Below are 55,875 nucleotides of genomic sequence, written 5' to 3' on the forward strand. Positions count from 1 at the left end.
GTCGATGCAGCCGAATTGATCGCCACGTCCAGTAATGGACGGATCGAGATGAACAAAATCACCAGCACGTCGGTTATGGCAACCTCTGACAATGGCCGGATCGGATTGGCAAATATCAGCGGAACAGTCACCGCAAAAACCGGAAATGGCCGGATCCACTTGACGACCGATCATTTGGAACGCAATATCCGGTTGAAGACCGATAATGGCAGCATTACTGTCCAGACTGCAAGAGAGCCAGAAAATACCGCTATTCAGACAAAATCCGATTGGGGGAGTATCTCTGTATTCGGGGAAAAAACCAGAAACAGGTTATTCGGAAGTGGAGACCACACACTACAGTTGACGACCGATAACGGCAGCATCACTGTCGAAAAGCTTTAATGATTACTGACTCATTCATTTCTAAAAACGGCCTGCACCGGTGTTTGCCGGTGCAGGCCGTTTTTAGGCTTGAAACGAGTACATCAGCTGGCCTTAAAATGCATTCGGCTGTTCTTAATGTACATTCGGCAAATTTTAAAGTGTGTTCGCCCAATCTTAATGTGCATTCAGAGAATCTTAAAGGTCATTCAACTGGCTTTAACATGTACTCATCCAATTCCGCTCACAGCTCAGCTGTATTTTCACCAAAAATCACAAAAAGCTGACGCCGTTTTTTCCGGTATCAGCTTTTTTACTCAACTCACCTGTTCAATGAGTTCAGGTCCTTTGTTTTTCGGGGAATTGACTTCCGGCGATACCGGGTATGCTTCCATTTGATCGGCATCATATGGCTTCAGCATGTCCTGCAGCGCTTCTGTGTCCTGAACATCAGGGTCGATCCAGCGCTGTTCATCTTCTTTGGACAAGACAACCGGCATGCGGTCATGGATCGATTCCATCAATTCATTCGGCTCCGTTGTCAGAATGGAACAGGAATAGACCGTTTCTCCTTCCGGCGACTTCCAGGCCTCCCACAGACCGGCAAACGCGAATGGCTCTCCAGTTTTCATACGGATCAGCATAGGCTGTTTTCCATCATCAGTCCGCCGCCATTCATAAAAGGAGTCAGCTACAACAAGACAGCGCTTTTTTTTGAAGGCGCTCCGGTAACTTGGCTTATCAGCTGCGGTTTCTGAACGCGCATTAATCATTTTATAACCGATTTTCGCGTCCTTCGCCCAAGGCGGGATAAGCCCCCAGCGCAGGAAACCGAGCCGATTTTCCTTACCGTCACTGATGACAGCGACGACTTGCTGGGAAGGCGCTACATTATAACGCGCCTCGTACTCCCCTTCATCAAACGATACATTATCCACATTGAACCGGTCCACAATCGTCCGAAAATCCGAGTACAGCGAAAATCTGCCGCACATTGTGATCACCTCATTTCCGAATAATGGTTTAAAAGGATGTTCACTTCTCTCTCCTGTATTCCCTTTCCATCTGTCTGTTAACCGCTGTGGCCTTGGCTAAGACGTTCGACAACAGCCGCCCATTCCGGCATGCCGGTCTGGGCACCGATCTTTTCGACTGACAGTGAAGCGGCCGCGTTCGCAAACCGGATGGCCTCCCGGAGCTCCATCCCTTCGGACAGTGCAACACCAAGTGCTCCGTTGAATGCATCACCGGCTCCAGTCGTGTCCGCCACTTCAGCTGCAAATCCTTTTACAGAAACATGCCGCTCCCCATTAAAAAAGCGGGCCCCTGCTTTGCCAAGTGTCACAATGAGCCGGTTCGGATATTCTTCCAGCGCCCGTTCCCATGCCGGGCCGAATAATTCCTCTGCCTCGGTTTCATTCGGCGTGATGTAGGTTGCCAGCGCCAACAGATTCCGGGCAGCTTCAGCAGCAGGAGCGGGATTCAGTATAACCGGCACCTGATGGCTGCGGCACAGCTCCAGAGTCCTTGTTACAAGGTCCAGCGGCACTTCCAGCTGTACAATTACGATGCTGCTTGCTGCCAGCTGCTGTTCAAATGCCTCTGCCTGTTCAGGTCCAATAGTGTGATTGGCTCCCGGCACTACGATAATCCGATTGTCGCCTTCTGTCAGCAGAATATTCGCAATACCGCTCATTCCTTTTGTCCGGCTGACTCCCGCTGTATTGATCCCTTCGCCGCGGAGTGTTGTGAGCAATTCCACTCCGAATGCATCGTTCCCCACCGCTCCGATCATGTGGACATTTCCACCAAGCCGTGCTGCTGCGACCGCCTGGTTGGCGCCTTTGCCACCAGGTGCTGTCGCAAACAGATCGCCAAGTATTGTCTCCCCCTGCTTTGGAAAACGCGGCGCACCCACAACAAGATCCATATTCATACTGCCAACAACTGTGATCATTCCGATACACTCCCGACCGTCTCTCACTCTGTTTTCCATAAACTGAAAAAAGATATTTTGCACTGGGCGGATGCAAATTTTGCCCCTTATTGATCAGGAGGAATGCCGCACACGGAATTTTTCTGCTACGTCTCTGATCAACTGCTGATCCAGGTACTGCTTCATATGCTGTTCTGCCCGCTCCATGACTTCATCGATCAGGCAGTCCTCATCTTCTTCCAGCTCCGCATGATCCGCCGTACAGCTGAATAAAGCCATCTCTCCTTCAATCGCATTTATAACATCCAGAAAAGAAATTTCCTTGGAACGCTTCATGAGCCGATAGCCGCCGTTCACACCAGTGGCTGATTCAATTAAATTCGCTTTTACAAGTTTCGTTAAAATTTTGGACAGATAGGTCGCTGATACATCCTGCTTATCAGCCAGCGGGACGACACCGAGTGTCTGCCCGGCCGGCTGATTCGATAAATGCATCATTGTATGCAAAGCGTAATTCGTCGCCTTAGAGTACTTCATCCATTTCTCCTTCCGCTGCTTTCTCACACGTAAATCCGGTATCGCATATCCATTTTTTTGCCGCGGCTGCGCAAGATACCGGGCATTTCACCACGCAGACCGGATAGCAGCTGGAATCAGTATAACATTTGAAGTTACGGCTAAGCAGCAGCAGTTCCAGCCGGTTGATGCACGCATGATCAGCTGAAGCAAAAACCGCGATGTCAGGCGTGAATAAGTTCTTCAGAAAAAGCATGTCGCCGACCTCCGTTCTTTTATTCACTAAAGCAGCTATTAAAGACACTTTATATCTATAATTGAAATATAGCATGTTCTGTCCGGATTGCAAAGTGTCCGCTAAAACATAATTATTCTTTGAATCAGGCGGTTTCTGCGACTTTCCAATTTCTGCTACAATAAAATTCAAGTTGATTTTTGCACAAGAAAGGACGTGACAGCATGCCGCAGCGCTATTCAGTGAAGGATCGGATGTTTTGGCGAATCGCGGTAAGCCTGTTATTCGCTTCGCTTTTTGTCTTCGCCAATATGTATGCAGTGCAGCCGCTGCTTCCGGTATTCACGGAAGCATTCGGCGTTTCAGTATCCGTCTCAAGCTTCGCGATGTCCCTGACAATTGTTGGAGTCATTGTCGGACTGATCCTGCTCGGATTTCTGTCCGACCGCAACGGGCGGCGGGGATTCATCACCTTCTCCCTTATCGGGGCAGCACTTCCGTTTTTCCTGCTGCCATTGACAGATTCCTTCGCTGTCTTCCTTACGCTTCGTTTTCTGCAGGGAATAGCACTGGCTGGAGTGCCGGCGGCTGCACTTGCATATATCAGTGAAGAGATCGAAGCAAAAAGCGTTGGCTTTGCGACTGCTCTCTATATTTCAAGCAATGCGCTCGGCGGCATGCTCGGCCGGGTGCTGACCGGGTATTTAACGGATCGCTACTCGTGGGAGCTATCGTTTGTTGCTTTCGGTTCTGTCGGCCTCCTGCTGTTTATGGCTGTGCTTATTCTGCTGCCGAAATCCCGCAATTTCGAACCAAGCAACGCGGGATTCCGTCAGGATCTCGAAGGATTCATGTTCCACCTGAAGAATCCATCTCTGCTACTTGTTTTTGGCCTGGGCGCGGTCCTCCAAATTTCGTTTACTGGTGTCTGGACATATTTACCGTTTTATTTGCAGGGACCGCCGTTCGTTATGTCCCTCGAAGCAATTTCCTACTTGTTTTTTGCATACGGACTCGGCGTGGTGGGATCACCGGTTGCCGGCCGGCTTGCAGGAAAATGGGGTATCGGACCCGTCCGGCTCGCCGGTGTCTTTACGCTGTCAGCGGGTATTTTACTGACACTTAGCGGTTCGATCACCTTAATTACAATCGGCCTTTGCCTCACTTGCCTTGGCTTCTTTACAGCGCACTCACTGACTGCCGCTTCTGTAAGCCAGCAGGCTACACACCATAAAGGCAGTGCATCAAGTCTTTACCTTGTCTCCTACTATATCGGCGTCACGCTCGGCAGCTCAGTGCTTAGCCCTGTCTGGACCGCTGGCGGCTGGACTGCACTTATCCTGCTGATTGCAGCACTGCCTACCGCCTATGTACTGATCATTACATTGACCGCAAAAAGAACCGGCACAGTATGATTGCACTGTGCCGGTTCTTTACTTATTGCAGCGTCTCTGGAAGTACGGTCAGATCAATACCGAAAACAACCGGAAGATAGAAGTAGACGAGCAGACTGCTGATTACGATTCCAATAACATTCAGCAGGAATCCGGATTTCGCCATATCAGGAATCCGCAAATAACCGGAACCGAAGACGACAGCATTCGGCGGTGTTGCAACGGGCAGCATGAATGCACAGGATGCAGCGACTGCCGCTGTGACCATAAGGGCAAACGGATGAACAACCAGCGCGCTCGCAAGTGCCGCCATGATCGGAAACATCATGGAAGCTGTTGCTGTATTCGATGTGATCTCAGTCAGGAAGATTACAAGCGTTGCCACAACAAAAATCACAAGCAGGATATGGACGCCTTCAAGTGCCGACAGCTGGCTTCCGATCCATTCCGAAAGACCTGAGCTGACAAATCCGGCAGCAATGGCAAGGCCGCCGCCGAATAGGAGCAAAATACCCCACGGCAATTTGACGGCAGTCGCCCAGTCAAGCAGGTTATCGCCTCTGCGGTTTTTTGAAGGAATTGCAAACAGGATAATAACCGCAATCAGCCCGATGATGGCATCTCCGATTTCCGGGAGGAACAGCGAAAGTAAAAATGAGCGGCTGATCCAAGCAAAAGCGGTTAGCACGAAAATAGTGAAAACCACTTTTTCTTCAAAAGAAGCGGCTCCTAACCGCCGCTTCTCTTCCCGAATCACCGCGTTGCCGCCAGGAAGTTGCTTCAGCTTAAGCGGATGCGCCAATTTGACAAGATAGAACCAGGCAAGAAAGATGAAGCCCCAGGCAAACGGGACACCAAACAGCATCCATTGGCCGAATCCGAGTTCTATGCCATAAATTGTATCAAGTGCGCCAGCCAGGAGCGCATTCGGCGGTGTTCCGATCAACGTTGCAATTCCGCCAAGTGAGGCGGAATAAGCGATTCCGAGCATAAGCGCTTTCCCGAATGCAAAATTCTCTTTCGAGGTGTCGATCGACGGGTCATCCTTGAGTGCATCCGATACTTGATAAATGATCGCTAAACCGATTGGCACCATCATCATGGCCGTAGCGGTGTTCGAAATCCACATGGAGAGAAAACCGGTGGCAATCATGAAACCCAGAATGATCCGGTCCGTATTCGTGCCGATCAGGCCGATAATGGTCAGCGCAATCCGCCGGTGCAAATTCCACTTTTCCATAGCCAGAGCAATCATGAAGCCGGCCATGAAAAGGAAGATCGTATCATCCCCGTAGGCGGCAGTCGTACTTTCAATATCGAGCCCCCCTGTGAGCGGGAACAGGATAATCGGCAACAGGGAAGTTGCGGGAATCGGAATCGCTTCCGTGATCCACCAAATCGCAATCCAGAGAGTGCCAGCTAAAATGGCCTGGGCTTCAGGAGTAAGGCCTGGCGGTTCAAAGAACAGTAAAGTCAGGATAAAAAGCAGCGGTCCGGCAAACAATCCGATCAATTGCCCGGTATTGTAACTCCGGTTATCCCCGTCTCCCGGCCCGTGGGTTCCGCCGCTGACTGACACGCTATTCTCGGGAACTCCTTCGTCCGGCCTGACAAAAAAGCGCAAGGTCTTTTTTGCTTCATCGTGCTTTTCCCACATCCAGTCCCAAGCAGCTGTAATCATTGGGCTACCTCCTAATAACAAGAATTTTTGAAAAAAGTAAACTATTTTATTATAAGAGGAAAGCGTTCCCAACAACAACAGGTTTCTGTAAATAATCGCAAAAAAGCGGCTGCACCTTGGAGGTACAGCCGCTGCAGCCCGACTTAAATCGGTCCACCCTTCATTTTTTCACCATGATTGCTCAGCTGAGTGATGCGAAATCAAATGCTATATAGCCAAAGTAAACGGTCAGCAGCGACAGAATGGCGAATACTGCATTTTCACCGGTCCCGCCTGTCTTAACAGTAAGCGGCAGGCGAACGGTCACACTGACCGGAAAAAACAGCTTAATTCCATTCTTTGTCGCCATATCGAGCAGCAGATGGCTCGCCATTCCGACGATAATGCCGGCTGTTACAGCAGCATTATCCGGCCAACGGTCCAGCAAAGTTCCGATGATCGCCAGAAACAGAAGGCTGTGGGTGAACGTCCGGTGGCCGAATATCGCATTAATGATTTTCGACAGCGGTTTAAGTTTTCTGCCGATCATGCTGCCGCTATGGCAAATGTCCGGCAGCATCGATCCAATAATTCCTGTGCCAAGCATCAGCAGCGGCTGCGCGCCTGTTACTGATGCAAAGGCCAGCCCGGCAGCCATGCCGCCGAGCATATGTGTTTTTCCTGTCATGTTGTTCTCCCTCTAAGATGCGATTACGTGATGGTTTCAAGCAGGCTTAAACTGCTGATCATGATGAAGGCCAATACGCCGATCAGGCCGATATACAGCAGGGCCCACTTCACTTTTGTTTTCGTGCTTGTTACGTAATACGTGCTGATCCGGTGAATCTCTTCTTTCCGTTCAGCCCGCATCCGTTCAAGCTTGTGGCGCCTGGCGAGCAGACTGGCCGCATCCTTCACTTCCTCTTCCGTTTCCGGCACCGGCGATATATCCAGCTGCCAGGCCAGCTGGCGGATTTTCCGGTCAATCTCTCCGATTTCATTTTCAAACTGCTTTTTCTTCCTTCCGCGCAGCAAGTGGGTAATCCAGGAAATCCCCCCGATCACCGTAATCAGCAACAACATCGGTCCCGGCATTACAAAGTTCAGAACGATCAGCAGCACGATTCCGAAGCCCCACAATGCGGTGGACAGAGAAGCCACGATCCGTCCCCCGTCAAGCGGACTGACCGGCAGCAAATTGAACAGGTTCAGGAAAGCCCCCAAATAGATAATTAACGCAAAAAGCGGTTCATCTGTATAGAGATAAAGCGGAATGGCTGGTATGATGGACAGCAGACCTGCCAGCGGTCCGCCGTACGCGATAAAACTTTCCGTCTCCGCGTCTTTAATCGCTTTCGGGTCAATGCCGATGACGGCACCCATGAACGGTACAAAAATTGCCGGAGATGTCCGGATCCCTTTCACCCGGGCAGCCACGAGATGACCCATCTCATGGATAAACAGCACATAAATTAATGCGACACCGAATTTCCAGCCGAATACAGCTGCATAAAAGCCGAGTGACAGAAACATCGAAATCAATGTCTGCAATTTCGCGAACTTCACAATTGCAAGGACAAATTTCAGTTTAGTTGCCAGAAAAATACCGATAACGCCGAGAGTTCCCAGCACCCGGTTTTGTTTTTTGGTCGCTTCCAAACGGATCACGCTCACTCTCCACTCCATAATTGGGGATTGGCCCTTATGAATAATTATACCTGAAAATTGGGTATAGAGCAGGATACAGACCTTAACAGAAAGGGGAAATGACTATGGGTATCCATAAATTTTTCACATCTTTAAATGATTTAGAGCGGATTATCCGCGCGCCGGGCCGTTTTAAATTCGAAGACCATAATGTAGCGGCGCATTCCTGGAAAGTCAGCCAGTATGCGATGTTTTTCGCCACAATCGAGGAACAGGCTGGAAAAGAAATCGACTGGAAATCGCTTTATGAAAAAACCATCAACCATGACTTTGCGGAAGTGTTCATCGGCGACATCAAAACACCCGTCAAGCACTCCTCGCCGGAATTGAAAGAAATGCTGGCCCGGGTGGAAGAAGGAATGATGGAGAAGTTCATCCTGAGCGAAATCCCGGAGGAGTTCCAGCAGATTTTCTTTGACCGGATGAAAGAAGGAAAAGATGAAACCACAGAAGGCCGGCTGCTGGAGTTTGCCGATAAACTGGACCAGTTCTATGAATCCTTCGCCGAACTGAAACGGGGCAATAAAGATCCCGAATTCGTGATCATGTACCGGACTGCGCTCCGGAAACTGCTGGATCTGCCGCTTAATGCCAGCGTCTCCTATTTTAAAGATACCATTCTTGATGACGTGATCAGTGAAGACACAGTCATCGATGTACGGGAAATTACAAAAGAAGTGCTCGAAAGCTGAATGGCTTAAGCTTGCCGGCCGCCTTCCGGTTCTGTCACCGGATATGTGATGATTCCACCTTTTCCCACTAAAGGTGGCGCTCCCCATATACCGAGCTCGTGATCAACGAGTTCGATTGTTTCTTTCTTCCCATCGATGATATGTTTCACTTCATGTCCGCCTGTAGTGAGCCAATTGCTGATCAGCAGCCGGTGACAGCGCGCCGGATGACGCTCTGAACAGCAATATGCCACCTGTTTATCAGCGGCAAGCGTCAGCAATTCATCGATGCCTTCCTGAAACTCTTCTGTCAGGCAATAATCAGCGTAATTATGGAATGAGCGGTTGCGCCATGCGGCATTCACCTCGGCTCCGATCACTTTTGACTTTCGCCGCCGGCCGCCCAGTTTCGGAAAATGCCGGTATGTGAAACCGTCCGCTTCCAGCCACTCCGGGAACTGGTCTCTTGAAAATTGCGGCCATTTCCGGCTGCCTGGATAAGCGCGGACATCTGCAAGCACTTCAATCCCATGTTCCTTCAGCATCCGCCGGAACAGTTCCCGCGAATGGCCCGAATGGCCGATTGTGTAAAGAATCACCGTTACCACACTCCTTTCTCCTTTCTTTCCTGAAGTCGGAAAGGTGTAAACAGACAAAATGCGCGGAAGAGTCTATCCTCTTCTGCGCATTTTTGTGTTTATTCGTAAATTCCTACGCCGTCAAAACCATTTTCAACAGCGGTTACTTCAGCGCTTTCCGTTCCATATAAGTCAATCGCCGATTGGACGATTGCCTTTCGTGCATCACTGAAGTTCGATGTCGCCGTTAGGTATACCGTCAATGCCCGGTAATAAATCTGGCCCAATTTTTCTTTTCCGATTTCTTCTCCGATCAGGTAAGCCGCATGGTTCGTGATGGATGAATTGATATGCACCCCACCGTTATCCAGCTCTTCCGGCAACTCGTAGTACTCGTCCATATGTGATGGGTAGTTCCCTTCACCGTCTCCATACGGCGCATATGTCGCCCCCACGGGATATTTAGCCGGATCACTCAGACTTCTGAGTGAAGTTCTGCCGTCAGCAACAGCGCCAGGGCCCATGATATCTTCGCCCAGTTCCCAGTCTCCTTCGTCGATCAGGACGCCAAAGATATCTGCAAACGATTCATTAAGCGCACCGGACTGGAACTTATACTTAAGATTCGCCGAATGTGTGATAACACCGTGGGTCATTTCATGCGCCGCCACGTCCAGGCCGGCTGAGAGCGGAATGAAGAACGAACCGTCGCCATTCCCGTAAACCATTTCATGTCCTGTCCAAAACGCATTATTATAATCATTTCCGAAATTGACATACGAGTTAATGGCCATACCCTTACCATCCAATGAGTTACGTCCATGCTCATCCAAATAGTATTCATAAACCTGTTCAGAGTTGTAATGGGCATCCACAGCCGGTTTCAATTCATCGGCTTTCCAGGAAGCACTGTCATTCGTATAAATTTCCCAGGCTTTCGCATCAATCGTGTTGATTCCGTCCAATCCCTCATGGGAAGTATCCGTCAGCGAGAAGATGGCTCCCTCTTTCGGATTTTTCACTTTCGTAGTGTGAATCTTATAACTCTCCCCCAACACGCCCGTGCCGACCGCCTGCTGGTGATCATCACCTGTATGCATGATGGCATTATACTGATCGATCACTTTTCCTGTGTTGGCATCCACAAAAACAAACCAGTTTCCCGGCTCTTCTGTAAGGAAATTGACATTCACTTTATAAGCCAGGTAATTGCCATTGCGAGTCGGATAAACAACCAGCTCGGAAGTAGGAGCTGCACTCAATTCCGCCGGTGCATTTACGGCTTCTTTTGCACGCTGCAATGCAGCAACGCTGCTTACTTCCGGTGTTGTATCTATCACTTCGGCCTCCGGAACATGATGGCCATTCACCGCCACCACTTCATTGTCTTCACTGTAATGGACAATTACTTCTGCCCCTTCAACCGGCACACCGTTCGCTGTCTGGTTGAATCGGATGTGTGTCATGCCAAGTTCATCTTTTTGAACTTGCTTTACATGCATTTTGCCTTTCGGATTCTTAATGCCTGTTTCTTCCGTATTTTCTTCCAGATAATTAAATGCATCTTCAGCGTTGTTCGCTGTTCGCTTTTTTGCAATTTTTTCTTTTACGAACACAGGCACATTGGCATTGTCATTCCAGTTCTTAGCCGCCTTTGATGAGTCTGCCAGAACATTAGTCGCTGAAAAGGAGCTTGCTATAAGGGCTGATGATAATACAGTCGAAACGAGCATTTTTTTGTTCAAATATGATTCCTCCTAAAAGGTGATAATATCACTATAGGTTATATTTCCTTTTTTAGCAAATAAATGAACTTAATATTCTATATAGTATTTATTTTCCATTTTTTATTCAAATCCGACAAGACCGCTGCCCGTTATCCTGCCTTCAATATATTAAAGGATTGAACCCCCGCTGTTTTGGGAATAACTATAGCAATTGGACTAATAAGGAGGAGAAGAAATGGACTACTTAAAGAAGCTGGGCAAGGAGCTCGGAGACGATAAAGCCACGACGCTCGCAGCAGCACAGGCATATTACTACATGCTTGCCATATTCCCGCTGCTGATTTTGCTTCTTACGATTTTGCCATACTTAAACATCAATCCGGACCAGGTCACGATGTTTATCGAAGACACACTGCCGCCGGAACTCGCTTCAACTTTCACTGATAATATTGTCAATCTGGTCACCACTCCGCGCGGCGGATTATTGACACTCGGGCTACTCGGGACATTGTGGTCGGCGTCAAACGCAGTCAACGCTTTCATACTGGCGGTCAACCAGGCGTATGACGTGGAAGAGAACCGGTCATTCATCAAAAAAACCATACTGCGGCTTGTACTGACACTCGGCGCCATCATCGCCATTGCAGTGGCACTCGCTTTGCCGATCTTTGGCGGTGTCATCATTAACGCACTTGTGGACGCAACCGGATTAAGTGCCGGATCGACGACATTATTGCATGTGCTGCGCTGGGTCATTTCGATTGTAGTGATCAGCCTTGTCCTTGCTGCAATGTATCATTTTGGACCGGATGAACAGTTCCCGTTCAAGGAAGTACTGGTAGGAGCCATAGTCGCGACAGTGCTCTGGCAAGTCGTTTCTTTGCTGTTCTCTTTTTATGTATCGAATTTCGGAAATTACACAGCCACGTACGGAAGCCTCGGCGGGGTCATTATCCTGCTGCTTTGGTTCTTCCTGACTGGCCTGATTCTCGTGATAGGCGCTGAAATCAACGCAATGAATCATAAGCGAAAAAAGATCGAGAGACAGAATGTAAAAAATCAGCCGGCTCAAGTTACTGAACCCAAAACCGAATAAGAAATGATAAAAACGTGCAAGCCGGCTCCGGCTTGCTCGTTTTTTATGCCCCCTCATTTCCTGTCATTTCGGTTTCGGTCGGTAAAACTTCATCAGCAAAAACAATTTTTCCCGGCACAATTTCCTGGAATGCAGACGACCCCGATTCTTTCTGTCATGCTCCCCCCCTTTTTACTTGCATCGTTTTCATACCGGACCCATAGTACAACGACCTAAAAAAAAGCGGATGGCCCAGATTCTTCTCAAAAGCCGAGTTTGTTTTCTAACAATTCAAAACAAAAACAGGGCTTTTGTTTTAGCAAAAATAAGAACGTATGTTCTAATTAAATGTTATAATCATTACAAGAACGGCACTTCAGCGGAATGGAGGCGAAAGCAATGACCAATTATGAGGTATTCAGCCTGCTCATGCAATTAAGCGGAATTTTCATCGCCGCTTTTTCTGTCATCGTATCCATCCTCTTTTTCACAATGAAAAAGAAATGAAACCGGCTTCCGGACTCTCCTTCTTTCTCGCGCTTTGCCTGAAACTGGTTTGACCGGCAGTGTTTTAGTGAATTAATAAGTAAACGGTACTTTCGAAAGGAGAGAAAGCAGATGAAAAAACAATGGCTGCTGGTTATACTCGGCCTTGTTTTACTCGTGCTGCTCGCAGCTTGTGGCGGAGAAGACGGCGGAGAAGGCACAGTGGACGAAGAAGAAGTCGCTGTGGATAATGAAGAAGGAACAGATACTGAAATAGTGGACAACTCAGAAGAAGGCGACGAGCCTGAAGCACCGGTGCTCGGTGAAAATGAAGAAGATGCGGATACACCGGTAGAACAAGGCGACGGCGGAAACGACGCAGACGCAGAAGGGCCGACCGATGAAGGCGCTGACCCGCTGAATGAAATTGAGGTTGACAGTGAAACAGGCGAAGTTGAATCGCTTCGGGTTGATCTTTTAAACACAGAAGCCGACCTTGTCGGTTATGCGGATATTATTCAGGAGGAACGCGGAATTGTTGTCCAGCTGGATATCGCCGATCTTGAACCCGGCGTGCATGCGATTCATTTCCATATCGGAAGCACTTGTACACCGCCGGATCAGGAAGGTGAAGGAGAGCCTATGCTGACACCAGGCACGCTGCCTGATATAACGGTTGAAGAAAACCGGACAGCTATGGCAGAATTCGCTGTGGAAGATGCGACACTTCAGCCTGATGATGCAAACTCATTAATGGCAGAAGAAGGAACTTCTTTTGTTATCCACGAATCACCGGCTGAAGCCATTACCCTCCCGGAAGCAGAAGCTGGAGAAGCTGACATTCTTGCTTGCGGTACGATCACACCATAATGAGCAATTAAGAGCGGAAGTTTCCGCTCTTTTTTCTGTGCCTGTTCTTAAGCTGTTCAGCAGATTTCTGAATCCTGCTACACTGGAATCATTACGAGTTAGGGGGATACATATTTTATGATTCAAAAACCGATCAATACATTTTCTATTGCAGGCTTTGATCCGGCAACCGGTGAACTCGGCATTGCAGTTGCGTCCAAATTCCTTGGTGTCGGCGCAGTGGTTCCGTTTGCAAAAGCAGGCATCGGGGCAATCGCAACCCAATCCTGGGCGAATCTGAGTTACGGAACAGACGGATTGGCATTACTGGAACAGGGAGCTAGGCCTGAGGAGGTTATTCAGCAATTGACAGAGAAAGACGAGCAGGCTGCTTTGCGTCAAGCCGGCATTGTCGATGCACAAGGCCGCAGCGCCACATTTACCGGGGAAGATTGCTACGATTGGGCCGGTGGTATTGCCCGGAGGAATTTCGCTGCCCAAGGAAACATCCTTGTGAGTGAAGAAACCGTCCAAGCGATGGCAGCTACATTCGAGAACACGGCGGGCTCACTGGCTGAGCGTCTTCTTGCCGCTCTCGCAGCAGGCGAAGAAGCCGGCGGCGACAGCCGCGGCAAACAATCAGCCGCCCTCCTTGTAGTGAAAGAAAACGGAAGTTACGGCGGATACAATGACCGCTATATCGACCTTCGGGTGGATGATCACCAATTGCCCGTCCAGGAACTGAACCGGATCTTCCGTCTCCATCAATTATACTTTGAACCTTCCAGAAAAGAAGATATCATAAAAATCGAAGGGGCAACGGAAGAAGAACTTGTTGCTGCCCTGAAACGGGCCGATTTCTTGAAAAAGGATGAGCCAACCCGCGAACAGCTGCTGGAAGCTGTTAAATCTTATCACCTCATTGAAAACTTTGATGAACGTCTGCAGGAAGAAGGCTTTATCGACAGAAAAGTACTGGATTATATGAACGTTCAATTCTAATGTAAAAAAAGGATGCCGGATGGCATCCTTTTTTCACATTATCCTCTCAATAACCGGCGGGTAAAACCACACTTTTTCAAACTTCGAGTAATGAGCAAGCGGTTCACCCCCACGCCAGTCAGTCCGAATGAATGCAGCCAGTGAATTGCAGCGGATATTGTAAGTCACCGGCTGTAATTTCCATGATTCGTGCCGGATATCGACCCGGATAAGCTGCCTGGCTGGTTTTGTCCAAAGCGAGTAGCGCTCAGTCAGCCAAATATCAAGCGAAGAGCGATTTATGAATTTGGGCATTGCGGTATAGTCAACGCCAAACCTTTCAGGGAAACATCCTTTATGCACCCGCTCGCTGCTGAATCGCTGATTACAGCCGGCTCTTTTGAAATCCATTGCCGCACGCCTGTACGGCAACAGCATGCCGGCAGTCCATACAATCGGCCTGCTGTCGGCATCAAGCGAAAAAAAATAGACACCGGATCTTCCGCCGTACCGGACGTATGTCCGCACATTCAATTCCAGGTACCGGCACCCGCCAGGCACCGGCGGCATATATCGGGGACACGTCTCTCGTGCTTCAAAAGGAACCACACTAAGCCAAGCCTGCCCGTTGAATAAATCCAGCTCCAATTCTCCAGGAATATGGGGACGCAAGTATTCAGGATCGATTGGCCAATGAAAAAACGTCAGATCGTGCCATTCCTGTGTCATTATCCAAGCCGTTTCCATGCTTTTTCTCTCCTCAAAAAAGGACCTCTTAACTAAAAGAGGCCCTCGCTCGATTAAGCGTTATTGTCGCCTTGAATATCTTCCATTGGAAGTGTATCGTGTGCTTTTGGAGACGCAGGCTCAAGTTTCGGAATACCACCGAATGGGCGGCCTTGTTCATACTTGAATTGCGAGCCGTCCGGGGCCGGCATCTTAAGCCAGTCCAGTTTTGAACTTTCTTCCCCTTCCGAGCAGTTATACAGCGTATGAGAGTGCTCGGATGGTTCGATATTGGCCGGGAATGTCGATGGTGTCACGACACCTTCTTTCGATTCCAGGTCTCTGATAGACGCGATCCATTGGTTCTGGTGCATGGTATCCCGTGCAACAAGGAATGCCAGTGCATCTTTGACTCCTTGGTCATCCGTCATGCCATAAAGACGAGCCACTTGCAGCCGACCTTGGGATTCCGCATTCAGGTTTGCACGGAAATCAGCCAGCAAATTGCCGCTTGCAATGATGTAACCGGCATTCCATGGCACACCGACACTGTCCTTAGGTGAAGCACCAAGTCCGTGTACAATCGCATGTTGCGGATTGCTGCCGCTCAGAATCGCATTGATCGTCGGGTCACTGGAAGCTTTCTCCTGTTCGTAGACGGATCCGTCCAGCAGACGGGCGATCAGCGTTGCCAGCAGCTCCACGTGCGCAATTTCTTCGGTACCTATGTCCATTAATAGATCTTTATATTTTTCATTTCCACGGAGTGACCACCCCTGGAATAAGTATTGCATGAAAATTGTCATTTCACCGTACTGTCCGCCAAGCACTTCCTGCAGTTTTCTGGCAAACACCGGATCCGGCCGTTCAGGCTTCGCTTCATATTGCAGTTCTTTTCTGTGGAAGAACATACTGTATTGCCTCCTTATTATGGGTTTATTTTCCGTGACTTTCAGGTTCAATGACCGTTTCAAATGCTTCAGGACTTGCAGTACCGGAACTTTCTTCCGACTGTACCAACTCCTGTATCAGTGACTGTCAGCCGCTGATTCAGCTATTCGCGCATTCATCTTTACCGTCTTTTGTTCAGCGGAATTCCCTTCCTCCTTCCATTTTCAGCCATGCTATACTTTTACCCAGCTCCTTACTATTGAAACGCTTCCCTTTGTAAATAATGAAAGAGAGCGCCCCAGCGCTCTCTTCACTTTTCCTCATTAAAATTAATCAACTATTGTCGTTGTCGCCGCGGCGTTCTCCGCCTTTTTGACCGATCTCTTCATAGAACTCACGGTCATGATTCTCAGAAGTGGCTTCGCCGCCTTTTTTTCCGATTTCCTGATAGAATTCTTCATCGTGATTTTCGGAAGTGGCTTCGCCGCCTTTTTTCCCGATTTCCTGATAGAATTCTTCTCCATGGCTCTCAGAGGTAGCTTCGCCGCCTTTTTCACCAATTTCTTTGTAGAAGTCCTCTCCATGGCTTTCAGAGGTAGCTTCGCCGCCTTTTTGGCCGATTTCCTGATAGAACTCTTTGTCATGATTTTCAGAAGTCGCCTGGCCGCCTAAGCGTCCTGCTTCCTCCGTGCTCATTTTGCCGTCATCATTGCGGTTGTTGTTTCCTTTGTTTTGTGCCATTTTCAATTCCTCCTTCAAAAAATTTGTTAGTGAATCACTCACACTATTACTTTAGCCATAAGTGCTTCTTTTCAAACGAGTTAATGGAAGATGTAATATATCTGTAATATTATACCATCTTCTATAAGTGTTTCAGTCTTTACAGGTCTTAAGGTATAAGTGAAAGAAGCGGAAAAGAAGCTTGATATAGCAGTACTTATTCTTTTTTTCCTAGTTTCTCTGTATATTTCTATTATTTTTATTGAGTACTTCTGTAAGAAAAAATATTCTGGACTTTTTTGTAATATTACTGTAATAATATATGAATACTTTGGAAATAATTATTTTTAGGTCATCTGGTATAAGTGCTTCTGTAAAAAATATACAAAAAAACAATGTTGATTTTGCATTACAAAGACAGAAAACAAAAACGGGAAAGCTGATTCATTTGCAGCCAACAAAGCAACGGTGTATCCATGAATTGGACGTAACAATGAGACGGACGTCCTTTTCGCCTCACTGTAAAAACCAAGGAGACACCAAAAGAATGAGGGGCCTTCTTTGCGCCGAAGCGGTCTGTAATTGTTTCGTTCTTTAATCCAATTTTTACAGACATCAAAAAAGAGCATCCGGCCGGATGCTCTTTTTCGAGAGTTCTTCATCTTGTTTTAGACGACATGCAAGTTTACGTCAATATTGCCGCGGGTTGCTTTAGAGTACGGACAAACTTGGTGAGCTGCTTCTACAAGTTCTTGCGCTTTCTCTTTGTCGACACCGCTGACTGTCACATAGAGATCTGCTCCGACTTTATATCCACCATCCGATTCATCTTTCAGAAAGTGAACTTCCGCCCGTACGGATGTGTCTTCCACTTCCTTCACTTTCTGCTGTTTGATGACCAGATTTAATGCACCATCGAAGCATGCAGAATACCCTGCTGCAAACAGCTGCTCGGGATTAGTGCCTTCACCGCCTGGTCCGCCAAGTTCTTTCGGAGACACTAAGTTCAGATCAAGAACACCATCTTTTGATTTTACATGTCCTGCGCGTCCGCCTTCTGCAGTTACGGATGTTGTAAATAATGCTGCCATTCAGTTTCCCACCTTTACTGTTTTTATTTTCCACATTACTGTATTTACCCTAGCCGTTTGCAGCGGAAACCTACTTTATGGAAGGAAACGCGTTTCAGTCTATCAGACGGAGGGGTAAACAGGAGAATAGACATGACTCAGGGAGGAATTGTGATGGCAAAAATACTGGCTGTTCTGTCAAGCGGTTATGCAAACGCAGAACATGATTACGTCACCGGCTGGTGGGCGAAAGAATTATTCATGCCCATGGTTTACTTGGAAGATGCCGGACATGTAGTGGATATCGCTTCACCCGACGGCAACAAACCGGTTATAGACCCGAAAAGCCTTGAAGATCAGAATGACCCGAAAGGTATTTACAATGATATGTATAATTCCGGCCGGGCCGATAAGACCCAACGGATACTGAACGTGCCTGCCCGTGAGTATGATGCCCTTTATATCGTAGGAGGCCACGGCGCGATGTTCGATTTGGTCCGGGACGAAAACCTGCGGACGATCGTGAATATCATTTACGAGAACGGCGGCACCATCGGAGCAATCGGCCATGGCGTTGCACCGCTGCTATTCACAAAGACATTTGAAGGGAAAGGCATCCTGGACGGTTTAGAAGTGACCGGGTATCCGGAAGACCGGGAACCGGAAGAAGTTAAACCGCTGCTGCCGTTCAGTCTTGAACAGGAATTGTCTAAGCGGTCCCGTTATCATAATGATCCAAACAAGGACGCGGTCGCGATTTGGGGCAATGGACAGATCCTGACAGCCCGGGATGCAGCATCCGCTAAACTATTCTCTATTGAACTCGTCGAAAAAATCCCAGGACTTGCAGACTGACCGTGTAAATAGCGGTCAGTTTTTTTATTTAATTGCCAAGTTAACTTCCTATGTAAAAAGCTGGCACCAGAACTCCGGTATCAGCTTTTTTGTTATTTACAGTAATGATATACCTGATCTGCAATCAAGAGGGAGCAAAGTCACTTTCAGGCCAATGTGTTAACTTTACAACTCGCTGAATTCACTTTAAGCTATTAAACTGACCCCAATACGGAAAATGATTTCGTTAATAAAAAGGCTTTATTAAATAACAATGTTGATTGTTTTACTGTAAAAAATATGGAGCAAACAGAGGAAGCTCCTGCGGGAGAGCGTCCGCCTGGAGCGATTTTCTCTGTAAAAACGAACATTTTTATGCCTTCACCAATACTGCGTAAGAATCAGAGGTATTTAACAGAGCCAATAAAAAAAGAAGCTTAAAGAGGTGCGTTCTCTTTAAGCTTCTTCCGTTTTATGACAAGGTTTCTGTCAGTACCAATTTGACAGTTTGGACTTGTCCGTCCCGCACTATTTCAACATCCAGAGTATCACCGATTGCTGCTTCTGTGTATAAGTACTGACGCAGTTCGAGGCTGGATGGAATGTCTTTTCCGTTGAATCCAATAATGACATCAAGCGGCTGCAGGCCTGCTGCATCTGCAGCGCTGCCCGGCTGAATCGATTCGAGCACAACGCCCTCTTCCACCCCTTCAGGCAGATTCAAGTCGCGTTCCTGTACAGCCGGCTGCACGTTCGCAAGGTCCATAATTGTTACGCCAAGCGATGGCCGCTGTACTTCTCCCTGATCTTCGAGATCTTCGATAATCGGAAGTGCTTCATTGATCGGGATTGCCAGCCCCATGCCTTCAACAGCTGCCGTGGCAATCTTCATCGAGTTGATGCCGACAAGTTCACCGGCATTGTTCAACAGCGCACCGCCACTATTACCCGGGTTAATCGCCGCATCCGTCTGAATGACTTGTGCCTGCCAATCTTCACTGCCGTCTTTATTTACATCGACCGCGATTGACCGGTCAGTTCCGGATACAACCCCGGTTGTTACGGAGTTCGAGAATTGGAGACCGAGCGGGTTACCGATTGCAATGACGGGTTCTCCGGCTTTAAGTGTAGAAGAATCCCCGATTTCCGCAACTGTCTCGACCGCTTCTGATTTCACTTGGACAACCGCCAGGTCCGTCAGCGCATCACTGCCGAGCAGCTTGCCGTCGATTTCCGTGCCGTCGCTCAGCGTAATCTTCACTTCTTCAGCGTTTGCTACGACGTGGTGGTTGGTCACGATGTATGAATAATCGCCCGTTTTCTTATAAACGACACCTGATCCGGTTCCGGCAGCCTGCAGTTCAGAAGATGTCTGCATAAATGCGTTGCCAGGTGCTGTCTGCAGGTTCGTTACACCTACGATTGCCGGAGATGTCTGTTCAACTACTGATGAAACATCTGTTACAGTATTGCTGGCAGCGCCAGCCACGTTACTTGCACTCTCGACAGGTGCCACAGCTGTTACTGCAGGCTGTTCATCAGTCACGCCCGGAACCACGACGCCGATGAGCAGTGCTCCTGCCAGCACGCCTGATAAACTTGAAGCGAAATATCCTCCGCGTCCTCCGCGCTTTCTCCGTACTTGACTCTGATCATAGTAACCCATTAATAATGGCCCCCTTGATTTGTTGGTAAGACTAGAATAACAGGCAGTTATGAACAAACTATGAACGGGGTGTGAAGAGAGTAAGAAACTTTTAACGCAATGAAAGAAACGCTTGCAAAGCCCGTTCCATCAAGGTTTTCAGCTGAGTGAAAGGCAGATTCTTCTTCCGGTTTTCCTCTGCGGATGGAATTCTTCCCGGTTATTGTGAACGCTGCCTTTTCAACCGTTCCAGCGGGCTGGGTCCCACATAAAAAATGGCTGCAGAAGCAATCTGCAGCCGGTTCTGTTCACGCTATTCAGTTTTCATCGTTTGGCAGCCGGATTTCGAACCGGGTACCTTTTCCTTTTTTGCTTTCAACATGGATCGTACCGCCATGGAGGGTAACGAGCTTTTTGACAATCGACAGACCTAAGCCGAATTGCCGGCTGCCGCGTGATGCATCCACTTTATAATAACGCCGCCAAATGGAATCAATTTCAGCGGCATCGATTCCCGTACCGGTGTCTTCCACTTCCATGACCGATTCACCCGCTTCCATCCGGGCGCTTAACCGGATGTCACCGTTTTCTGTAAACTGGATCGCATTTTTTACGATATTCGTCAACACTTGAATGAGCCTGTCCATATCGCCATAGATGATGGCACCCGGTTCCGTTTCAACGGAAATTCGAGTCCCTTTGGCAGCCGCCTGTCCTTCCAGCTGTTCCTGAATAATTTCCAGAAGTTCATCCGCTTCAATTTGTTCTTTTATCAGCGTCACCTGATTGGAACGGATTTTTTCGTAATCGAGCGTTTCATTGACCAGCCGGATCAGCCGCTTCGTTTCCCCGCTGACAAGCTGGATGCCTTTCTCACGCTGTTCGCCGTCAATGACACCGCTCTGCAACCCTTCCATCACACCTGCGATGGTCGTTAAAGGTGTCCGCATTTCGTGTGACACATCCGCCATGAACTGCCGGCGCCGATTCTCCAGCTGTTCGATTTCATCGTGCGACATCTGCAGCCGCTTTGCCATATGACCGAAATCCTGTGCCAAATCCCCGATTTCATCGAAATTGGAAGCCGGTACACTGACGTTATACTGGCCGTCCGCAACAAGGGATGTCGCTTTCCGCAACCGCTTGATCCGGGTGACGTGCCAGCGTGACAGAATCATGCTCAGCACCAGGGCAGCAACAAGTGCCAGGAGCATCGTCGTGATAAGTCGACGATTCAATTCGCTGATCATTTCACTCGTTCCGGTAATTGGAGCGGCGAGCAGGACACCGCCGACCAGCCGCCCGTTTTCCGTATAAGGCATCGCAACGAATGTGACAGTATTTTCGAAACGCTCGAAATCCCGGTTTACGACAAGTGTTTCCCCATCTTCAATGACGTTCCATTCCGCGTCTGTCAGGGCAACTGCCGGGAAATCACCCGACAGCGGATACAGCACCCGGCTTTGCTGGTCAAAAACGATAAAATTGATATTGCGGGCTTCCAGAATAGCGACATAGGATTGAAGGTACGGAGCCGGCTGCTCCCGTTCAAGGTCCTGAAGTATGCGTTCCCCATACATAGTCAGCTCTTCCGCTTTCTCATCGAATGCAAGCTCTTCGACGAAGCGGGTAAACAGCAGACTGAGCACAAGAAAGGCCGACAGCAGGACAATGAGGAACCCTATGATTAGCTGGACACTGTATTTAATGCGCATCCTGCCGCTCCTCAAGCTTATAACCCACACCCCACACCGTATGGATCAGGGATTCACCGGCCGGAATTTTCTTCCGCAGCCGCTTGATGTGCACGTCAACTGTCCGTTCATCGCCATAAAACTCATATCCCCATACCCGTTCCAGCAATTGCTCCCGGCTGAATACCTGCCTTGGATGCTGGAGGAAATACACCAGCAAATCGAATTCCTTTGGTGTCAGATTGTCAATGGGCTTCCCGTCAGCGATCACTTCACGGGTTTCCATATTTACCCGGAAATAAGCGGTCCGGATTTCATCGGATGCTTCCGGCTGCCTCGACCGGCGGGCGACCGCCCGGATGCGCGCCATGAGCGCCAGTGGGCTGAACGGCTTCGTTACATAATCATCCGCGCCCATCTCAAACCCGATCACCTGATCCGATTCGCTGTCCTTTGCTGTCAGCATAATGATCGGGACGTTGCTGCCTTCTTCCCGGATTTTGCGGCACAATGCCATTCCATCCATTCCCGGCAGCATCCAATCCAGTATGAGCAGGTCAAAATCATCCTGCTTAAACGCTTCATAACCGGCCAGTCCGTCTTCCGCAAATTCTCCGGCGATGCCTTCCTTCGAGAAAAAAAGCTCCAGCATCGAACGGACTCCGGGATCATCTTCCACTGCTAATATGCGCATCATGCACCTCCTCTGCGGAAAAACGGCTAGGACTGTTCCCGCTTCGCCTGGTCTTTGTACTTCTCGTATAAATTACCGATCATGTCGTAATCCAATGCAATGTTATTTTCAAATGCATATCTCACGCCATATCCAAGTGCCAGGGTCATCGATGAAGCCACAACCGCGCCGGCTACTGAACCGGCACCCGGAATGAATTTGACAGCCTGACGGTATAGTGTATGGCCGACTGTTCGGGTGGCGGTTATCACAATCATATTTTTGGCGGCACGCCGGGAAATCGGTTTATCGTAGAGTTTAGCTAACCGGATAAGCAAGCCGACCTGCAGTGTCGTAAGCGGAACCACATCAGAACCGGGAATCGGTGAGGCTCCAATAGCGCCGGCGGAAATGCCGGAAGCGATGATCCAGCGGTTTGCAGCCGCCGATTTTTCCTTCATGCTTCGTGCGAACAGCAGGTCCTTGCCCTTTTTTTCAAGCAGATACAAAATCGCTTTCTTCAGGGATTCCAGGTTTTCACCCGTCTTCGATGAAATTGGGATCACTTCGTATTTATAGCCGGTCTGGTCTTGAACGAAATGCAGGAGTGCCGGGATGTTTTCGGCAGCATCGATCTTATTCAGCACGATCAGGATATCCTTGTTCAGTTTCTCGATTGCCCGGAACTTTTCTTTCTCGCTTTCTGAAAACACAGTCCCCGCCGCATTGAGGAAAAATAGAACAACGTCGGAATTCTGGACGAATTCAAGGGTTTTCCTCGGGTTTTCGTCATTGGGATCATTGAGGCCGGGCGTATCCATGAATTTGATCTTTTCCAGACCGCGGATGTTATACGGATCGACACTGACGGTTTCGCCGGGTTTCGGATCCGTTCCGGCGATCTCTTCACCGATGATCTTGTTTACAGTTGATGACTTTCCGGCGTTCACTTCACCGATGAGTGAAATGAGCAATTCCTGATCGAGTGCATCATGCACATGTTTCATCTCTTCTTCAAACACATCATCCAGCGCGTCATCCACTTCGCGCTCAAACTGATTTTCCATTGAATTTCCTCCTTCTGCAGCTGCTGTTTATGCATCTATTTTATCAAACGCCATAAAAAACCGCACATTCGGCATGTGCGGATGAATCAGTCATGCCAGATCCGGCTGACATTCTTTAAGGCTCCCTCGATCTCCATCCGGTATACGTCCGGATTCGAAAGCTTCTGCCAATCCCCGAATCCGTATGCCGGGTCCGCAGACTGCAGCATGAGTGCCAACAGGTTGCCGTGTGTCACAAGGACCGTACCGTCGACGGCATCAGCCAGCACGCCGGCCGCCCGGTCTTGGGCTTCCCCGCCGGACTCGCCGCCATCCAATTTCATATTGGCATCCATGAATGATTTTTCCAGCTGATCGAGCCAGTCCGGCAAATCCCCTTCCGTCAGCTTGCGCTCCTCCAGCCGGTCGTCCGTCCGGACAGCAACTCCGAGCCGTTTCGCAGCCGGCTCTACGGATTGCAGCGCCCGCGTAAATGGACTGGAAACAATCTCCCTAACGTTAAGTTTCTCCAGCAAATCCGCCAGTTCTTCCGCTTGAATCTGTCCTTCCGCTGTCAATTCCGCATCCGGCTCCTGTCCCGATGCTTCGCAGTGTCTGACTATATATACCGTCTTCGTCATGCTTTCCCTCCTAATTGACTTATCCTGTCCGTTCCCCTGCCTTCAGACTCTCTATTCCCTTTTCCATTTTGTTATAATCAACCTGCGGAAAGAGTTTTCGGATACCAGTTTCACAGGAGGCTACTGTATGTTAACAATCAAAGGAATCGGCATGGACGCCGAGACGCGTTGTGCGCATTACCATTCAGCGATCGACCGGATCGCCATCAAGTTTTACTGCTGCGGCATTTATTATCCCTGCTTCGAATGCCACACGGCGACAGGCTGCGACAAGCCGGCTGTCTGGCCAAAGGAGCGATTCAGCGAAAAGGCAGTGCTCTGCGGTACCTGCAGACATGAATTGACTGTACAGGAATATTTGGACTGCGCTTCTGTCTGTCCGAATTGCGAAGCTCCGTTCAATCCGGGCTGCAGCCTGCACAAACATCTGTATTTTGATGTCTGAGCCTGTTACTTAACCCGCATGCTCATGACGAGCTGCTCGCCTTTTCTCCCCATGAACCGCCGGCCCGTGTCTTCAAACCCCGCCCGCTGATACACGCGCTGCGCCGGAGTATTTCGCGCATTGACGCCAAGCACCACTTCATTGATATCCGGAAAATGTTTCCGGATGAACGCAGGCAGCGCCCGAATCGAGCCGGTTGCCACACCCCGGCCCTGCAGTTCCGGATTCACTGAGTATCCGCGGAGTACCAGGGTGTTCGGATTATCGGTATACGTCTTCCGGTCCTCTGACGCATCCAGTTCAAAGAAGCCCGCCTCTTTGCCGCGTGCATAAATGATGACCAGATGCCGCAGCGGATTCGCTGCATCTTTCTTTATTAAGTCCTGTGGAAGTCCAGTGAATTCCAGCTGTTCTTCAGGCAATTCATACGTGATTGCTGCTTCCGGTGTATACAGGCGGAGCGCCACCTCTTGCTGTTTGATCATTCCTGTCCGTCCTTCCTTTCTTATTCACGGTTAAGTGTCACGGTTACAATTTCAGGCCGGTTGAAGATGCGAAGCGGGAAACTGCTGTTACCAAGCCCCCGGCTGATGACGAGCTCGGTATCCGCCAGTTTGACTGTTCCTTCTGTCAGCTCTGGGAAAAACCCTTGGCCAGGCGCAAACACTCCGCCGATTCCCGGGATACGGATCTGGCCGCCATGCGCATGTCCTGAAAATACCACATCAGCTTCAGTTTCAGCATACTCGTCGATGTATTCCGGCCTGTGGGCAAGCAGCAGCGTAAATGTATCCGTAAAGGGAATCACTTTAAGGGATTCCTGTACATACTGACCTGCCCGTTCAGCGTATGCGATTTGCGGGTCATGAAAATCAACACCCACCAGCGGATCGTGCATGCTGGCATCTATCAAAGGATCATGGATGCCGGCGATATAAATCGTCTGCCCTGCTCGATTCCACTCCATCATTTCATTTTCAAGCACAATGATATTCAAGTTCTCGAGGGCGGAAACGTGTATTTCCACCCGGTCCTTTGAAATCTCCTGGTTGCCTGTCGCAAAATATACAGGGGCAATCTCCAGCAGTCCCTCCATCAGCGTCAAGGCTGTTTCCAGATCATAACGGGCACTATCCACAATATCTCCTGTTACGAAAATGATGTCCGGTTCAGCGTCGGCGGTCTTTTCCAATATGGCGGATTGCCCGACACCGAATGTGGCGCTGTGCAGATCTGAGATTTGAGCGATGCGCGCACCATCAAACGCGTCCGGAATTTCCGGGGAACTGATGCTATATTCAGTAACAGTGATCCACTTATTATTCGCCCAGACAAACAAAACGGCACTTAGCAGCAAGATGACCAAGACAATAGCCCATTTCTTCATTTCAACCCTCTTTTCCGTTCAGCGTCAATTGTCTCACTTTAACGCCCCAAGGTTAAAAAGAAGTAATGCATGATGGAATGTCTTCACCCCTCCTGCTGTTTGATGCCGCTGCCATCCTTCTTTATTCGCGGTCAAGTGTCACAACGACGATTTCCGGCCGGTTGAAGATGCGAAGCGGGAAACTGCTGTTGCCGAGCCCCCGGCTGATGACGAGCTGCAGATCATTAAACCGGGTAACCCCTTCCGTCAGCTCCGGAAAGAAACCTTGCCCGGGTGCATACAGACCGCCGAGGCCCGGCAGCCGAATCTGGCCGCCATGCGCATGCCCCGAGAATACGACATCCGCTTCCGTCTCCATATACTCGTCGACCAGTTCCGGCCGATGTGCGAGCAGCAGGGTGAATTCAGCGGTAAACGGAATGGCTTCCAGCGATTGTGTACTATACTCGAAATTGCCAGCCGCATAACCCAGGAGCGGATCATGAACTCCCGCGATATAGATCCGTTCCCCTTTCCGCATCCACTCGACCATCTCATTCTCGAGAATCGTAATGCCCGTTTCTTCAAGTGCAGACAGGATTTCATTCACGCGTCCCCGGGAAATTTCATGATTCCCGGTAACAAAATAAACCTCCGCAAGCGTTGAGAGCCCATTTATCACTTCTATCGCCACATCCGGATCATACCGGTCGTTATCGACCAGATCGCCCGTCACAAAAATCACGTCCGGCTCTGCTGCTGCCACTTTTTCCAGCAATGCAGCCTGATCACTCCCGAATGTCGCGTTATGGAGATCAGAAATCTGAACAATGCGCGCGCCGCTGAACGCCGCCGGAATGTCCGGGGAACTGATGATATATTCTGAAACAGTGATCCACTTATTGTTTATCCAGACAAAGAAAATAATGACCAGCAGCCCAACGACCGCTGCTACAGCCAGTCTCTTCATTCCACCCCTCTTTTCCATTCAGCGTTATTTGTTCCATTCTAACGCCTTCCGGTCAAAAAAGAAGCAATCCGCTATGGAATCGCTTCATTTTCTTCTATACTTTTGTTTTTGCCGCGTTTCGGTGCGACAGCCAAACACCGAAGGCAACGAGTAAAGCGATCAGTACAGCAGTGATTCCGGCCGACCACCAAAAATCACTCAAGTCCGGCGCTTCAATCAGCCAGCTGCCAGCGTAGGCAGGCAGTTTGAGTGGTGATACGTTCCAATAGGCGCCAAGCAGACCATCGATGATCTGGGCAATAAAAATCAGAACCAGCACTGCCGCTGCAGTGAGACCAGGTCCGGGAAGAGCAGCGCTTGCCGCCAGGATGATCGAGACAATCAGGAGAATCCACAGACTGTAAGTCGCTGTGAATTGCACGGTCTGCCCCATATCGACCGCATCAAACAGAAGCCAGATATAGTAATAGGAGGCGAAAAATCCAAGCCAGATGCTGACAAGCGCCACCGCACCGGCCATAACCCATTTGCTTATGAAATAAGCCGGATAAGACAGCGGCCGAACGTATAACAGCGTCGCCGTCCCGCTTTTCCTCTCCCCGGACACCGATCCCATATAGGCAAGAATCAGGATCAGCAATCCCATGAACTGATATTGCCCCATAACCGAGATCAGGATTTCTTCCGGTGCCGGCACCGGGAACCCGGCGACAACTTCCTCCGGCACATTGCCGGCAGATTCCAGTATTTGCGGCAGAAAGTATTGCGTCACCGGCTCGATGATCCCGAACAGGATAAATACGACAGGTATCCAGAACACCTTATAGTTGCGGATGTTTTCCCGCCATTCCTTTTGAAGGAGCACGCTGAACTGGTTCATCGGACACCCGCCACCTTTAAAAAGATTTCTTCCAGTGAGGCCGCTTGGTGTTCGATTCCGGTCACCCCTGCACTGTTTGCCGCAAAGTAATTCAGCACTTCCTGAAGTGCTGGCCGACCGTCAATAACTGGTATGTATACCGCATTTCCCTCATGTTTAATTTCCCAAGGCGCTTTTTCCGTGAATGCCGCAGCGGCTGCCGTATCTGAAAACTTCACCCGTATTCTCGGTTCCGCATAGCGGGACCGGACGTCCGCTAAAGATCCCTGTTCAACGAGCCGGCCATTCTGCAGGAACAGCAGCTGATCCGTCATTTCTTCCGCGTCATTCAGGATATGCGTAGAATACAGGATGGTCGTATCCTGCTGAAGCGATTTCAATAAATCCATGATTTCCCTTCTGCCTGCCGGGTCAAGTGCTGAAACCGGCTCATCCAGCAGCAGCAGCTGCGGCTGATGGACGATGGCTTGAGCGAGCCCGAGCCGCTGTTTCATCCCCCCTGAAAACGCACCGGTTTTTTTCTTCATTTCTCCTTTGAGACCTACAAATTCAAGCGTTCGCATGGACTGGGCTCTGGCATGTTTGGCATCAACTCCACTGATTTTGGCAGCCATCTCCATAAATTCGAGCGCTGTCAGCCATGGGAAGAACCGCGGATACTGCGGCAGAAAACCGATCCCGCTTCCACTGTTCCAGTTGATCGATCCCGCAGTCGGCCGAAGCAGTCCGCCCATCATGGAAAGCGTGGTTGTCTTTCCGGAACCGTTCGGGCCGATCAGGGCAGTCGCCGTCCGCTCCTCCAGAAGAAATGTAACATCATCCACTGCCAATTCGTTCCCGTATCGTTTTGTCAGGTTTTTCACTTCCAGCAAACTCAATAATTCCGCCTCCCAATCACAAAGTACAGAATCGGCCCGATAATCTGGAACACAACGATTACAATGCCCCATAGCCATTTCGGACCGTTCGGGTTCGGATTTTTCAGCAAATCCACAAGCGCGAAAATGAGCGATGCAAACTCAATCAAAATTACCGGCAGCAGTGCTAAAATCACTGTCATGGTATCCATTCCATTCACCTCTCTTCATATTACGCAAAGAGCAGGCGCCGGGTTTCACCGGAAAGGAGGAATTTTCACTCGGCCCCGTGCTTTGCGATTGCCCGGCCCGCTTCACGTCCGGTAAAGAGGCAGCCGCCAAGAAATGTGCCTTCAAGCGATCGGTAGCCGTGGACACCGCCGCCTCCAAATCCGCAAGCTTCCCCGGCTGCATAGAGCCCCGGCACGGGTTTTCCCGCCGTATCCAGCACCCGGGCTGATAGATCGGTCTGCAGGCCGCCGAGCGTTTTCCGGCTCACGATGTTCAGCCGCACTGCGATGAGCGGCCCCGCTTTAGGATCAAGCAATTTATGCGGCTTCGCTACCCGGATCAGCCGGTCGCCCCGGTAATTCCGGGCGCCGCGAAGCGCAGTGATCTGCAGGTCTTTCGTAAACGTGTTATCCATTTCCCTGTCCCGCGCTTCCACTTGCCGCTGAATGTGCCCTGCGTCCAGCAGCCCGCTGCCAGTCAGTTCGTTCATGCCGGCTACGAGTTCTTCAATCGTTGCCGCCTGGACAAAATCTTCGCCGTTATCCAGAAACGCCTGAACGGGCGGCGTCGCCCCTTTTTTCACGCGGGCCAATACCTGCCGCAGACTTTTGCCGGTCAGATCGGGGTTCTGTTCGGAACCCGACAGCGCAAACTCCTTTTCAATGATACGTTGGGTCAAGATAAACCAGGAATAATCATAGCCCGTGTCCTGAATCGTTTTCAGAGTGCCGAGCGTATCAAATCCCGGAAAGTTCGGTGCCGGAAAGCGGTTGCCCTCGGCGTCAAGCCAGAGTGAAGACGGGCCCGGTAAAATGCGGATGCCATGGACCGGCCATACGGGATTCCAGTTTTTAATGCCTTCCGTATAATGCCACATGCGGTCTTTATTCACGAGCCGGGCTCCTGCCCGCTCGCTGATCGCCAGCATCCGGCCATCAACGTGAGCCGGAACGCCTGAAATCATGTTTTCAGGCGGTTTGCCTAGACGCAATGGCCAGTTTTCCCGGATTAGATCGAAATTCGCTCCGATGCCGCCGCTTGCGACAAGCACAGCCGGCCCTCTGTATTCAAAATCATCGATTACTTCCCGGGAACTGGATACGCCACGCTCTGATTCGCTTTCTTTCAGAACAGCACCCCGGACCCCGACCACAGCCCCTTGTTCTGTGATCAATTCATCCACCCGGTGACGCGGCCGGTAATCGACCAAACCGCGTGCAATCCCTTCTTTCACCCGATCTGCGAATGGCTGGACGATGCCCGGACCGGTGCCCCAGACAATGTGGAACCGGGGAACGGAATTTCCGTGCCCTTCCGCCAGATAACCGCCGCGTTCAGCCCAGCCGACAACCGGAAAGAAGCGGATGCCCCGGCTCCGGAGCCACGCCCGCTTTTCGCCGGCTGCAAAATCGACATAGGCTTTTGCCCATTTGAACGCCCAGGAATCTTCATCATCCAGCCGGTCGAATCCTGCAGTTCCGAGCCAGTCCTGCCAGGCGAGTTCTTTCGAATCCTTTATACCGAGCCGGCGCTGCTCCGGTGAATCGACCAGGAATAACCCGCCGAATGACCACCACGCCTGTCCGCCAAATGACGCTTCCGGCTCCTGATCCAGCAAGAGCACCTTTTTTCCTGCCTCCAGCAGTTCGGAAGCTGCCACTAATCCTGCCAATCCGGCGCCGACTACGATTGCATCATATGCCATCATTTTGCCCCCTTTGTTTCCTGTTTCTTCTAGTATCCAGAAATTTCTGAATGAAAACAACAAAAATTTGCCGGCCCTTAAGTAAGGGCCGGCAATTGCTGTTCGATAAATGATTGTATTCTTACAGGCGCTTGGCTGTTCTACTCGACTTCGCTGAATAAATCAATAATGTCCTGCTTGGACTCAGCAGTGAGAATGTGATCGATCGTCTTCGGATCTGAACACACGATTGCAATATTCGCCAGCAGATCCAGGTGCTCGTCGTTTTCACCGGCAATGCCGAAAATTACTTTCGCCGTATTGCCTTCCCCAAAGTCGATACCTTCCGGGACAACAGTGATCGCAATGCCCGTTGCATGCACATACTGTTTGGCATTATCCGTCCCATGCAAAATCGCGAGAAAATTGCCCATATAAGTAGTTTTTTGTTCTTCGCGTTCCAGCATTTTATCGATGTATTCTTTATCAACATAGCCATTAGCCACTAAAATTTCACCGGTGTTCCGGATTGCTTCCTCTTTACCTGCCGGCGTGGCATTCAACTCGATATTCGCCGCCGTTAATACATCTTTACTCATCCTATCCCTCCTATTTCTATTCCGCTGTCAGATTCAATTACCACTTCATATTCTGAATGCGTTCCTGCAAGACCGCTCTGGCTTCTTCCGGTACCGGCCAGCTGCTGATTTCATCCAGCAGACCAGCTTTCGTCCCGAATCCTTTGACGAATCCATTCAGCCGCGCGGCGAATGTGGAATCCGTCATATCTTCCGGCCCCACGTACAGATCGGCCAATTGAGAGAGTGCTTTCGGGTAGCGTTTCAGGTAATACTTCTGATGCCGCTCTTCTGCGAGCGTGAAGTTTTTAAATGGCGCAATATCTGTACCGACTTCTTCGCCGAGCTCCGCTTCAACTTCCGCTTTCACCCGCCGGATCGTCTCTTCCTGTTCGTCACTCCGGTAACGGAGCAGCGAGATATACTGCCGGCCTTTGTATTCGTCCCGATTCGCATAATGATTTGCCCAAAAATAGCGAAGGATATCTTCATATGGCAATACTGCCGGATCAAAATCGATTTCCACCGTCTCTGTATGATCGCCCATTCTCCGGTATGTCGGATTTATCGCTGTCCCGCCCGCATAACCGACACGGGTTCGGATAACGCCCGGCAAGGCGCCGAACATGGCATCCGGACTCCAGAAGCAGCCCATGCCGAATGTCGCAGTTTCGGTTGCGGCGACCCCGAGCCCCGCTTCAAGTTTCTGAATCGTATTGGATGTTACCGTCACTTCGTCTCCTCCTTTGGAACGCTTTACTTTCTCTTTACCCTCTTCGCCCGTTGCGATAAGCGTTCGTTTTCAAATATCGGCAAATGCAGGCTGAAATAAATGAGATTTGCCTGAACGCGGATAAGCACCCGCTGAACACGGATAAGCACCCGCTAAACACGGATAAGCACCCGCTGAACGCGGATAAGCACCCGCTGAACACGGATAAGCACCCGCTAAACACGGATAAGCACCCGCTGAACGCGGATAAGCACCCGCTGAACGCGGATAAGCACCCGCTGAACGCGGATACATACTTCCTACCACTCACATTAAGAAGCCGCACGCAGGCTGCATGCGGCTGTCTTTTATGTCCCCGTTAAGATGTCCGCTTCCAGCCGCACTTCCACATTCCCTTGAATCGCACGGGTGATCATGCAGGAACTTTCCGCTTTTTCCGCGAGCCGCTGACAGAGCGCAACATCCTTTTCGGATGCGTCCGCCTTCAGCACAATGCGCGGCCGGTGGATGATCGTCTTGTATGTGATAATGCCGTTCGTCACATCAACAAGCCCTTCCGATTCCATCGTCAATGATTCTTTGGCAAGCTTGCTGCGTTCCATCATCGCTGCAAGCGTGATGATGTAACAAGTGGCAGCAGCGCCCAGAAGCATCTCGTCCGGATTGGTTCCGACACCGGGTCCGTCCATTTCCGGCGGGATAGAAATCTGCGTCTTCAAATTCCCGGTTTCAATGGTGCCGATATCGTTGCGGTTGCCCGGCCAATCGGCCTTTAAGTGAAAACTATGGATTGCCATCTGCATCTCTCCTGTCTCAAACGTTTTTGGAATTGCTTTCCTTCAATAGTTTGATGATCTCTTCATTCTGCTCCTTGATATCTTTCAAATGCTTGTCCCGCTTATCCGTCGTCAGCAGCATAATGACGATAATCGCAATGCCCATGATCAGAATCATTCCACTTCTCCTTCCAAAAAAGCCTGTGCTTCTTCCAGTCTCGGCATCGCCGTCAATGCGCCTCTTTTCGTCGTGCACAAGGCTCCGAGTTTATTGCCGAAAGCGGCACAGCGAATGATCTCCTCCCGCGTTCCCGGAAGTCCGTACAGGTGGATATGCCGCAGTACGCCTGCCACAAATGCATCCCCGGCACCTGTCGTATCGACCGGCGGCACAGGCACCACCGGTACATGGATGCTCTCACTGCCACTCACAGCACGCGTACCATTCTCACCGTCCGTAATGAACAGCAGCGGAATCTTGAATCCCGCCAGCCGGCGAAGCCCCTCATCAATCGACTCGGTCTCGGTTAAAAACGCCAATTCTTCTACTGTCATCTTTACGATATCCGCCTGCTGCAAAAATTCATTTACCGTCCGGCGGCACTGGTCTTCGCTGTCCCATCGGAGGGGCCGGATATTGACATCCAGTGAACAAAGGACGCCATATTGCTTGGCAAGACGGACAGCGGACCGCGTCGTTTCCAATGCCGTCGGCTGAAACATAGTGCCGGAACAGAAATGAAAAGCGCTGGCTGTCTCGAAAGCTGCCGCTGATAAATCGGCCGGTGCCACTTGGATGTCCGGCGTTTCGTTTTCGTAAGATGCGAAGACCCGGTCGAATTCCGGCGTCAGATGCACATAAACGCCGCTCACCCGTTTTTCAGGCACCGACACAGCGAATGCCAGATTCACATTCTCCTGTTCCAGTTGCTCCCGGAAAAACCGGGAATCCCCGTCGTCTCCCGTCACCGTAATGAAAGCGGACGGCAGGCCAAGCCGACCGGCACCAGCTGCCACGTTAACCGTTGCGCCGCCGAGATGCCGGCTGAACTCAGTGTTGTCCGTCCCTTTGCTGAAATAATCGATAAAGGCATCCCCATAGGTTACGATACTTTTTATATCCTTGATGAACTTTGCTTCCCCGTCACGGACAGCGATTTCCCGGTAGCCGAGCGCGGCATGAGCATGCCGGCTGTGCTCGTTGTCTTCTTCCGAGTCCGAGGCCATCCGGTTCAGGCCTCTGGCGGCAGCCCAGATTTCTGCCGCTTCCGCCAATCGCCGGCCGGCCCCTTGCCCCCGGCATTCTCCCCGGACAAACCAGCCTTCCATATATCCGCAACAGCCGGCTTCTCCATGTGCATTTCCATGAATCGATACTTCAAGGAAACCGGCTGCCTCTCCATCCTTTTCTGCCAAGAATGCGGTCAGATTGTCCGAATTCAACTGTTCCCCGATTTCCGCTTGGTGTTTTTCTTCAGGGCAATGCGGCCACAGCTGTCGCCGCATTTCAAGCCACATCTCCCTGTCTTGCAGTTCCATTTGTCGAATATGCATATCTGCCCTCTTTTTCACTGTTTCCTGCTATTCTACCACAAGAAAATCCGGACGATAAATCGCCCGGACTTGACTGTAAATAATTGATTTTCTTATTCAAAAGGAAGAGGCAACATGAGTCCCAGCTGTACATACTCTCTTTAGAATTGACTTGGTTAACCGACAAGAGCCGTGTACTTTTCATATGTCAGCATCGCATGCAAAACTTCCCGAGCCGTTACTCCATCCTTCCGCAGATTATGAATGGTTTCGTTTTTGGCTGTCGCTTTTTCCGCCACCGGCTGCAGTGATTCTTCCGTCACTGTTCCAATCCCCAAATCTCTTAGCGATGTCGGGAGACCAATCTGCCGAAAGTATCCGGCAAGCTTACCCGCTTCATCCCAGCGGTCTTCCAGAACCAATTGAATCAAAATCCCGTACGCCACTTTCGCACCATGCTGGACATGATGAGTTTCATCAAGTGCCGTTAATCCGTTATGAATAGCGTGTGCTGCCGCAACGATCCGGGACGGATCACTGAACCCGCCAACCATTCCCGCTGTCATGATGATCGTTTCAGCTGTCTTGATGAAGCTGTCGTTCAGTTCCTTTTGCCGGGCTGCGGCCATTGCCGCTTCTCCATGCACGAGCAGTTCATCATAACAAAGTTTAGCTGCAAACCGGGCGATTGTAACTGGAGCTGTGAAGGTATCCAGTTTTCGAAACTGCACATCCGACTCATACCATTTGGCGATTGTGTCTCCAATGCCGGCCGCCAGCATCTCCTCTGGTGCCCGTAAAAGTATATCCGGTTCCAGCAGGACCAGTGATGCATTTTTGGGGTGGATGTCGAACCGGACATATTTGCCGGCATCATAAATCACACTGAGCGGTGTCCAGGCAGCACAATTGGAAGCAACTGTCGGAATCAGTACTGTTTCCTTGCCGGCAACACGGGCTGCCGCTTTTGCTAAATCCAAAATCTTCCCGCCTCCGATTCCGATAATGGCGTCTGCCTGTCCGGCACGCAATGCGATACGTTCAATTTCCGCAAGTGAACATTCCCCGCCATACTGGATGAACACAGCATCAATCTGTTCAAACGACGGGAAATAAGGGCTGGCTGACTCCCACGACTTTTTCCCATGGATGACCAACACAGTTTTATAGTTGAGAGCGGTCAAATGCGCTTCCAATCTGCTCAAAGCACCCGTTTCACATATATACGCATTCGGCGCTCCCTGCACAATCAGGTTTTCCATCGCTGCACCTCTCTCCGTCCGTTTATTCCTCTGTCATCCACTCCGGCTTGCCGAAGCCTTCAAATTCTGCATCGATCACTTCTTCAAATTCCGGTGATTCCACAATTTCCACCAGATCCGCTGCGAGTTCGCTGTCTTCATTGTCAGCTGTCACGGCGACCACGTTACGGTACTGATCCGGCATGTTCTCAAGTGCCAATGCATCCAGCAGGTCCATTTCTGAAGCAAGTGCATAATTTCCCGGAACAGCTGACAGATCAGATCCTTCCACTGCCCGCGGCAGCTGGCCGGCATCAATTGGCTGGAATTTCAGATTCTTCGTGTTTTCAATGATATCCTGCTCGGATACCGTCAGTGTCTCCGCTTCCGGGTCAAGTTGGATCAGGCCTTCATCCTCAAGAATCAGGAAAGCACGGGCTGCATTCACCGGATCATTCGGAATGGCGATTGTAGCACCATCTTCAATGGCATCGATTGAATCAAAAACATTCGAATAAATCCCCATTGGTGCGGTCGGAACCATAATGAGTGCCGACAAGTCCATGCTGTGCTGTTCTTCAAAGCTTTCCAGATAAACTGTGTGCTGGAACAGGTTCGCATCCAAATCGCCGTTGTCGAGTGCGATGTTCGGCTGGATATAATCGCTGAATTCCCGTACATCTACTTCATAGCCCAGTTCTTCAAGCTGCGGAACAATCGCTTTGTTCAGCATGTCACTATAGGGTCCGGCCGTCGCACCAAGCGTGATCGCCTGCGTTTCCCCTTCAACTCCTGCTTCTGAAGTAACTTCCGCCGCTTCCTCTTCCCCACACGCGGCGAGGGCCAATGCGCTTGCTGTCAATACCAATCCGAATTTTTTCATTTTCATTCTCTCCTATCGTTTATCGATTGTTTTGGATGTCCAGTCGCCCGCTTGCTGAATCAGCTGAACGAGCACAATAAGTATGACGACGGTCACAATCATGATGGTGTTGTCATACCGGTAATAACCGAAGCGGATCGCGAGGTCGCCGATGCCTCCGCCTCCGACCACGCCTGCCATCGCAGAGTATGCGATAAGGCTAATCAATGTGAGCGTAATCCCTTGGATCAGACTCGGTTTTGCTTCCGGCAGCAGCACATCCTTGATAATCATGAATGGCGTCGCCCCCACCGCAATGGCGGCTTCAATAACGCCTTTATCAATTTCCCGGAACGATGTTTCAACAAGCCGGGCAAAAAACGGGATGGCTGCGACCGATAGCGACACGCTTGCCGCATATGGGCCGATCGTCGTTCCGGCAATCAGGTTCGTCAGTGGAATCAGGGCCACCAGCAAAATGATGAATGGAATCGACCGGATCATATTGGCGATGAATCCAATTACCGACTTGGCAAACCGGTTCTCCCAGAACAGTCCTTTATCCGTTGCAAAAAGCAGGATTCCGAGCGGCAAACCGATAAGGAAGGCAACGCCGAAGGAAATACTGATCATGATCAGCGTTTCAAAAAATGCCTGCTGGATATCCGGCATCAGCTCGATAATGCGTCCCCATTCAACGCCCATGATTCATCACCTCCACTGCTGCCCGTCGGCTCTGCAGATACTCAAGGGCATCGGTGACCGCTCCCCGTTCACCTGTGAGTTCCATAATAAAGATGCCGAGCGGTCTCTCTTGAATGTATTCAATGGCCCCATGAAGGAAATTCCCTTTTACCGCATGCCGCTGCAGCATGTCTGCAATGACGCCCTCTCCGGCGACGTCTCCTTTAAACAACACGCGGACGAGGGTACCCCGTACGGAGGCCAGTACCTGTTCCGGCACATCAAATGACACCACACTTGAGATGAATTCCCTGGTCAGCTCTGTTTGCGGACTCGCAAACACATCGTAGACCGCTCCTTCTTCAATTACACGTCCACCTTGCATGATGGCCATCCGGTCACAAATTTCCTTCACCACATTCATTTCATGCGTGATAAGCACGATCGTAATGTTCAGCTTCCGGTTAATTTCCTTCAGCAGGCGGAGAATCGAAAGCGTTGTATTCGGATCCAGCGCTGATGTCGCTTCGTCACACAGCAGCACTGTCGGATCATTCGCGAGCGCCCGGGCAATTCCCACCCGCTGCTTCTGGCCGCCGCTCAGCTGACCCGGAAAAACATCCCGTTTATCTGCCAGACCGACCATCTCCAGCAATTCCTCAACCCGGGGCCGGATCTTTTTTGCCGGTGTACCCGCAGCCCGGAGTGCGAATGCAACGTTGTCGTAGACCGTTTTTTGGCTGATCAAATAAAAATGCTGGAAGATCATTCCGATTTTCAGTCGGGATTTCCGCAATTGGCCGCTGCCCAGTTTCGTCAAATCGGTCCCGCCAATCCGGATCACACCTGAAGTGGGACGTTCCAGTAAATTGATGCAGCGGATGAGTGAACTCTTCCCGGCGCCGGAATACCCGACGATCCCGAAGATTTCCCCTTCCCCGACCGTCAGGGAAACATTGTCCACACCAGTCACGGTTCCATATTTCGTTTTATATGTTTTCGTCAGTTGTTCAATCTCAATCATAATTTCACCCCAAAAATAAAAGATGCCCCTTTCTTTTAATCAAGAAAGAGGCATCGAAACGGTTAAGTTCTCGACTTATCTCTCAGAATGCGGATGCATTCTGTAGGATTTGGCACCTTCCCATTGCTGGGGGTTGCCGGACGTCACAGGGCCTGTCCCTCGGTCTCTCTCGATAAGATCGTATGCAATTGTTGATTATCTTACTCACTTTTTTCCGCAGTGTCAATCACTTTTTCAAAATACTCGAATAAATCCATTCCCGCCGGTCATCAAACACCGGAATCCGCCCGCGCACTTCGTCCACTTCGTCCAATGTGATATCCGCATAGCCGATTTCTTCTTCGGTCCCGAGTTCCATCCGCACGTCACCCCACGGGGCAATGACCATCGAGTGACCGCCGAATTCGTTGGCCGGATCACTGCCGACCCGATTCACCGCCACAATGAAGCATTGGTTCTCGATTGCCCGCGCCTGCAGCAGAATGCGCCAGTGATCAATGCGTGGCGCCGGCCATTCCGCCGGTACGAACAGCACTTTCGCTCCTTCGAGCGCATGGCGCCGGAGCCATTCCGGGAATCGGAGGTCATAGCAGATGACACCGCCGGCCGGAATGCCGTTCAGCTCAAACAAATTGGCCGACTCACCCGATTCCAAGTGGATGTGCTCATCCATCAGTCCGAACAGGTGCGCTTTGTCATACTCCGCAATCGTTTCACCGCTGCTGTTTACTACGTACATGGTATTTGTAAATCCATGATTCTTCTTCGACGATACGGATCCGCCGACGATGTGAACGCCATGCTCTTTGGCAAACGCCGCCAGGAAAGATTCCGCCTTTCCATCTCTGTCCGCGAGTTCTTCAAGCTGCGTCAGCGCGTATCCGGTATTCCACATCTCGGGCAGCACGATGACGTCCGCCCCGTTCGCTGCCGCTTCCCGCATCCGTTCTTCCACGTGCGCAAAGTTCGTTTCAGGTTCGCCGAATACGATATCCATTTGTATGCAAGCTATTTTCAATTTATACGCCTCCAGTAGACAATGCTACGTAAAATGTATAAGATTCTGAGTACACATGCAACTTTTCTGACAAATGGAGGTTTAGCAATATGGAATTTTCTAACCGGCTGCAGCAATTGCCGACCCAATTTTTCGCCAAGCTGACGAAAGACGTCCGGCAGGCTGTCGCAGAAGGACGGGATGTCATCAACCTTGGACAGGGCAATCCGGATCAGCCGACACCGCCTCATATCGTAAAAGCGCTGCAGGACGCAGCAGCGGATCCGCAATCGCACAAATATTCCCCGTTTCGCGGCACCGATGAATTAAAAGAAACAGCAGCTGCCTTTTATAAGCGGGAATACGATGTTGATATTGATCCCGCCACCGAAGTGGCTGTCCTGTTCGGCACGAAGATCGGACTGGTCGAGCTTCCGCTATGCCTTATGAATGAAGGCGAGCTGATGCTGCTGCCGGATCCGGGTTATCCGGATTACCTGTCGGGCACCGCCCTCGCCGGTGTGCAATATGAAACAATGCCGCTGACCGGGGAAAATAATTTCCTTCCCGACTACAGCACCGTTCCTGAATCCATCAGTGATCAGGCAAAGCTGCTGTATCTCAATTATCCGAACAACCCGACCGGCGCGACTGCCACCCAGTCGTTCTTTAATGACACAGTCGCATACGCGAAGAAGCACGACATCGGTGTCGTGCACGATTTCGCTTATGGCGCAATCGGCTTTGACGGCATTAAACCGCCGAGCTTCCTGCAGTCCGAAGGCGCCAAAGACATCGGCGTCGAATTGTACACGCTGTCGAAGACGTATAATATGGCCGGCTGGCGGGTCGGCTTCGCGGTCGGTAACGCGCAATTTATCGAAGCGCTCAATCTGATTCAGGATCATTTATTCGTCAGTCTGTTCCCTGCGGTTCAGCATGCAGCGGCAGCCGCATTGAGCGGCAGTCAGGAACCTGTCGATGAACTAGTCGCATTGTATGACCGCCGCCGGAAAACGCTCGTGCGGGAAGGTGCGCGCATCGGCTGGAATTTCGATGCACCAAAAGGGTCCTTCTTTGCCTGGCTCCCGGTTCCGGAAGGGCTCACGAGCGTTCAATTCGCTGACCGGTTATTGAAAGAAGCCGACGTCGCGGTAGCGGCTGGCAGCGGGTTTGGAACGGGCGGCGAAGGCTACGTCCGGGTCGGCCTCCTTGTGGATGAAGACCGGATCGCAGAAGCGATGCAGCGAATTGCCAAACTGGATTTATTTTGACCGGCCGGATACGGCTTTCCGATTAACTGTTCAGAAAATTATAAACTAAGTGTTGACATCTTCAATTCCTAGCATTATGATAGGTTTTAAATTTAATAATTTCTTATCGAGAGAAGCCGAGGGACTGGCCCGTTGACGCTTCAGCAACCTCTGACATCGTCAGAAAGGTGCTACTTCCAGCAAGATTTATTCTTGAGAGATAAGAGCAGCATAATGCGACCCACTGCCCTCTTTTTCTCTTAACCGGAGAAAAAGAGGGCTTTTATTTTTCAGCCCACTAAAGAAAGGAAGATGAACATGAGTGAAATCGTCATATTATCCGGGAGTCCGTCCGAATCTTCACGGTCGGAAACCGTTCTGCATTATTTAGGTTCACTGCTCCAACAGGAAGGCTTTTCCGTCACCCATTTATCAGTCCGGGATGTGCCCCAGGAGGATTTATTCACCGGCAGGTTCGACAGCCCGGCCATTGCGGAAATCAGCACGTTGATCCATGACGCGAGTGGCGTAATTGTCGGTTCCCCCGTCTATAAGGCAGCTTATTCCGGCGTCCTGAAAGCCTTGCTTGACCTGCTGCCGCAGGACGCGCTGCAGGATACACCAGTCCTGCCATTGATGACCGGCGGCAGTCCGAATCACCTGCTTGCGCTCGAATATTCGCTGAAACCGCTGCTCGCCACATTGAAAGGGCAAAACCTGAAAGGCGTTTATCTGGTGGACAGCCAAATCGACAAGTCGAACCCGGCGCAGCCGATCCTGGAAGATGACGTCCGGCAGCGGCTCACGAAGCAGCTCGCCTATTTTGTGAAAATCATCGGTAAACAGCAGGAAAGCCTGCGATAGCACATACGAGCAAAAGGAGGAATCATACATGACCAATAAACGGATCTACTTGAACGCATTCGATATGAATTGCGCGGGACACCAATCGCCCGGACTGTGGACACATCCGGAGGACGAATCTCATAAATATAAAGACAGTGAATACTGGATTGAATTGGCGAAGCTGCTGGAGAAAGGCAATTTCGATGCCGTTTTCCTAGCGGATGTCCTTGGCACTTACGATGTCTATGACGGATCCCGTGATGCTGCGGTCCGGCAAGGCGCCCAATCACCTGTCAACGATCCACTGTTGGTCGTGCCGCTCATGTCAGCTGTGACTAAGCATTTAGGGTTCGGTGTAACGGCTTCGGTCACACACGAACACCCTTACACGTTCGCCCGCCGCATGTCGACACTCGATCACCTAACGAACGGCCGTGTCGGCTGGAACATCGTCACTTCTTACTTGAAAAGTGCAGCCGTTAACATCGGTAAAGAAGATCAGATCAAGCATGACGAGCGCTATGACATTGCAGAAGAATACCTTCAAGTCGCCTATAAATTATGGGAAGGCAGCTGGGAGGACGATGCGGTCATCCTCGATAAAGCGAATGGCGTCTACACGGATCCTTCAAAGGTCCATGATATCGGCCACGAAGGGTATTATTATAAAGTTCCGGGTGCTCACTTGACGGAACCTTCCCCACAGCGCACGCCTGTCCTTTATCAGGCAGGTGCTTCCAAAAAGGGCGTGGCGTTTGCCGGGAAACACGCCGAATGCGTCTTTATCGGTCCGCCCAATATCGAAGCAGCCAAAGGGTCTGTCCAAAAAATACGGGCAGAAGCGGAAAAAGCGGGGCGGAACAAAGAGGATGTCAAGATTCTCAGCCTGCTGACACCGATCGTCGGAAGAACAGAGGAAGAAGCACATGAGAAATTCAACGACTATAAAAAGCACATCAGCCACGAAGGCGCACTCGCCTTGTTCGGCGGCTGGACCGGCATTGATTTGTCCGCCTACGCACCGGATCAGCCCCTCGAGTATATCGAAAACGATGCGATTCAGTCGGCGCTCGAGAATTTCACGAAAATCATTCCAGGCAAAAAACCGACCGTCAACGATATCAAGGAATTCGTCGGCATCGGCGGACTTGGCCCGTACACCGTCGGATCTCCCGAGCAGATCGCCGACACACTGGAACAATGGGTGAACGAAGCGGGAGTTGACGGCTTCAATATCGCTTATGCGATCACACCGGGAACTTTCAAGGATTTCATCGAACTTGTCATCCCGATCCTTCAGGAACGCGGACTGGTCCGGACGGAATACGAAGGCACTTCCCTTCGCGACAGCTTGTTCGGTGAAGGTGACCGTCTACCGGACCGGCACCCGGGCAAGCAATTCGCCTGGCAGCAGCTGGCCATAAATAAATAAACACAGCCAAACAGCGGCCCGGAACTGTTCCGGGCCGCCTTTTGGCATCAAACTGAAACTTTCATGTTTTATCGGTCTCCAGCCGGGTGTTTTTCGGCGGATGCGACCGCATTCCATACTTGATGTCCTGCTTTCTCTGCAAGTACTCCGCATTCAGCAATCCGGAAAACAGCACGATCGTCGCCGTCAGATAGAACCAGCCGACCAACACAATAATTCCGGACAATTGCCCATACAGGCGGGAGTAGCTCACTTCAGCCGTGTAATAGCCAAACAGCAGGGACGCAATCTGCCAACCGACTGTCGACAAAATCGCACCTGGCAGGACGGTGCTGAACCGGATGGGCTGGTTTGGCACAACCCGGAAAAATACGAGGAAAAACAGGAAAATGAACAGCGTGCCAAGTCCCCATTTGATGATCCGCCAGACATAGAGCGCACCGGACCATTCATCGAGCACATTCAAGTAATCAGCAGCCCAGCGCAGCCACTGCTCTGCGAACGGCAGCAACAGCGAGACCGGAACGATGATCATAAACAGAAACGTAATGCTCAGATCCCGGGCAAGACCTTTAAGAAATGGCAGTTTGCTCGGTGCCCCGTAAGCATGATTCAATGTGCGGGCCAATGACTGGACTGCCATGGAGCTGACCCAAAAAGCACTGATCAGGGAAACGGACAGGATCCGCCCCTTCCCTTCATCGAGAATTACCCTTACGTTATCAGCGATGAGTGTAAACGATTCGCCAGGCGCGAATGGTTCGATGAAGTTCAGCACCGCTTCCTGGTCCACCGGAAAATAACTGATGAGTGACAGCATGAAAATAAGGAACGGTAAGATGGAAACAAGCAGATAATAAGCCGTTTGCGCGGCCCTGTCGTAATAATGATCTTTGAAGAACCGCCGGCCGGTCCGTTTGAATAAATTCATTCACACTCCTCCGTTCTTTTTCCCATTCTTATTTCCATAGTAGCGAACAAGCGGCACCAGTTCCAGTTTTGCCAATGAAGACAGCGCTTGGTACAATTATTGCAATAGTCCAAAAGGAGGCAGACCTCTATGAATACTGTAGCGAAAAAAGATGCCGTTTATGCATTCTCGGCAGCCAATGAACCGGTGCTGCACGTTTCCCCGGGCAGCACGGTGACGCTTGAAACATACGACTGCTTCACAGATCAGATCCAGTCAGCTGATCAGGAAGTGGCAGCAATTGACTGGGACCGCATCAACCCGGCGACCGGTCCTGTTTTTGTGGAAGGTGCCAAACCTGGTGATGTGCTCCGGGTATCCATCGATAAACTTGAAATCGGCAGCCAGGGTGTCATGGTGACAGGGCCGGATCTCGGCGTCATGGGACACCGGATGGAAAAGATGGAATCGAAGATCATTCCGATTGAAAACGGCAAAGCCGTATTCAGCGATCAGATTCACCTGCCGCTGAATCCGATGATCGGTGTGATCGGTGTCGCCCCGGAAGGCAAACCGGTATCCTGCGGCACGCCGGGCGCTCATGGCGGGAACATGGACACAAAAGAAATCACGGAAGGGGCGGCGGTCTACTTCCCCGTCTTCACAGAAGGCGCATTGTTTGCCGCCGGTGACTTCCATGCAGCCATGGGGGACGGTGAAATCAGTGTCTCGGGGATCGAAGTGCCCGGACGGGTAACAGTGACGCTCGACCTCACAGAAGGACTTCACTTGAATTACCCGCTGCTTGCCAATAAAGACGGCATCGCGCTGCTCGTTTCCGCAATGACGCTTGATGAAGCAGTGAAAATTGCTACAGAAGAGATGATCGACCTGTTGCTGCCGCACACGGATCTCTCCGTCAGCGAAATGACGATGCTTATGAGCGCCGCCTGCCATGTCCAGGTGAGCCAAGTCGTAGATCCGCTCATGACCGTGCGCTTTTTCGTACCTCAGCATATCCTGGATTCATTGACCATCCGGCTGCTCAGTGGAAGAGAGTCAGAATCGTCCGACTTTTGAGGAGATGACGAGCGCATCCGCCTTATTTCAATGAGGCGTAAGTGAGTCGGTTTTCTTTTGATTTCGATAATTCCGAACGGTATACTGAAGATAAGAAAACAGGTGTTCGGGATGCGGTTGGATGAAAAAAGGAGAGCAGTTCGACCATTACGGGGTCAAGGTTCGCCTGCAGTTGAACGAAGACCAGCTGATTCAAGTGAAAAAGACCTTTGTCTGTCGGCGTTTCCTTTACAACCACCTGCTCGACAAGCGAAGCAAGGCGTGGGGTCGGCGCAACGAATCGCTGAATTTGAAGAAGCAGAAAGAATTCTTGAAGAACATGAAAGAGGCCTTCCCATGGCTGAAGGAAGTGGACAAATTTGCGCTTGAGAATGCGGTCTTTGATCTCGACCGGGCGTACCAGAACTTCTTCGAAAAACGGGCGAACTACCCGGTGTTCAAGTCGAAGCACAAAAAACAATCGTACAAAACGAACCAGACGAACAACAATATTGTGTTATCCGCAGAGTTCAAGCAGGTAAAACTGCCGAAACTCGGCTGGGTGGCCTGTGCAGGCTCGGAAAACGTGCTGCGGCGGGCGAAAAAGCAAAACCACCGCATCAGCAGCGCGACCATCACCGAGAAAGCGGGCGTCATCACCTGTTCGCTTTTGTTCGAGAAGGAGAAAGCGAAGCCGGTCCATCGGCGTTCTGCTAAAATCGGCATCGATATGGGGCTGACGTATCTGTTCATCGATTCCAACGGCCATAAGGAGCCGAATCCCCGCTATTACGGGAAGGCCCAGAAACGGCTGGCAAAACTTCAGCGGAAACTCGCCAGCCAGCAGAAAAGCAGCCACCGCTACGGGAAGACGAAACGAAAAATCGCGAAGCTGCACGTGCTCATCGCCAACCAGCGGAAAGACCTGCACCACAAACTTGTCAAGCGCATCACCGACGACAACCAAGTCGTGTGCGTGGAGAACCTGCACATCCGGGGCATGGTGAAGAACAAACGGCTGGCAAAGCACATCCAGGACGCCGCCTGGTATCAGTTCCGCCGTTTCCTGACGTACAAAGCGGAAAGAAAAGGCGGACAGGTCCTGCTCGTCGACCGTTGGACAGCCACGTCCCGCGTCTGTTCGCATTGCGGAAAAAAGAAGACGCTTCTGAACCTGAACGAACGGAAATGGATCTGTGCGGCGTGCCGCACCGAGCACGACCGCGACATCAACGCAGCGGCCAACATTTTACGTGAAGGCTTGAAACAAATCGGGTAACCCCCGCTGCCGCTGGAACAGCGGCCGATGCGCATGGAGGGCCGGTAAAACCAATGAACCGAAAGGGGAAGGGGACGACCCGATGAAGTGCAGAAAAGTTCGGAAGGCCCATCACGGTAAACATGGCCGAGGGTCATTGCCTTTCGAAGCTCCCCATTTCAATGGGGAGTAGTTCACCGATCAGCCATAGTATGGTACACTCAAGGAAAATGACAGATTGGGTGATCATGTGGTAGGACGTAATGATCCGTGCCCTTGCGGCAGCGGAAAAAAGTATAAGAAATGTCACGGAGGGATCCAGCAGGCGACCTCCGTCAGTGATCTTGTGAGAGACGAACTTTTCAAAGTGCGGCAGCAATTCTTCTCGGAGTACCCGAATCGCAGCCAGCTGCAGGAGTTCCGGCAGCTTCAGCAGGAATGGCAGCCCCGCCTGATGCAGTCGATGGATGAAACCGATGCGCAGGCATTCGTGATCGAAAACTTCCTGTTCTCGGAAAAACCGGAACTGTGGCAGGAATTCATCCCGAAACAGACGGACCTTGCACAGCGGCCGACGACGAAGGAAGTGCTCGCTTCCTGGACAAATGTCCAGCTGTTCCTCGGTCAGTTCATCGGAGGCAATGAGCAATCCGGCCAGTTGCGGGATGCCTTTACAGGCGATACGTATACTGTAACGGATGAGCCGCCAACCGATATGGAAGAAAATCAGGGACTGATCGCCATTCTGCTCCCTGATCCGCGTGCAGGTGAAAACGGCCGCCTGTTCCTGAACGGATATTTGACAATCGTCGGTGACTTTGTTCAGTTCTTCGAAGAGTTCAATGCAGCGGTTGCGGAAGCCGGCATACAAAATGGAGCCGAATACCTGGCGAGCCATTATCTGAATACAGTTGAACTCGCCGTTCAGTTCTCCAACCGCTCGACAAAGGAAGAAAAAATCGAGTCGGAGCTGACACCTGAACAGCAGGCAGTGCTGGATGAACTGGCGAAACATGTAGCAACAAGCGATTTTGATGATGAAACAGCCGCAAAAGTAACCGGTATGCTATCCGATTACCTGGTCAACGAACAGCCGGCTGTTCTGAAATCTGAAACGCTCGCTGCCGGTTTCTGGCGCTTCCTGCAGGATCAGGAAATCATCGCAGGGCCGCAGCTTACTCAAAAAGAACTGAGTGAGAAATTCGGTGTTTCAACCGGAACGATCCTAAAGCGCTCAAAGGAATTCAATGCGTTTTTCGGAGCCCGTCCCACAGCTCAACAGAAGTAACATCAATTAGAAAAGCCCCCGATCAGCTCATATAAGCTGATCGGGGGCTTTTCCTGTGACTCACTATGCCATCTTAAAAATTCTCTGCTTCCTCCAGCAAAGTCTTCACTTTCTTCAAGAGCCGTTCCCGCCGCTTTTTCATGCCAGCCAATGTTATGCCGAACGCCGCCGCAATTTCCGCATTGGCAAAACGCTGAATGAATAAGTACTCCAGCAACCGCAGTTCTTCTCTGGAAAGTCCCAGTTTCTGCACCCAGTCCGGCAGCATCTCCAATTCCCGAACCGGTGCCGGAATCTGTTCAAGCACGGCCGTCTCACCCGTTGTTTCACGTTCCATCAGCCGCGTTTCTCTTTTCAATTCATCCAGCATGGCCCCTTGGATGCTGCGGTATGCAAACGGTGCAAACTCCCCTTTGGAAGGATCATACCGCCGCCATGCCTGCCATAATGCAATTCGGCCAGCCTGCCGAAACCCATCAAAATCACGATAGATGTTCAGTCGCCGGATTGTTGCCGAAATCATCGGTTCATACTGCATTGTCACTTCTTCAAAGCTTTCCATCAGTCCGTCCATTCGACTGTGCACGAGCCGCTGTATTCCCGGGTACAGTAAGCATAAGCAAGTAAGCAGGAGCAGGCGAATACGCATTTAGAAAGAATCCAAAAAACAAACGCACGGTTCAGGAGGTGAAACTTCGTGTTTTGAGGCATTTTAGGTCAAAAAACGCTATATTTTCAGGAAAGTTATTATTGTGAGAAAAGTTAGCAAATGGTAGAATTTTCTTGCAAAGCTGTCTTCGGACCAGCGGAGATAGGAGGAGGAATGAGGTTGAAGAAATGTGATTCGGAGTTTATCGATCACAATACGCTGGCAGTGACAGCGCTGTTTACACATGGCATGAGATCAAGAATTTATACACGGAACGGTATCCGTGATTCCGCATTAACCCCGCTTCAGTTGATTGACCGGGCCTGCATGCGCTATGCCTCCACATATGAAGGCCGAGTCGCCGCTATCCGTTATTCATTGGACCTGCACAAGAAGACACCCGTTCTTATTTCACCAAATGACCTTGGTGCGTTTCCGACGATGTCACCGAAACACCTGGAATGCGCTTGGATATTCAATCACGAGTTCATGCTGGAACCGGCAGAAATGCAGACCCGGCTTATCTTCGAACAGAATATCTCTGTCACATTGAATGTTTCCATGCATACGATAAAGAAACAGAAATCCAGGCTTTACGAAATCTTGTACTTCTACTCCAAGGACCGCCGCCCCATCCGGCTGTAAACTCCAGCTGGGACAATACTTTCAGCAAAACAAAAAACTCCCTGAAGGACAGGGAGTTTTTTGCCGTTATGCAGCCTGCTAGACAATAATTTGGATGATGAGCAGAAGTGTAACTGTCCGCAGGAGCGGCTTGATATATTGCGGTTTGAGAAGTGCGGCAAGCCGCACGCCGACCTGGGCACCGCTCAATGAACCGAGGAGCAACGCAATCGTCATGGGCCAAATGATTTTATCTGCCGCAATGTAAGTCGCAGCAGCACCAATACAGCTGGAGAACACGGCAATCCGGCTCAGTCCGACCGCACGCATATAGGAAAGGTCAAGCCGGCCGAACAGCATCATCAGAAGGGTGCCGCTTCCGGGACCGAACATCCCATCGTACATGCCTGTCCCAATCAGTCCCGCGCCCCCTTTTCCGTTTAGTTTGAATTTATTGGCCCCGCTGAATCCCCGCTTACCGATGAAAGAGACGATGAAAGCGAAAGTCAGCAGGACCACGGCCATCCCATACATCGTTTTCTCAGAGAGACTGACAGCCAGCGAACCGCCGATGATCCCGCCAGTCAGGCTGAGCGGAATTACCAGCAGCGCTTCTTTGAAAGTTACTTGTTTTCTGCGGTATACCACCAGAAAACTCGACAGCGAAGAAACGGTATTCGAGACTTTATTGGCTCCGATTGCCGAATGGACCGGTAATCCAAGCATTAACATGGCCGGCAGACTGATCATTCCGCCGCCTCCTGCCATTGTTCCGAGCGTCGTTGCTGTTAAGCCGATGAAAAATAGGGTAATGAATTCCATAGAGGTTTCCTCCTTGCTTCCTATAGCATACGCCTGGAATCCATATAATAAAATACGATTGTTTTTATAAAAAATGATCGAAAAAACTTATGAAAGGAAGACACCTATGTTTGAAATCACTATGCAAAGCGCGACACGGATTCTTACAGTCGGTACGCTGGCTTACATAGGCCTTGTCGTCTTTTTGCTCATTTCCGGCAAACGGACATTGTCTAAACTGAATGCGTTCGACTTCATTATCACAATTGCGCTGGGCTCAACGCTCGCGACCATCTTGTTAAGCAGCTCTGTCAGTTTGCCTGAAGGGCTCCTTGCACTGGCTTTACTTGTCTTTCTGCAGTTTGCAGTTACGTTCACCGCATCGCGGGTGGATTGGTTCAGCAAGCTGATAAAAGAAGAACCGCAATTGCTTTATTTAGAAGGAAATTTTCTGAGGGGATCCATGAAAAAAGCGCGGGTGGAAGAAGTGGAAATCCTGCAATCGATCCGTTCCCAAGGGATCGGTTCACTGGATGAAGTATCAGCAGTCGTGCTTGAAACGGACGGCAGTATGTCCATCATCAAAAAAACTGCCGGCAATACACTCTCGAACGTCGAAAAGCCATCTATCTGATGGCTTTTTCACTGTCTTTAGAATTTCTTCTGTTGTGCTATAGTATTTTCAGGAGGAATGGATATGACAGAACTGATGACAATTATGGCGACGAAAGAATTTCAGGAGAAACAAAAATTGAAAAAGCAGCTCGTTGCTCTGGGCATCAGCGCGGGAGATTCCATCATGGTACATTCATCACTCAGTGCAATTGGCTGGGTTGCCGGCGGCGCCCAAGCAGCAGTGGAGGCACTTCTGGAGACTGTCACCGAAACGGGAACCGTCGTAATGCCGGCCCAGTCCCCGGACAACTCAGACCCGATGTACTGGATGGCGCCTCCGGTACCGGAAGACTGGCATCAGGCTATCCGCGACAGCTATCCAGCCTATGATCGGCACCTGTCATCACTTCGCGGAATGGGCCGGATCGCTGAGTGTTTCCACCGCCATCCCGGCACCATCCGCAGCATGCACCCGGCTCACTCGTTCATGGCGTGGGGACAGCACGCTGCTGAGTGGATGAGTGACCATCCGCTCGAAGACTCATTCGGTGAGCACTCCCCTCTTGGCAAGATGATGAAAGCCGACGTGAAGATTGTGCTGATCGGCGTGGGCTTCGATTCCTGCACGGCCTTGCATTTCGCGGAATTTGCACAGGACAATCGGACAGTTTCTCCGCAGGGAGCAGCAATGATGCATAACGGGCAACGGGTTTGGCGGGCGTATGACTGCGTCGACACCGATTCCGACAGATTTCCGGAGATTGCAGCCGCATACCCGGGCAGCATGACTGAAGGATTTCTCGGACAGGCAAAGACGATCATCATTCCGATGAAGCCACTTGTGGAATTCGGCATTACCTGGCTGAAAGATCATCCCGCAACAAAAGAAGAAAGCTGATGCCGGAAAAAAACGGCGTCAGCTTTTTTAGTCCGCAGTGAAAGCAAGCCAAAAAAAGAAAAACCATGAACATTCGGTTCATGGCACAGGATGACTGCAGGGTTTTTTACTGGATAATCTCCGCTAAAATCCCTTCCAGTTTTTCATTATTACCATAGAATGAGTCCACAAATGCATTAATGATAAAAGCTGGCTCTTCAACCTGTTCCCATCTCACTTCATGCCCCGCACCCAACATCAATTGACGGGCAAATTCACGGATGGTCCGCCCGTTCCCTTCCCGAAACGGATGCAATGCATTCAATTCGCTCAAGTAATAGGCAAGCCGCGGAATCACTTCGTATCTGTTTTTCCCTCTTAAATACCGCTCCTGCTCAAGCTCTTTAAAAATCCGCTTCAGCTGAGGTTCGATGAAATCCGGATGCGCGAAAGACGAGTGGCCTTTTGAAATCATTTCTTTCCGTAATTCGCCTGCGAACGCATAGATATCCTGAAAGATCTGATAATGAATTCGAATCAGCGCATTCAGGTCCGCCGGGACTGCCGGTTCACTGACATACAGCTCGGACAGCCGGTACAGTGTATAGACTTTCTCCACTTCCTTCAGTTTCTCTTCATCCTGAATGCCGAATTTGTTGACCAGCACGTCTGTACCAGGATAACAGTACATGGACGTATGCCGGTACTTAGACATTGTACCGGTTTTTTACGGCTTCCTGAAATTGCCGTTCCGTCCACTCGCCGGTCAATAACAGACGTACAAGATTCCGGTCCTCTCCTGATACTTCAAATCCTTCAGTCACAAGTGAATGAGAAGCGCTGAATAAGGCCTGTTCAGCCTTTTCCGGAGAGACTTCCTTTACTGATTTTGTCAACGGAACAACCACCTTTCGTTCCATCCATTATAGCATTTTCCCGGCTTGGCATCCATGAAAATCAGCTGTTTCTCTCTCATTAAAAGAACATGTATTCCCTTTTTTCGCTCAAAAAATAACAGCTGTTCCAGCAGATACAGCCATTGGGTTTCTAAGACTTGAACTGCAGGCCACGAGAAAAGGGCGCACCTGAACGGCCGCCCTTTTCCTTCTAGATTTTCTGTTCCTGCAATGCTTCTGTCTCTTCTGCCGAAAATGGACGCGACCGGGTCAGGAAGCGCTTGCCTTCCACGCCTTCCAATGAAAACATGCCGCCTCTGCCGTCCACGACGTCGATGATCAGCTGGGTGTGGCTCCAGTAATCGAATTGGGATTTGTGCATATAGAAGTTGCTGCCGCCGATTTCCCCGAGCAGCACATCCTGATCCCCGATCAGAAATTCCCCTTCCGGAAAGCACATCGGTGAACTGCCGTCACAGCAGCCGCCCGACTGATGGAACATGACCGGTCCATGCTTATCCTGCAGCAGCCGAATCAGGTCCAGCGCCGCCTCTGTCGCTTTGACGCGTTCAACCATCTCTGCTCTCTCCTTTCAGATCAAAAGAATCCAGCCGGATCTGTGCTATAGCTGACGAGCATATTTTTCGTCTGCTGGTAATGATCCAACATCATTTTATGGTTCTCACGGCCGATGCCGGATTTTTTATAACCGCCAAACGCCGCGTGTGCCGGATACTGATGGTAGCAGTTCGTCCATACACGGCCGGCTTCAATGCCGCGGCCGAAGCGGAACGCCGTGTTCATGTCGCGGGTCCAGATACCGGCGCCGAGTCCGTACAGTGTATCATTGGCGATTTCCATCGCTTCTTCTTTCGTCTTGAACGTCGTAACGGATACGACCGGTCCGAAGATCTCTTCCTGGAAGATGCGCATCTTGTTATCGCCTTTGAATACAGTCGGTTTTACGTAATATCCTTCGCGGAGGTCGCCTTCCAGCACGTTCCGTTCGCCGCCGATAAGCACTTCCGCACCTTCCTGCTTACCGATATCAATATACGAGAGGATCTTCTCGAGCTGTTCACTCGATGCCTGCGCACCCATCATCGTATTCGGATCGAGCGGATCCCCAATTTTAATGGCTTCAATCCGCTTCAGTGCCCGTTCCATGAATTCATCGTAAATGTCCTCGTGAATCAAGGCACGGGATGGACATGTACATACTTCCCCTTGGTTCAGGGCGAACATGACAAAGCCTTCGATCGCTTTATCCAGGAATGAATCGTCTTCATCCATTACGTCCTTAAAGAAGATGTTCGGTGATTTCCCGCCGAGTTCCAGTGTCACTGGGATCAGGTTCTGGGAAGCATACTGCATGATGAGACGCCCGGTTGTCGTCTCACCTGTAAATGCGACTTTACTGATGCGCGGATTGGACGCGAGCGGCTTGCCGGCTTCCAGACCAAAACCGTTCACGATATTCAACACACCCGGCGGCAAGAGATCTTCAACAAGCTCCGCCCATACCATAATACTCGCCGGCGTCTGTTCGGCTGGTTTTAAGACAACACAATTCCCTGCAGCAAGCGCAGGTGCCAGTTTCCAAGTGGCCATGAGAATCGGGAAGTTCCAAGGAATGATCTGTCCGACAACACCGAGCGGTTCGTGGAAATGATAAGCCACTGTATCCTTATCGATTTCACCGATCGATCCTTCCTGCGCCCGGATGACTCCTGCAAAATAGCGGAAATGATCGATTGCGAGCGGCAGGTCGGCATTCAGTGTTTCACGCACCGCTTTCCCGTTATCCCAGGTTTCGGCGACAGCCAGTTTTTCCAGGTTCTGTTCCATGCGGTCTGCGATTCTCAAAAGAATATTCGACCGTTCCGTCACCGATGTCTTGCCCCATGTCTTAAACGCGGCATGGGCCGCATCGATCGCCGCTTCGATATCTTCCGCTGTCGAACGGGCAATTTCGGTAAATGGCTTGCCGGTCACAGGTGACACATTATCAAAGTACTGGCCTTTCGCAGGTGCACGCCATTCGCCGCCGATAAAGTTCTCGTAGCGATCCTTGAAAATGATTTTCGTTCCTTCTGAATTCGGTATTGCGTATACCATTCCTTCATTCCTCCCTTTGTGATAAATGAATTACAGGCACATGTATGCGCTTACATACAGGCTTCCTCTCTATATTGTCAAAAAAATCGTAACTTTACAACTACTAATCTTCCTATTTTCGGGTTATTTTTTATTTCAGTCCTTTAAGGGTATACTCAAACTATGACCAACCGCAGGAAAGGACGACATTATGCGAATCAATAAATACTTAAGTGAGACCGGCATCACTTCCCGGCGCGGAGCTGATAAATTCATCCAGGACGGCCGGGTTACAATCAACGGAATCCCAGCGGAGCTCGGCAGTAAAGTGGAGGATGGAGATTTGGTGCACGTCGACGGCCAGCCGGTCCATCTTCCGGAAGAAGAGTATGTGTATATCAAGCTCAATAAACCGGTCGGTATTACGAGTACGACCGAGCGGCACATTGAAGGCAATATCATCGATTTCGTCAATCATCCGCTCCGGGTTTTCCACGTGGGCCGGCTCGACAAGGAATCCGAAGGCCTGATTTTATTGACGAATGACGGGGATATCGTCAATGAGATTTTACGAGTGGAAAACGGCCATGAAAAAGAGTATATCGTGACGGTGGATAAGCCAGTCACCGATGCGTTTCTCCAAAAAATGGCGGCAGGAGTTGAAATCCTGGATACGAAAACACTGCCTGCAAAAACCGAACGGGTCGGGAAGCATAAGTTCCGGATTATTTTGAAACAGGGGCTGAACCGCCAGATCCGCCGGATGTGTGCCGCTCTTGGATATGAAGTACGGGCACTCCGCAGAATGCGCATTATGAATATTCATCTCGGTGACCTGAAAACCGGGGAATGGCGTGAACTCACCAACCAGGAACGACGTGAACTTTTCAAGGAATTGAAGTATGAACCAAAACGCTAAGGAGGAATGCATGTGCTGACCATTACAGCAACACCGAACCAGGCAGGAGTAAAAATAAGCGGCGATTATTTTGATCTCGATGAGCTGAACATGGCCATCTACCGGGTGATCGGCGAAGAAGGGAAGTATTATGATTATCAGGGTGCCCGCATGCGGATTCTGGGAATGTGCTATGAAATCAGGCATGCGGCACAAGGCGACCGCAATATCGAGTCGGTCTTTAATGGGCTGCATGAACATACGAAAGTGCAGCACGGGTTCATCGCCCCCGCTAAAAATATCTATTTTTCGGCGGAGGTGCTATGGCCGGAAGTATTATTCGCCGTACTGGCGCTGAAGGACTTTGCGGTCCTTTATGCAAAAGAACAGGGTCACACCGACTGGGACCTGAACCTGCCAGTCATCGCAAAATTCCAGTCACTTGTGTTGGACTGCCTGCAGGGCCATGTGCCGGACGAGGTATTCAGTACGGTACGGGAAGCATTCTCCGGCCCTTCCTCGGTTGAGGAATACGCCATTCAGTATATCGATATGCTGAACCTGCAAATAATCGACATGGAAAAAGCGGACCGGGAAAAAATTCTGCCGGCAATTGCCGTAAAAGTCGCCCGGCAAGATAAGGATTACCAGGCATTCCGCAGTGAAGTTCTTCGGGCAGCCGGTCCCGGCAAACAGTCGATCCATGAAATCCGCATTGGCCGGGAATACCCTGAAAACATCAATTGGTGATCAGCCGTCACCGGTTCCAGGAAGCATGAAAGGCATGGCCGGATGAATTTATCCGGTCATGCCTTTACTTCTCTGTCGGTATGCGGAAATCTAAATGTTAACGGCCGATTTGAACAGCAAGCAAGTCGGTGTCTTCCTGTGCCAGCAGATCATGAAGTTCACCAGGTTCCAACAGCAGCAGTTTTCCGGCTGTCAGTTCCACTGTTTCTCCTCCCACAGTAAAAGTCACTGCCCCCCGCCGCACGACAATCAATACATCGGCATCGGATTTATGTTCAGGAATGGACTCACCGGCTTTCAATTGAATGTTCAGTACATTGGTTTTTGCAAATTCCAAAACGGTGCTTGTATGCTTCGGCAATTCATCCAAATAAGATGGAGTCTCGATCACTTTCATGCAGTTCACTTCCTTCTGATGGAATTGGTGCCGCTATTGAATAGTATTTCTTGCCAGCCGCCTACTCTAAACATAGGAGCTGTTGCCCGGAGAGAAAAGACAACCCCATCATCAGCGGCTGATGATGGGGTCTTGTTTATCTTTCAGGCTCTGCCGGTTCTGATACTTCATCCAATGCAATATCCGCATTACTGTACGTCTTATCTTTTACTGCAATGTCACCCAGCGCTACAATACCGATCACTT

64 protein-coding genes and 2 riboswitches (2 of these 66 only partly in view) are annotated in these 55,875 nt (G+C 50.4%); of the genes, 19 read left to right on the forward strand and 45 right to left on the reverse strand.

Annotated elements, in window-relative coordinates; all coding sequences use genetic code 11:
- A protein-coding gene (locus B0X71_RS15760; RefSeq protein WP_077590316.1) for a DUF4097 family beta strand repeat-containing protein crosses the window boundary here: on the forward strand, positions 1-384 show its end. Its footprint begins 639 nt before the window's first position; 384 of the gene's 1,023 nt are visible here — the last part of the coding sequence; its start codon lies beyond the left edge, outside the window; it ends in the stop codon at positions 382-384.
- Between the two features lie 296 nt (positions 385-680).
- On the opposite strand, the gene B0X71_RS15765 is transcribed toward B0X71_RS15760, so the two are convergent.
- The 4 genes from B0X71_RS15765 to B0X71_RS15780 all read right to left on the reverse strand — a co-directional run bounded on the left by B0X71_RS15765 (position 681) and on the right by B0X71_RS15780 (position 3,071).
- Positions 681-1,358: an SOS response-associated peptidase gene (locus tag B0X71_RS15765; RefSeq protein ID WP_077590317.1), complete on the reverse strand. Its 678-nt coding sequence runs from the start codon at positions 1,356-1,358 to the stop codon at positions 681-683.
- A 77-nt stretch (positions 1,359-1,435) separates the two neighbouring features.
- Positions 1,436-2,320 (reverse strand): ribokinase, encoded by an 885-nt coding sequence (rbsK, locus tag B0X71_RS15770; protein ID WP_077590318.1) that lies wholly within the window; start codon positions 2,318-2,320, stop codon positions 1,436-1,438.
- 93 nt (positions 2,321-2,413) lie between these two features.
- Positions 2,414-2,836, reverse strand: coding sequence for an RrF2 family transcriptional regulator (locus tag B0X71_RS15775; RefSeq protein ID WP_077590319.1), 423 nt, complete (start codon positions 2,834-2,836; stop codon positions 2,414-2,416).
- Positions 2,823-3,071, reverse strand: coding sequence for a hypothetical protein (locus B0X71_RS15780; RefSeq protein ID WP_077590320.1), 249 nt, complete (start codon positions 3,069-3,071; stop codon positions 2,823-2,825). Before B0X71_RS15780 ends, B0X71_RS15775 begins: the two co-directional genes overlap by 14 nt.
- Before the next feature lie 203 nt (positions 3,072-3,274).
- Here B0X71_RS15780 and B0X71_RS15785 point away from each other — a divergent pair, with 203 nt between their 5' ends.
- Complete coding sequence (locus B0X71_RS15785) at positions 3,275-4,465, forward strand: MFS transporter (RefSeq protein WP_077590321.1); 1,191 nt, start codon at positions 3,275-3,277, stop codon at positions 4,463-4,465.
- Between the two features lie 22 nt (positions 4,466-4,487).
- Here the strand turns inward: B0X71_RS15785 and B0X71_RS15790 are convergent, their stop codons facing one another.
- The 3 genes from B0X71_RS15790 to B0X71_RS21810 form a co-directional block, all read right to left on the reverse strand.
- Positions 4,488-6,125, reverse strand: a complete 1,638-nt coding sequence (locus B0X71_RS15790; RefSeq protein ID WP_077590322.1) for an SLC13 family permease — start codon at positions 6,123-6,125, stop codon at positions 4,488-4,490.
- Between the two features lie 181 nt (positions 6,126-6,306).
- Positions 6,307-6,792, reverse strand: a complete 486-nt coding sequence (locus B0X71_RS15795; RefSeq protein WP_077590323.1) for a metal-dependent hydrolase — start codon at positions 6,790-6,792, stop codon at positions 6,307-6,309.
- 23 nt (positions 6,793-6,815) lie between these two features.
- Complete coding sequence (locus B0X71_RS21810; RefSeq protein ID WP_077590324.1) at positions 6,816-7,772, reverse strand: site-2 protease family protein; 957 nt, start codon at positions 7,770-7,772, stop codon at positions 6,816-6,818.
- Between the two features lie 104 nt (positions 7,773-7,876).
- On the opposite strand from B0X71_RS21810, the gene B0X71_RS15805 reads away from it, so the two are divergent.
- Positions 7,877-8,503: an HD domain-containing protein gene (locus tag B0X71_RS15805; RefSeq protein WP_077590325.1), complete on the forward strand. Its 627-nt coding sequence runs from the start codon at positions 7,877-7,879 to the stop codon at positions 8,501-8,503.
- A 5-nt stretch (positions 8,504-8,508) separates the two neighbouring features.
- Here B0X71_RS15805 and B0X71_RS15810 read toward each other — a convergent pair whose 3' ends face one another.
- Both B0X71_RS15810 and B0X71_RS15815 read right to left on the reverse strand, forming a co-directional pair.
- A complete protein-coding gene (locus B0X71_RS15810; RefSeq protein WP_332309453.1) occupies positions 8,509-9,090 on the reverse strand; it encodes a DUF488 domain-containing protein in 582 nt (193 codons plus the stop codon).
- Positions 9,091-9,179: 89 nt separating this feature from the next.
- Positions 9,180-10,805: a M4 family metallopeptidase gene (locus tag B0X71_RS15815; RefSeq protein WP_077590326.1), complete on the reverse strand. Its 1,626-nt coding sequence runs from the start codon at positions 10,803-10,805 to the stop codon at positions 9,180-9,182.
- A 217-nt stretch (positions 10,806-11,022) separates the two neighbouring features.
- Between B0X71_RS15815 and B0X71_RS15820 the strand changes: the two genes are divergently transcribed.
- From B0X71_RS15820 to B0X71_RS15830, 3 genes are all read left to right on the forward strand, one after another.
- Positions 11,023-11,883: a YihY/virulence factor BrkB family protein gene (locus B0X71_RS15820; RefSeq protein WP_077590327.1), complete on the forward strand. Its 861-nt coding sequence runs from the start codon at positions 11,023-11,025 to the stop codon at positions 11,881-11,883.
- Positions 11,884-12,480: 597 nt separating this feature from the next.
- The gene (locus B0X71_RS15825; RefSeq protein ID WP_077590328.1) at positions 12,481-13,218 is read left to right on the forward strand and encodes a superoxide dismutase family protein; all 738 of its coding nucleotides are present in this window, start codon (positions 12,481-12,483) and stop codon (positions 13,216-13,218) included.
- Between the two features lie 117 nt (positions 13,219-13,335).
- The gene (locus tag B0X71_RS15830) at positions 13,336-14,199 is read left to right on the forward strand and encodes a DUF1028 domain-containing protein (RefSeq protein WP_077590329.1); all 864 of its coding nucleotides are present in this window, start codon (positions 13,336-13,338) and stop codon (positions 14,197-14,199) included.
- A 33-nt stretch (positions 14,200-14,232) separates the two neighbouring features.
- Here the strand turns inward: B0X71_RS15830 and B0X71_RS15835 are convergent, their stop codons facing one another.
- The 4 genes from B0X71_RS15835 to B0X71_RS15850 all read right to left on the reverse strand — a co-directional run bounded on the left by B0X71_RS15835 (position 14,233) and on the right by B0X71_RS15850 (position 17,606).
- Entirely contained in the window at positions 14,233-14,925 is a 693-nt protein-coding gene (locus tag B0X71_RS15835; protein ID WP_077590330.1) for a YqjF family protein, read from the reverse strand.
- 53 nt (positions 14,926-14,978) lie between these two features.
- On the reverse strand, positions 14,979-15,815 hold the full coding sequence (locus B0X71_RS15840; protein ID WP_077590331.1) for a manganese catalase: 837 nt from the start codon (positions 15,813-15,815) through the stop codon (positions 14,979-14,981).
- Between the two features lie 313 nt (positions 15,816-16,128).
- Positions 16,129-16,536, reverse strand: a complete 408-nt coding sequence (locus B0X71_RS15845; RefSeq protein ID WP_077590332.1) for a KGG domain-containing protein — start codon at positions 16,534-16,536, stop codon at positions 16,129-16,131.
- Positions 16,537-17,183: 647 nt separating this feature from the next.
- Positions 17,184-17,606 carry an organic hydroperoxide resistance protein gene (locus tag B0X71_RS15850; RefSeq protein WP_077590333.1) on the reverse strand — a complete coding sequence of 141 codons (423 nt, stop codon included), beginning with the start codon at positions 17,604-17,606 and terminating at the stop codon, positions 17,184-17,186.
- A gap of 153 nt (positions 17,607-17,759) precedes the next feature.
- On the opposite strand from B0X71_RS15850, the gene B0X71_RS15855 reads away from it, so the two are divergent.
- Positions 17,760-18,440: a type 1 glutamine amidotransferase domain-containing protein gene (locus B0X71_RS15855; protein WP_077591042.1), complete on the forward strand. Its 681-nt coding sequence runs from the start codon at positions 17,760-17,762 to the stop codon at positions 18,438-18,440.
- Positions 18,441-18,891: 451 nt separating this feature from the next.
- Here the strand turns inward: B0X71_RS15855 and B0X71_RS15860 are convergent, their stop codons facing one another.
- The 5 genes from B0X71_RS15860 to B0X71_RS15880 all read right to left on the reverse strand — a co-directional run bounded on the left by B0X71_RS15860 (position 18,892) and on the right by B0X71_RS15880 (position 24,118).
- Complete coding sequence (locus tag B0X71_RS15860) at positions 18,892-20,085, reverse strand: S1C family serine protease (protein ID WP_077590334.1); 1,194 nt, start codon at positions 20,083-20,085, stop codon at positions 18,892-18,894.
- 296 nt (positions 20,086-20,381) lie between these two features.
- Entirely contained in the window at positions 20,382-21,779 is a 1,398-nt protein-coding gene (locus B0X71_RS15865) for a sensor histidine kinase (protein ID WP_077590335.1), read from the reverse strand.
- Positions 21,769-22,452: a response regulator transcription factor gene (locus B0X71_RS15870; RefSeq protein ID WP_077590336.1), complete on the reverse strand. Its 684-nt coding sequence runs from the start codon at positions 22,450-22,452 to the stop codon at positions 21,769-21,771. The genes B0X71_RS15865 and B0X71_RS15870 overlap by 11 nt, the downstream gene beginning before the upstream one ends.
- A gap of 26 nt (positions 22,453-22,478) precedes the next feature.
- Positions 22,479-23,498: a GTPase gene (locus B0X71_RS15875; RefSeq protein ID WP_077590337.1), complete on the reverse strand. Its 1,020-nt coding sequence runs from the start codon at positions 23,496-23,498 to the stop codon at positions 22,479-22,481.
- An 86-nt stretch (positions 23,499-23,584) separates the two neighbouring features.
- Positions 23,585-24,118 (reverse strand): histidine phosphatase family protein, encoded by a 534-nt coding sequence (locus B0X71_RS15880; RefSeq protein WP_077590338.1) that lies wholly within the window; start codon positions 24,116-24,118, stop codon positions 23,585-23,587.
- 127 nt (positions 24,119-24,245) lie between these two features.
- Here B0X71_RS15880 and B0X71_RS15885 point away from each other — a divergent pair, with 127 nt between their 5' ends.
- The gene (locus tag B0X71_RS15885) at positions 24,246-24,563 is read left to right on the forward strand and encodes a CHY zinc finger protein (RefSeq protein WP_077590339.1); all 318 of its coding nucleotides are present in this window, start codon (positions 24,246-24,248) and stop codon (positions 24,561-24,563) included.
- 5 nt (positions 24,564-24,568) lie between these two features.
- Here the strand turns inward: B0X71_RS15885 and B0X71_RS15890 are convergent, their stop codons facing one another.
- The 18 genes from B0X71_RS15890 to B0X71_RS15970 all read right to left on the reverse strand — a co-directional run bounded on the left by B0X71_RS15890 (position 24,569) and on the right by B0X71_RS15970 (position 39,000).
- A complete protein-coding gene (locus tag B0X71_RS15890) occupies positions 24,569-25,048 on the reverse strand; it encodes a GNAT family N-acetyltransferase (protein WP_077590340.1) in 480 nt (159 codons plus the stop codon).
- 20 nt (positions 25,049-25,068) lie between these two features.
- Positions 25,069-25,950 carry a metallophosphoesterase gene (locus B0X71_RS15895; RefSeq protein ID WP_077590341.1) on the reverse strand — a complete coding sequence of 294 codons (882 nt, stop codon included), beginning with the start codon at positions 25,948-25,950 and terminating at the stop codon, positions 25,069-25,071.
- Between the two features lie 121 nt (positions 25,951-26,071).
- Positions 26,072-26,899: a metallophosphoesterase gene (locus B0X71_RS15900; protein WP_077590342.1), complete on the reverse strand. Its 828-nt coding sequence runs from the start codon at positions 26,897-26,899 to the stop codon at positions 26,072-26,074.
- A 94-nt stretch (positions 26,900-26,993) separates the two neighbouring features.
- Positions 26,994-27,779, reverse strand: a complete 786-nt coding sequence (locus tag B0X71_RS15905) for an ABC transporter permease (RefSeq protein WP_077590343.1) — start codon at positions 27,777-27,779, stop codon at positions 26,994-26,996.
- Positions 27,776-28,657: an ABC transporter ATP-binding protein gene (locus B0X71_RS15910; protein WP_156889891.1), complete on the reverse strand. Its 882-nt coding sequence runs from the start codon at positions 28,655-28,657 to the stop codon at positions 27,776-27,778. Before B0X71_RS15910 ends, B0X71_RS15905 begins: the two co-directional genes overlap by 4 nt.
- Positions 28,654-28,848 (reverse strand): PLD nuclease N-terminal domain-containing protein, encoded by a 195-nt coding sequence (locus B0X71_RS15915; protein ID WP_077590345.1) that lies wholly within the window; start codon positions 28,846-28,848, stop codon positions 28,654-28,656. The genes B0X71_RS15910 and B0X71_RS15915 overlap by 4 nt, the downstream gene beginning before the upstream one ends.
- A gap of 65 nt (positions 28,849-28,913) precedes the next feature.
- Positions 28,914-30,572 carry an FAD-binding dehydrogenase gene (locus B0X71_RS15920; protein WP_077590346.1) on the reverse strand — a complete coding sequence of 553 codons (1,659 nt, stop codon included), beginning with the start codon at positions 30,570-30,572 and terminating at the stop codon, positions 28,914-28,916.
- A gap of 140 nt (positions 30,573-30,712) precedes the next feature.
- The gene (locus tag B0X71_RS15925; RefSeq protein ID WP_077590347.1) at positions 30,713-31,150 is read right to left on the reverse strand and encodes a PTS mannitol transporter subunit IIA; all 438 of its coding nucleotides are present in this window, start codon (positions 31,148-31,150) and stop codon (positions 30,713-30,715) included.
- Positions 31,151-31,187: 37 nt separating this feature from the next.
- On the reverse strand, positions 31,188-31,862 hold the full coding sequence (locus B0X71_RS15930) for a peptide-methionine (S)-S-oxide reductase MsrA (protein ID WP_232336715.1): 675 nt from the start codon (positions 31,860-31,862) through the stop codon (positions 31,188-31,190).
- Between the two features lie 69 nt (positions 31,863-31,931).
- Positions 31,932-32,156: a hypothetical protein gene (locus B0X71_RS15935; protein WP_077590348.1), complete on the reverse strand. Its 225-nt coding sequence runs from the start codon at positions 32,154-32,156 to the stop codon at positions 31,932-31,934.
- Positions 32,157-32,209: 53 nt separating this feature from the next.
- Entirely contained in the window at positions 32,210-32,659 is a 450-nt protein-coding gene (locus tag B0X71_RS15940) for an OsmC family protein (RefSeq protein WP_077590349.1), read from the reverse strand.
- Positions 32,660-32,675: 16 nt separating this feature from the next.
- Entirely contained in the window at positions 32,676-32,816 is a 141-nt protein-coding gene (locus tag B0X71_RS21030) for a hypothetical protein (RefSeq protein WP_156889892.1), read from the reverse strand.
- Positions 32,813-34,192 (reverse strand): PfkB family carbohydrate kinase, encoded by a 1,380-nt coding sequence (locus B0X71_RS15945; protein WP_332309454.1) that lies wholly within the window; start codon positions 34,190-34,192, stop codon positions 32,813-32,815. Before B0X71_RS15945 ends, B0X71_RS21030 begins: the two co-directional genes overlap by 4 nt.
- 155 nt (positions 34,193-34,347) lie before the next feature.
- Positions 34,348-35,433, reverse strand: coding sequence for an iron-containing alcohol dehydrogenase family protein (locus tag B0X71_RS15950; protein ID WP_077590350.1), 1,086 nt, complete (start codon positions 35,431-35,433; stop codon positions 34,348-34,350).
- A 22-nt stretch (positions 35,434-35,455) separates the two neighbouring features.
- Positions 35,456-36,295, reverse strand: a complete 840-nt coding sequence (locus B0X71_RS15955; protein ID WP_077590351.1) for a MetQ/NlpA family ABC transporter substrate-binding protein — start codon at positions 36,293-36,295, stop codon at positions 35,456-35,458.
- Between the two features lie 12 nt (positions 36,296-36,307).
- Complete coding sequence (locus B0X71_RS15960) at positions 36,308-36,979, reverse strand: methionine ABC transporter permease (RefSeq protein ID WP_077590352.1); 672 nt, start codon at positions 36,977-36,979, stop codon at positions 36,308-36,310.
- Positions 36,969-37,982, reverse strand: a complete 1,014-nt coding sequence (locus B0X71_RS15965; RefSeq protein WP_077590353.1) for a methionine ABC transporter ATP-binding protein — start codon at positions 37,980-37,982, stop codon at positions 36,969-36,971. The genes B0X71_RS15960 and B0X71_RS15965 overlap by 11 nt, the downstream gene beginning before the upstream one ends.
- Positions 37,983-38,054: 72 nt before the next feature.
- Positions 38,055-38,161, reverse strand: a riboswitch (SAM riboswitch).
- 47 nt (positions 38,162-38,208) lie between these two features.
- Positions 38,209-39,000 (reverse strand): carbon-nitrogen family hydrolase, encoded by a 792-nt coding sequence (locus B0X71_RS15970; RefSeq protein ID WP_077590354.1) that lies wholly within the window; start codon positions 38,998-39,000, stop codon positions 38,209-38,211.
- A gap of 89 nt (positions 39,001-39,089) precedes the next feature.
- On the opposite strand from B0X71_RS15970, the gene B0X71_RS15975 reads away from it, so the two are divergent.
- From B0X71_RS15975 to B0X71_RS15985, 3 genes are all read left to right on the forward strand, one after another.
- Positions 39,090-40,253 carry a pyridoxal phosphate-dependent aminotransferase gene (locus B0X71_RS15975; protein ID WP_077590355.1) on the forward strand — a complete coding sequence of 388 codons (1,164 nt, stop codon included), beginning with the start codon at positions 39,090-39,092 and terminating at the stop codon, positions 40,251-40,253.
- Positions 40,254-40,353: 100 nt separating this feature from the next.
- A riboswitch (SAM riboswitch) is annotated at positions 40,354-40,459 on the forward strand.
- Positions 40,460-40,550: 91 nt separating this feature from the next.
- Positions 40,551-41,096, forward strand: a complete 546-nt coding sequence (gene ssuE, locus B0X71_RS15980; RefSeq protein ID WP_077590356.1) for an NADPH-dependent FMN reductase — start codon at positions 40,551-40,553, stop codon at positions 41,094-41,096.
- A gap of 28 nt (positions 41,097-41,124) precedes the next feature.
- Positions 41,125-42,510 (forward strand): LLM class flavin-dependent oxidoreductase, encoded by a 1,386-nt coding sequence (locus B0X71_RS15985; RefSeq protein WP_077590357.1) that lies wholly within the window; start codon positions 41,125-41,127, stop codon positions 42,508-42,510.
- 61 nt (positions 42,511-42,571) lie between these two features.
- Here B0X71_RS15985 and B0X71_RS15990 read toward each other — a convergent pair whose 3' ends face one another.
- Entirely contained in the window at positions 42,572-43,441 is an 870-nt protein-coding gene (locus tag B0X71_RS15990; RefSeq protein ID WP_077590358.1) for a YihY/virulence factor BrkB family protein, read from the reverse strand.
- Between the two features lie 129 nt (positions 43,442-43,570).
- Between B0X71_RS15990 and B0X71_RS15995 the strand changes: the two genes are divergently transcribed.
- The 3 genes from B0X71_RS15995 to B0X71_RS16005 all read left to right on the forward strand — a co-directional run bounded on the left by B0X71_RS15995 (position 43,571) and on the right by B0X71_RS16005 (position 47,025).
- Positions 43,571-44,500, forward strand: a complete 930-nt coding sequence (locus B0X71_RS15995; protein ID WP_077590359.1) for an acetamidase/formamidase family protein — start codon at positions 43,571-43,573, stop codon at positions 44,498-44,500.
- Between the two features lie 121 nt (positions 44,501-44,621).
- Positions 44,622-45,758: an RNA-guided endonuclease TnpB family protein gene (locus tag B0X71_RS16000; RefSeq protein ID WP_077590360.1), complete on the forward strand. Its 1,137-nt coding sequence runs from the start codon at positions 44,622-44,624 to the stop codon at positions 45,756-45,758.
- A gap of 217 nt (positions 45,759-45,975) precedes the next feature.
- Positions 45,976-47,025, forward strand: coding sequence for a winged helix-turn-helix domain-containing protein (locus B0X71_RS16005; protein WP_232336716.1), 1,050 nt, complete (start codon positions 45,976-45,978; stop codon positions 47,023-47,025).
- 73 nt (positions 47,026-47,098) lie between these two features.
- On the opposite strand, the gene B0X71_RS16010 is transcribed toward B0X71_RS16005, so the two are convergent.
- A complete protein-coding gene (locus tag B0X71_RS16010) occupies positions 47,099-47,587 on the reverse strand; it encodes a sigma-70 family RNA polymerase sigma factor (RefSeq protein ID WP_077591046.1) in 489 nt (162 codons plus the stop codon).
- Positions 47,588-47,854: 267 nt separating this feature from the next.
- Here B0X71_RS16010 and B0X71_RS16015 point away from each other — a divergent pair, with 267 nt between their 5' ends.
- Entirely contained in the window at positions 47,855-48,319 is a 465-nt protein-coding gene (locus B0X71_RS16015; protein WP_077590361.1) for a competence protein ComK, read from the forward strand.
- A 78-nt stretch (positions 48,320-48,397) separates the two neighbouring features.
- Here B0X71_RS16015 and B0X71_RS16020 read toward each other — a convergent pair whose 3' ends face one another.
- The gene (locus tag B0X71_RS16020) at positions 48,398-49,120 is read right to left on the reverse strand and encodes a sulfite exporter TauE/SafE family protein (RefSeq protein ID WP_077590362.1); all 723 of its coding nucleotides are present in this window, start codon (positions 49,118-49,120) and stop codon (positions 48,398-48,400) included.
- A 106-nt stretch (positions 49,121-49,226) separates the two neighbouring features.
- Here B0X71_RS16020 and B0X71_RS16025 point away from each other — a divergent pair, with 106 nt between their 5' ends.
- Both B0X71_RS16025 and B0X71_RS16030 read left to right on the forward strand, forming a co-directional pair.
- Positions 49,227-49,733, forward strand: a complete 507-nt coding sequence (locus B0X71_RS16025) for a DUF421 domain-containing protein (RefSeq protein ID WP_077590363.1) — start codon at positions 49,227-49,229, stop codon at positions 49,731-49,733.
- A gap of 63 nt (positions 49,734-49,796) precedes the next feature.
- On the forward strand, positions 49,797-50,612 hold the full coding sequence (locus B0X71_RS16030; protein ID WP_077590364.1) for an AAC(3) family N-acetyltransferase: 816 nt from the start codon (positions 49,797-49,799) through the stop codon (positions 50,610-50,612).
- 106 nt (positions 50,613-50,718) lie between these two features.
- On the opposite strand, the gene B0X71_RS16035 is transcribed toward B0X71_RS16030, so the two are convergent.
- From B0X71_RS16035 to adh, 4 genes are all read right to left on the reverse strand, one after another.
- Positions 50,719-51,306 (reverse strand): Fic/DOC family protein, encoded by a 588-nt coding sequence (locus tag B0X71_RS16035; RefSeq protein WP_077590365.1) that lies wholly within the window; start codon positions 51,304-51,306, stop codon positions 50,719-50,721.
- A complete protein-coding gene (locus B0X71_RS16040) occupies positions 51,299-51,487 on the reverse strand; it encodes a hypothetical protein (RefSeq protein WP_232336717.1) in 189 nt (62 codons plus the stop codon). The genes B0X71_RS16035 and B0X71_RS16040 overlap by 8 nt, the downstream gene beginning before the upstream one ends.
- Before the next feature lie 211 nt (positions 51,488-51,698).
- Positions 51,699-52,064: a DUF779 domain-containing protein gene (locus tag B0X71_RS16045; RefSeq protein ID WP_077590367.1), complete on the reverse strand. Its 366-nt coding sequence runs from the start codon at positions 52,062-52,064 to the stop codon at positions 51,699-51,701.
- Positions 52,065-52,084: 20 nt separating this feature from the next.
- Entirely contained in the window at positions 52,085-53,605 is a 1,521-nt protein-coding gene (adh, locus tag B0X71_RS16050; protein ID WP_077590368.1) for an aldehyde dehydrogenase, read from the reverse strand.
- A 190-nt stretch (positions 53,606-53,795) separates the two neighbouring features.
- On the opposite strand from adh, the gene B0X71_RS16055 reads away from it, so the two are divergent.
- The gene (locus B0X71_RS16055) at positions 53,796-54,503 is read left to right on the forward strand and encodes a pseudouridine synthase (RefSeq protein ID WP_077590369.1); all 708 of its coding nucleotides are present in this window, start codon (positions 53,796-53,798) and stop codon (positions 54,501-54,503) included.
- A 6-nt stretch (positions 54,504-54,509) separates the two neighbouring features.
- Positions 54,510-55,232 (forward strand): DUF6904 family protein, encoded by a 723-nt coding sequence (locus B0X71_RS16060; protein WP_232336718.1) that lies wholly within the window; start codon positions 54,510-54,512, stop codon positions 55,230-55,232.
- Positions 55,233-55,329: 97 nt separating this feature from the next.
- Here B0X71_RS16060 and B0X71_RS16065 read toward each other — a convergent pair whose 3' ends face one another.
- Complete coding sequence (locus B0X71_RS16065) at positions 55,330-55,629, reverse strand: cupin domain-containing protein (protein ID WP_077590371.1); 300 nt, start codon at positions 55,627-55,629, stop codon at positions 55,330-55,332.
- 136 nt (positions 55,630-55,765) lie between these two features.
- Positions 55,766-55,875, reverse strand: partial view of a CBS domain-containing protein gene (locus tag B0X71_RS16070; protein ID WP_077590372.1) — the 3' portion only. 316 nt of this gene lie beyond the right edge of the window; 110 of the gene's 426 nt are visible here — the last part of the coding sequence; the start codon falls outside the window, past its right edge; its stop codon occupies positions 55,766-55,768.

Source organism: Planococcus lenghuensis, assembly GCF_001999905.1.
Taxonomy (GTDB): Bacteria; Bacillota; Bacilli; order Bacillales_A; family Planococcaceae; genus Indiicoccus; species Indiicoccus lenghuensis.

Coding starts and splice junctions, on each gene's coding strand:
- B0X71_RS15765 (WP_077590317.1), bottom strand. CDS start 1,358: ATGTGCGGCAGATTTTCGCTGTACTCGGATTTTCGGACGATTGTGGAC.
- rbsK (WP_077590318.1), bottom strand. CDS start 2,320: ATGATCACAGTTGTTGGCAGTATGAATATGGATCTTGTTGTGGGTGCG.
- B0X71_RS15775 (WP_077590319.1), bottom strand. CDS start 2,836: ATGAAGTACTCTAAGGCGACGAATTACGCTTTGCATACAATGATGCAT.
- B0X71_RS15780 (WP_077590320.1), bottom strand. CDS start 3,071: ATGCTTTTTCTGAAGAACTTATTCACGCCTGACATCGCGGTTTTTGCT.
- B0X71_RS15785 (WP_077590321.1), top strand. CDS start 3,275: ATGCCGCAGCGCTATTCAGTGAAGGATCGGATGTTTTGGCGAATCGCG.
- B0X71_RS15790 (WP_077590322.1), bottom strand. CDS start 6,125: ATGATTACAGCTGCTTGGGACTGGATGTGGGAAAAGCACGATGAAGCA.
- B0X71_RS15795 (WP_077590323.1), bottom strand. CDS start 6,792: ATGACAGGAAAAACACATATGCTCGGCGGCATGGCTGCCGGGCTGGCC.
- B0X71_RS15805 (WP_077590325.1), top strand. CDS start 7,877: ATGGGTATCCATAAATTTTTCACATCTTTAAATGATTTAGAGCGGATT.
- B0X71_RS15820 (WP_077590327.1), top strand. CDS start 11,023: ATGGACTACTTAAAGAAGCTGGGCAAGGAGCTCGGAGACGATAAAGCC.
- B0X71_RS15825 (WP_077590328.1), top strand. CDS start 12,481: ATGAAAAAACAATGGCTGCTGGTTATACTCGGCCTTGTTTTACTCGTG.
- B0X71_RS15830 (WP_077590329.1), top strand. CDS start 13,336: ATGATTCAAAAACCGATCAATACATTTTCTATTGCAGGCTTTGATCCG.
- B0X71_RS15835 (WP_077590330.1), bottom strand. CDS start 14,925: ATGGAAACGGCTTGGATAATGACACAGGAATGGCACGATCTGACGTTT.
- B0X71_RS15840 (WP_077590331.1), bottom strand. CDS start 15,815: ATGTTCTTCCACAGAAAAGAACTGCAATATGAAGCGAAGCCTGAACGG.
- B0X71_RS15845 (WP_077590332.1), bottom strand. CDS start 16,536: ATGGCACAAAACAAAGGAAACAACAACCGCAATGATGACGGCAAAATG.
- B0X71_RS15850 (WP_077590333.1), bottom strand. CDS start 17,606: ATGGCAGCATTATTTACAACATCCGTAACTGCAGAAGGCGGACGCGCA.
- B0X71_RS15855 (WP_077591042.1), top strand. CDS start 17,760: ATGGCAAAAATACTGGCTGTTCTGTCAAGCGGTTATGCAAACGCAGAA.
- B0X71_RS15860 (WP_077590334.1), bottom strand. CDS start 20,085: ATGGGTTACTATGATCAGAGTCAAGTACGGAGAAAGCGCGGAGGACGC.
- B0X71_RS15865 (WP_077590335.1), bottom strand. CDS start 21,779: ATGCGCATTAAATACAGTGTCCAGCTAATCATAGGGTTCCTCATTGTC.
- B0X71_RS15870 (WP_077590336.1), bottom strand. CDS start 22,452: ATGCGCATATTAGCAGTGGAAGATGATCCCGGAGTCCGTTCGATGCTG.
- B0X71_RS15875 (WP_077590337.1), bottom strand. CDS start 23,498: ATGGAAAATCAGTTTGAGCGCGAAGTGGATGACGCGCTGGATGATGTG.
- B0X71_RS15880 (WP_077590338.1), bottom strand. CDS start 24,118: ATGACGAAGACGGTATATATAGTCAGACACTGCGAAGCATCGGGACAG.
- B0X71_RS15885 (WP_077590339.1), top strand. CDS start 24,246: ATGTTAACAATCAAAGGAATCGGCATGGACGCCGAGACGCGTTGTGCG.
- B0X71_RS15890 (WP_077590340.1), bottom strand. CDS start 25,048: ATGATCAAACAGCAAGAGGTGGCGCTCCGCCTGTATACACCGGAAGCA.
- B0X71_RS15895 (WP_077590341.1), bottom strand. CDS start 25,950: ATGAAGAAATGGGCTATTGTCTTGGTCATCTTGCTGCTAAGTGCCGTT.
- B0X71_RS15900 (WP_077590342.1), bottom strand. CDS start 26,899: ATGAAGAGACTGGCTGTAGCAGCGGTCGTTGGGCTGCTGGTCATTATT.
- B0X71_RS15905 (WP_077590343.1), bottom strand. CDS start 27,779: ATGAACCAGTTCAGCGTGCTCCTTCAAAAGGAATGGCGGGAAAACATC.
- B0X71_RS15915 (WP_077590345.1), bottom strand. CDS start 28,848: ATGGATACCATGACAGTGATTTTAGCACTGCTGCCGGTAATTTTGATT.
- B0X71_RS15920 (WP_077590346.1), bottom strand. CDS start 30,572: ATGGCATATGATGCAATCGTAGTCGGCGCCGGATTGGCAGGATTAGTG.
- B0X71_RS15925 (WP_077590347.1), bottom strand. CDS start 31,150: ATGAGTAAAGATGTATTAACGGCGGCGAATATCGAGTTGAATGCCACG.
- B0X71_RS15935 (WP_077590348.1), bottom strand. CDS start 32,156: ATGTATCCGCGTTCAGCGGGTGCTTATCCGCGTTCAGCGGGTGCTTAT.
- B0X71_RS15940 (WP_077590349.1), bottom strand. CDS start 32,659: ATGGCAATCCATAGTTTTCACTTAAAGGCCGATTGGCCGGGCAACCGC.
- B0X71_RS21030 (WP_156889892.1), bottom strand. CDS start 32,816: ATGATTCTGATCATGGGCATTGCGATTATCGTCATTATGCTGCTGACG.
- B0X71_RS15945 (WP_332309454.1), bottom strand. CDS start 34,192: ATGCATATTCGACAAATGGAACTGCAAGACAGGGAGATGTGGCTTGAA.
- B0X71_RS15950 (WP_077590350.1), bottom strand. CDS start 35,433: ATGGAAAACCTGATTGTGCAGGGAGCGCCGAATGCGTATATATGTGAA.
- B0X71_RS15955 (WP_077590351.1), bottom strand. CDS start 36,295: ATGAAAAAATTCGGATTGGTATTGACAGCAAGCGCATTGGCCCTCGCC.
- B0X71_RS15960 (WP_077590352.1), bottom strand. CDS start 36,979: ATGGGCGTTGAATGGGGACGCATTATCGAGCTGATGCCGGATATCCAG.
- B0X71_RS15965 (WP_077590353.1), bottom strand. CDS start 37,982: ATGATTGAGATTGAACAACTGACGAAAACATATAAAACGAAATATGGA.
- B0X71_RS15975 (WP_077590355.1), top strand. CDS start 39,090: ATGGAATTTTCTAACCGGCTGCAGCAATTGCCGACCCAATTTTTCGCC.
- ssuE (WP_077590356.1), top strand. CDS start 40,551: ATGAGTGAAATCGTCATATTATCCGGGAGTCCGTCCGAATCTTCACGG.
- B0X71_RS15985 (WP_077590357.1), top strand. CDS start 41,125: ATGACCAATAAACGGATCTACTTGAACGCATTCGATATGAATTGCGCG.
- B0X71_RS15990 (WP_077590358.1), bottom strand. CDS start 43,441: ATGAATTTATTCAAACGGACCGGCCGGCGGTTCTTCAAAGATCATTAT.
- B0X71_RS15995 (WP_077590359.1), top strand. CDS start 43,571: ATGAATACTGTAGCGAAAAAAGATGCCGTTTATGCATTCTCGGCAGCC.
- B0X71_RS16000 (WP_077590360.1), top strand. CDS start 44,622: ATGAAAAAAGGAGAGCAGTTCGACCATTACGGGGTCAAGGTTCGCCTG.
- B0X71_RS16010 (WP_077591046.1), bottom strand. CDS start 47,587: ATGGAAAGCTTTGAAGAAGTGACAATGCAGTATGAACCGATGATTTCG.
- B0X71_RS16020 (WP_077590362.1), bottom strand. CDS start 49,120: ATGGAATTCATTACCCTATTTTTCATCGGCTTAACAGCAACGACGCTC.
- B0X71_RS16025 (WP_077590363.1), top strand. CDS start 49,227: ATGTTTGAAATCACTATGCAAAGCGCGACACGGATTCTTACAGTCGGT.
- B0X71_RS16030 (WP_077590364.1), top strand. CDS start 49,797: ATGACAGAACTGATGACAATTATGGCGACGAAAGAATTTCAGGAGAAA.
- B0X71_RS16035 (WP_077590365.1), bottom strand. CDS start 51,306: ATGTCTAAGTACCGGCATACGTCCATGTACTGTTATCCTGGTACAGAC.
- B0X71_RS16045 (WP_077590367.1), bottom strand. CDS start 52,064: ATGGTTGAACGCGTCAAAGCGACAGAGGCGGCGCTGGACCTGATTCGG.
- adh (WP_077590368.1), bottom strand. CDS start 53,605: ATGGTATACGCAATACCGAATTCAGAAGGAACGAAAATCATTTTCAAG.
- B0X71_RS16055 (WP_077590369.1), top strand. CDS start 53,796: ATGCGAATCAATAAATACTTAAGTGAGACCGGCATCACTTCCCGGCGC.
- B0X71_RS16060 (WP_232336718.1), top strand. CDS start 54,510: ATGCATGTGCTGACCATTACAGCAACACCGAACCAGGCAGGAGTAAAA.
- B0X71_RS16065 (WP_077590371.1), bottom strand. CDS start 55,629: ATGAAAGTGATCGAGACTCCATCTTATTTGGATGAATTGCCGAAGCAT.